Origin of the sequence: Bradyrhizobium sp. AS23.2 (assembly GCF_001908185.1) — a bacterium.
In the GTDB taxonomy this organism is placed as follows: Bacteria; Pseudomonadota; Alphaproteobacteria; order Rhizobiales; family Xanthobacteraceae; genus Bradyrhizobium.
The window spans coordinates 1-49,270 of sequence record NZ_LGHM01000069.1; the positions used below are offsets into that span (position 1 = coordinate 1).

Annotated in this window: 38 protein-coding genes and 2 pseudogenes; 18 read left to right on the plus strand and 22 right to left on the minus strand. The window is 63.6% G+C overall.

Going from position 1 to position 49,270, the window contains the following annotated elements; translation table 11 throughout:
- Positions 1–123: 123 nt before the first annotated feature.
- The 3 genes from AC630_RS15790 to AC630_RS15800 are packed head-to-tail and all read left to right on the plus strand — an operon-like array spanning position 124 to position 3,661.
- Complete coding sequence (locus AC630_RS15790; protein ID WP_074119437.1) at positions 124–501, plus strand: hypothetical protein; 378 nt, start codon at positions 124–126, stop codon at positions 499–501.
- Positions 498–1,991 carry a UvrD-helicase domain-containing protein gene (locus AC630_RS15795; protein WP_074119438.1) on the plus strand — a complete coding sequence of 498 codons (1,494 nt, stop codon included), beginning with the start codon at positions 498–500 and terminating at the stop codon, positions 1,989–1,991. The genes AC630_RS15790 and AC630_RS15795 overlap by 4 nt, the downstream gene beginning before the upstream one ends.
- A 17-nt stretch (positions 1,992–2,008) precedes the next feature.
- Positions 2,009–3,661: a hypothetical protein gene (locus AC630_RS15800; RefSeq protein ID WP_074119439.1), complete on the plus strand. Its 1,653-nt coding sequence runs from the start codon at positions 2,009–2,011 to the stop codon at positions 3,659–3,661.
- A 674-nt stretch (positions 3,662–4,335) separates the two neighbouring features.
- On the opposite strand, the gene hpnH is transcribed toward AC630_RS15800, so the two are convergent.
- The gene (gene hpnH, locus AC630_RS15805) at positions 4,336–5,496 is read right to left on the minus strand and encodes an adenosyl-hopene transferase HpnH (RefSeq protein WP_074119440.1); all 1,161 of its coding nucleotides are present in this window, start codon (positions 5,494–5,496) and stop codon (positions 4,336–4,338) included.
- A gap of 35 nt (positions 5,497–5,531) precedes the next feature.
- Positions 5,532–6,458, minus strand: a complete 927-nt coding sequence (gene ispH, locus AC630_RS15810) for a 4-hydroxy-3-methylbut-2-enyl diphosphate reductase (RefSeq protein ID WP_074119441.1) — start codon at positions 6,456–6,458, stop codon at positions 5,532–5,534.
- Positions 6,459–6,920: 462 nt separating this feature from the next.
- Here ispH and hpnN point away from each other — a divergent pair, with 462 nt between their 5' ends.
- Complete coding sequence (hpnN, locus tag AC630_RS15815; protein WP_074119442.1) at positions 6,921–9,509, plus strand: hopanoid transporter HpnN; 2,589 nt, start codon at positions 6,921–6,923, stop codon at positions 9,507–9,509.
- Here the strand turns inward: hpnN and AC630_RS15820 are convergent.
- Positions 9,477–10,095: pseudogene (locus tag AC630_RS15820) on the minus strand (DUF2147 domain-containing protein). The gene hpnN and the pseudogene AC630_RS15820 overlap by 33 nt on opposite strands.
- Before the next feature lie 141 nt (positions 10,096–10,236).
- Here AC630_RS15820 and hpnO point away from each other — a divergent pair.
- The gene (gene hpnO, locus AC630_RS15825) at positions 10,237–11,628 is read left to right on the plus strand and encodes an aminobacteriohopanetriol synthase HpnO (protein WP_074119443.1); all 1,392 of its coding nucleotides are present in this window, start codon (positions 10,237–10,239) and stop codon (positions 11,626–11,628) included.
- 9 nt (positions 11,629–11,637) lie between these two features.
- Here the strand turns inward: hpnO and AC630_RS15830 are convergent, their stop codons facing one another.
- The 9 genes and pseudogenes from AC630_RS15830 to AC630_RS15870 all read right to left on the minus strand — a co-directional run bounded on the left by AC630_RS15830 (position 11,638) and on the right by AC630_RS15870 (position 18,657).
- Positions 11,638–11,943 (minus strand): HigA family addiction module antitoxin, encoded by a 306-nt coding sequence (locus AC630_RS15830; RefSeq protein ID WP_074119444.1) that lies wholly within the window; start codon positions 11,941–11,943, stop codon positions 11,638–11,640.
- Between the two features lie 12 nt (positions 11,944–11,955).
- Positions 11,956–12,235, minus strand: a pseudogene (locus AC630_RS48325) (type II toxin-antitoxin system RelE/ParE family toxin).
- Positions 12,236–12,306: 71 nt separating this feature from the next.
- Positions 12,307–13,071 carry an anti-sigma factor family protein gene (locus tag AC630_RS15840; protein ID WP_074119445.1) on the minus strand — a complete coding sequence of 255 codons (765 nt, stop codon included), beginning with the start codon at positions 13,069–13,071 and terminating at the stop codon, positions 12,307–12,309.
- Positions 13,068–13,616: a sigma-70 family RNA polymerase sigma factor gene (locus tag AC630_RS15845; protein ID WP_074119446.1), complete on the minus strand. Its 549-nt coding sequence runs from the start codon at positions 13,614–13,616 to the stop codon at positions 13,068–13,070. Before AC630_RS15845 ends, AC630_RS15840 begins: the two co-directional genes overlap by 4 nt.
- 127 nt (positions 13,617–13,743) lie before the next feature.
- On the minus strand, positions 13,744–14,067 hold the full coding sequence (locus AC630_RS15850; protein WP_074119447.1) for a cupredoxin domain-containing protein: 324 nt from the start codon (positions 14,065–14,067) through the stop codon (positions 13,744–13,746).
- A gap of 35 nt (positions 14,068–14,102) precedes the next feature.
- Positions 14,103–15,047, minus strand: a complete 945-nt coding sequence (locus tag AC630_RS15855) for a metallophosphoesterase family protein (protein ID WP_074119448.1) — start codon at positions 15,045–15,047, stop codon at positions 14,103–14,105.
- Positions 15,048–15,306: 259 nt separating this feature from the next.
- Positions 15,307–16,194, minus strand: coding sequence for an alpha/beta fold hydrolase (locus tag AC630_RS15860; RefSeq protein WP_083636287.1), 888 nt, complete (start codon positions 16,192–16,194; stop codon positions 15,307–15,309).
- A gap of 25 nt (positions 16,195–16,219) precedes the next feature.
- A complete protein-coding gene (locus AC630_RS15865) occupies positions 16,220–17,038 on the minus strand; it encodes an Ivy family c-type lysozyme inhibitor (RefSeq protein WP_074119449.1) in 819 nt (272 codons plus the stop codon).
- Entirely contained in the window at positions 17,035–18,657 is a 1,623-nt protein-coding gene (locus tag AC630_RS15870) for a GMC family oxidoreductase (protein WP_074119450.1), read from the minus strand. The genes AC630_RS15865 and AC630_RS15870 overlap by 4 nt, the downstream gene beginning before the upstream one ends.
- 171 nt (positions 18,658–18,828) lie before the next feature.
- On the opposite strand from AC630_RS15870, the gene AC630_RS15875 reads away from it, so the two are divergent.
- Positions 18,829–20,001 (plus strand): M20 aminoacylase family protein, encoded by a 1,173-nt coding sequence (locus AC630_RS15875; RefSeq protein ID WP_074119451.1) that lies wholly within the window; start codon positions 18,829–18,831, stop codon positions 19,999–20,001.
- Positions 20,002–20,077: 76 nt separating this feature from the next.
- On the opposite strand, the gene AC630_RS15880 is transcribed toward AC630_RS15875, so the two are convergent.
- Together AC630_RS15880 and AC630_RS15885 are read right to left on the minus strand one after the other, a co-directional pair.
- Positions 20,078–21,703 carry an inorganic phosphate transporter gene (locus tag AC630_RS15880; RefSeq protein WP_074119452.1) on the minus strand — a complete coding sequence of 542 codons (1,626 nt, stop codon included), beginning with the start codon at positions 21,701–21,703 and terminating at the stop codon, positions 20,078–20,080.
- 85 nt (positions 21,704–21,788) lie between these two features.
- Positions 21,789–23,186, minus strand: a complete 1,398-nt coding sequence (locus AC630_RS15885; RefSeq protein WP_074119453.1) for a UdgX family uracil-DNA binding protein — start codon at positions 23,184–23,186, stop codon at positions 21,789–21,791.
- Between the two features lie 165 nt (positions 23,187–23,351).
- Between AC630_RS15885 and AC630_RS15890 the strand changes: the two genes are divergently transcribed.
- Genes AC630_RS15890 through AC630_RS15900 form a run of 3 tightly spaced genes read left to right on the plus strand, consistent with a single transcriptional unit; the run spans position 23,352 to position 29,141 of the window.
- Positions 23,352–24,140, plus strand: a complete 789-nt coding sequence (locus AC630_RS15890; RefSeq protein ID WP_074119454.1) for an ImuA family protein — start codon at positions 23,352–23,354, stop codon at positions 24,138–24,140.
- Positions 24,037–25,689: a Y-family DNA polymerase gene (locus tag AC630_RS15895; protein ID WP_074119455.1), complete on the plus strand. Its 1,653-nt coding sequence runs from the start codon at positions 24,037–24,039 to the stop codon at positions 25,687–25,689. The genes AC630_RS15890 and AC630_RS15895 overlap by 104 nt, the downstream gene beginning before the upstream one ends.
- Entirely contained in the window at positions 25,686–29,141 is a 3,456-nt protein-coding gene (locus tag AC630_RS15900; RefSeq protein ID WP_074119456.1) for an error-prone DNA polymerase, read from the plus strand. Before AC630_RS15895 ends, AC630_RS15900 begins: the two co-directional genes overlap by 4 nt.
- Positions 29,142–29,403: 262 nt before the next feature.
- Here the strand turns inward: AC630_RS15900 and AC630_RS15905 are convergent, their stop codons facing one another.
- Both AC630_RS15905 and AC630_RS15910 read right to left on the minus strand, forming a co-directional pair.
- Positions 29,404–30,174: an SDR family NAD(P)-dependent oxidoreductase gene (locus AC630_RS15905; RefSeq protein WP_074119457.1), complete on the minus strand. Its 771-nt coding sequence runs from the start codon at positions 30,172–30,174 to the stop codon at positions 29,404–29,406.
- A gap of 177 nt (positions 30,175–30,351) precedes the next feature.
- Positions 30,352–30,639, minus strand: coding sequence for a hypothetical protein (locus tag AC630_RS15910; RefSeq protein ID WP_074119458.1), 288 nt, complete (start codon positions 30,637–30,639; stop codon positions 30,352–30,354).
- 55 nt (positions 30,640–30,694) lie between these two features.
- Between AC630_RS15910 and AC630_RS15915 the strand changes: the two genes are divergently transcribed.
- The 3 genes from AC630_RS15915 to AC630_RS15925 all read left to right on the plus strand — a co-directional run bounded on the left by AC630_RS15915 (position 30,695) and on the right by AC630_RS15925 (position 36,641).
- Positions 30,695–32,107: a CoA transferase gene (locus AC630_RS15915; protein ID WP_074119459.1), complete on the plus strand. Its 1,413-nt coding sequence runs from the start codon at positions 30,695–30,697 to the stop codon at positions 32,105–32,107.
- Between the two features lie 145 nt (positions 32,108–32,252).
- Positions 32,253–33,497: an efflux RND transporter periplasmic adaptor subunit gene (locus AC630_RS15920; RefSeq protein WP_074119460.1), complete on the plus strand. Its 1,245-nt coding sequence runs from the start codon at positions 32,253–32,255 to the stop codon at positions 33,495–33,497.
- A gap of 27 nt (positions 33,498–33,524) precedes the next feature.
- Positions 33,525–36,641: an efflux RND transporter permease subunit gene (locus tag AC630_RS15925; protein WP_074119461.1), complete on the plus strand. Its 3,117-nt coding sequence runs from the start codon at positions 33,525–33,527 to the stop codon at positions 36,639–36,641.
- Between the two features lie 28 nt (positions 36,642–36,669).
- On the opposite strand, the gene AC630_RS15930 is transcribed toward AC630_RS15925, so the two are convergent.
- The 4 genes from AC630_RS15930 to AC630_RS15945 form a co-directional block, all read right to left on the minus strand.
- Entirely contained in the window at positions 36,670–37,581 is a 912-nt protein-coding gene (locus AC630_RS15930) for an amidohydrolase family protein (protein ID WP_074119462.1), read from the minus strand.
- Positions 37,582–37,651: 70 nt separating this feature from the next.
- Positions 37,652–39,049, minus strand: a complete 1,398-nt coding sequence (locus AC630_RS15935) for a TolC family outer membrane protein (protein WP_074119463.1) — start codon at positions 39,047–39,049, stop codon at positions 37,652–37,654.
- A 220-nt stretch (positions 39,050–39,269) separates the two neighbouring features.
- Positions 39,270–40,049, minus strand: coding sequence for an enoyl-CoA hydratase (locus tag AC630_RS15940; protein ID WP_074119464.1), 780 nt, complete (start codon positions 40,047–40,049; stop codon positions 39,270–39,272).
- Positions 40,050–40,188: 139 nt separating this feature from the next.
- Entirely contained in the window at positions 40,189–40,839 is a 651-nt protein-coding gene (locus tag AC630_RS15945; RefSeq protein WP_074119465.1) for a hypothetical protein, read from the minus strand.
- A 293-nt stretch (positions 40,840–41,132) separates the two neighbouring features.
- On the opposite strand from AC630_RS15945, the gene AC630_RS15950 reads away from it, so the two are divergent.
- Positions 41,133–41,678 (plus strand): sigma-70 family RNA polymerase sigma factor, encoded by a 546-nt coding sequence (locus AC630_RS15950; RefSeq protein ID WP_074119466.1) that lies wholly within the window; start codon positions 41,133–41,135, stop codon positions 41,676–41,678.
- A gap of 2 nt (positions 41,679–41,680) precedes the next feature.
- The gene (locus AC630_RS15955; protein WP_074119467.1) at positions 41,681–42,319 is read left to right on the plus strand and encodes an NrsF family protein; all 639 of its coding nucleotides are present in this window, start codon (positions 41,681–41,683) and stop codon (positions 42,317–42,319) included.
- Positions 42,320–42,432: 113 nt separating this feature from the next.
- Here the strand turns inward: AC630_RS15955 and AC630_RS15960 are convergent, their stop codons facing one another.
- Both AC630_RS15960 and AC630_RS15965 read right to left on the minus strand, forming a co-directional pair.
- Positions 42,433–43,533 (minus strand): DUF2336 domain-containing protein, encoded by a 1,101-nt coding sequence (locus tag AC630_RS15960; RefSeq protein WP_074119468.1) that lies wholly within the window; start codon positions 43,531–43,533, stop codon positions 42,433–42,435.
- Between the two features lie 63 nt (positions 43,534–43,596).
- The gene (locus AC630_RS15965; RefSeq protein ID WP_074119469.1) at positions 43,597–44,754 is read right to left on the minus strand and encodes a GGDEF domain-containing protein; all 1,158 of its coding nucleotides are present in this window, start codon (positions 44,752–44,754) and stop codon (positions 43,597–43,599) included.
- 440 nt (positions 44,755–45,194) lie between these two features.
- On the opposite strand from AC630_RS15965, the gene AC630_RS15970 reads away from it, so the two are divergent.
- The 4 genes from AC630_RS15970 to AC630_RS15985 all read left to right on the plus strand — a co-directional run.
- A complete protein-coding gene (locus tag AC630_RS15970) occupies positions 45,195–45,764 on the plus strand; it encodes a sigma-70 family RNA polymerase sigma factor (RefSeq protein WP_074119470.1) in 570 nt (189 codons plus the stop codon).
- Complete coding sequence (locus AC630_RS15975) at positions 45,761–46,453, plus strand: hypothetical protein (RefSeq protein ID WP_074119471.1); 693 nt, start codon at positions 45,761–45,763, stop codon at positions 46,451–46,453. The genes AC630_RS15970 and AC630_RS15975 overlap by 4 nt, the downstream gene beginning before the upstream one ends.
- Positions 46,454–46,469: 16 nt before the next feature.
- Entirely contained in the window at positions 46,470–48,176 is a 1,707-nt protein-coding gene (locus AC630_RS15980; protein WP_074119472.1) for a S8 family serine peptidase, read from the plus strand.
- A gap of 465 nt (positions 48,177–48,641) precedes the next feature.
- Positions 48,642–49,270: TIGR03809 family protein (locus tag AC630_RS15985; protein ID WP_143198070.1), on the plus strand; the 629-nt coding region annotated here is incomplete at its 3' end.

The following is a 49,270-nucleotide window of genomic DNA, read 5'->3' on the forward strand; positions in this document are numbered from 1 at the left end:
TCAAATGGACCAAGTCCGCAGACCAGATCTTGGCTTCCGTCAAACGCTTCTGTCACAAAGCTCAGCAGACATTATGTGGCGAACTTTAGATTCACGTGACTAGAAGAAAATATCATAAGCTTAGTGCCCGAAGCCCAGTTCGAGGCACTCATTAATGATCCAACTGGCGAAAGAACGGGGAGGCGGCTTCGAAGCTTGCAAGAACGTCTAGGCGCCGAAAGCAAAGAATTCGCCGTCCTCAGAGAGAAGGCTGGGGCGAACCTGCGGCAGTCCATCATCGAGGCAGCAACAGGCACTATTCCAGCCGGGAAAGAAAGCGAGAAAAAGCATTTTCAGTCTCATTCACAGGATTGGTTCAAGAGCTTCAGTGGTGGACAGGAGCTAGCGAACAAAGTTTTCACGATGGATTTGTGGCCTCATCTGAAGGAGCAGCTTCTTCCATTCGCTAACGCCGTCCGCAAGGCTGTGATGCTCTCACAAGTCTCGGATATTGCCTTGTGAGCGACGACACCGTTCGACAAGCGCTTAGATCCGATGCGCGGCTTGTTGTCGTCGAGGCGCCTGCGGGCTGTGGAAAGACACACCAAGGTTCCGACTATGTGAGTGAAGTCGCCGGGGCCAATCGAGACAGGGTCCTCATTTTAACCCACACCCATGCAGCTTGCTCTGTTTTCGCCAAGCGAACCCGAGGGATCGCGTCGCACGCCGAAATCAGGACGATAGATAGCCTCGTTGCGCAGCTTGCGACCGCTTACCATACTGGCATCGGCGTTACCGCGGACCCTATGATATGGGTACGGCAACGCGCAGAAGGCTACGCACAATTGGCGGGCAAGGTTGCGCAACTGCTTCAGCATTACCCCATGATTGGTCGGGCCGTTGCTAGGCGCTATCCGACCGTTATCTGCGACGAGCATCAAGATTCAAGCGCAGACCAACACGCAATTACGATGTCGATGTATGTCAACGGTGCGCGCGTGAGAGTTTTCGCCGATCCCATGCAGAAGATATTCAAGGAAGCCAATTCATATTCATGGGACAGCTTAGTCGGGGCTGCGGACAGAGTTGATGAACTGGATTATCCGCATCGCTGGACGGAGGGCTGCCCGCAGCTTGGGAAATGGACACTAAAAGCCCGAGAAGCTCTTAAGAGTGGTGGCAAGGTAGATCTGCGAACTGCACCATCCAGTGTGAAGGTCGTAAGAGCGACGAACATCGCCCAGAAGACGTTCGACTATCGCCTCGGATCAAATGACCGCCGTCTCATTGACGCTTTCGAGAAACGACAATCTTCGTTGCTCGTTTTGACGCGCTACAATGAGACTGCACGCGCGCTTAGGGGTTTCTTCGACCGCCGGATATTGCTGTGGGAGGGATATACGCGTTCGGCGTTGGAGAGTTTTGTTCATCAGCTAGAGAAAGCGAGCGTTCCCGGCGAAGTCGCGTTAGCAATAATGAAATTCATGGATGCGGTTGCGATTGGCTTCAGCCCCTCCGAATTCGGGCAGCGGCTAGGGAAGGAGATTGCCGACCATTGCTCGAAGAGTACCCGAGGTAAGCCTGCAATGATCCAGGAACTTGCTAGAATTGTGTTGGAATCCCCTGATCACAGGGGAGCCGCAAAAATGCTGGCTCGGTTGCATGAGCTTTCTCAGTCCGAGCCGCATTTTAGGAACGTAAAGCTAGATTGCCATCGCGAGTTTTGGGATGCGGTTAGGCTTGGACAATTTGAAAATCCGGCAGATGGCTTAGCCGACTTGGCTCACCGGCGCGCATACGCTCGTCCCCAGCCGCCTGAGCGGGCAATCAGCACCATTCACAAAGCGAAGGGCTTGGAATGTGAGAGCGTCATCGTGGTGCCGTGCGACGCCAGGTCATTTCCGGACAGGCCTGACGCGCGCTGTCTGCTGTATGTTGCACTTAGTCGGGCAAAGAGCGAGTTAATGCTCGTCATTTCGGCCGATCACCCATGCCCTCTCTTTGTATACTAAACCTTGAGCGAAACAAAATGAACGTATTGCCTGACGCAAATTCCGATCTGATGAATTCGCCGGAAGCAGTATTGGAGGCTCCGCCAACGTTCGCTGCGTGCCTGAACGCTCACGGGCTTTACAATACTATGCAGTTCGTTCTTAGGCTGAGCCCGAGAATCCATCAACTACTCGATGCCGTTCCATCCGGGGTCTATCCGAGAGGGGAGGTTGATGGCGAAACCATTGTCGCTTATTCCACTTATCTGCATGAGACTGTCCATTGGTGGCAACATATCGGCTCAACGACCGGGTTAATCGTGAGCTTATGCTATCCTGCGCAGGCTCATGCGAACCTTGATGCCCTGAAGGAAGTAGTCCGCCGCACAGGCCTCAATAAATCGTTGTTAAAGTGGGCTGAAGACGCTGCTCGATCAGGGACGCCGTCGACTGATGAAGGTATTCGGAACGCGAACACCGCTGTAAACAATGCGATTGATGTTGAATTTTTTAAGCTGTTCATCATGCAGCCGGAACGAGCGCGCGAGATAAATGCAGAACACTACTTTGAGTGCGTTGGTCATAGCTTTCGGATCGCATACACGCTCGCGCTGGAGTTAATCGCGACCGCGGTTGATCCTGATTATGTTCATATTCCTGACGTTACCCGCTGGGCATCGCATTTCGATCGTCTAACTTCTGAACAAGTCGAAGGTTTTTACTATGGTACGCCAATACGCGTCGGTCCCGTGGGAGTCCGGGCCATATTCGAGGGGCAGGCGCGATTCATTCAGCTTCAATACCTAGCTTTTGGTAGCCAGAAGCTTGATTGTGCCACACTTGGCGATGCAGGCTATTTCGAGGGTATCTACGGCGATGCATTCCGAGTCTTCCTGAAGCTAACCGGGGCCGAGTGGCCGGATAGCATTGAGGATCCCCTCGTTGGTCTATTTCTTCTTATTTGCGATCTAGCTATCAATCCAAGTGCGGGTTTCCCGTGCGATATAGAAGATTTTCACAACTTCATTCTCGACACCGATCCCGGAATTCGCTTTGGAAATTTGTGTCTGGCCGCCAAGCAATCTCCCGAATTGTGGACCGCAGTTCAAAACTACTCCCGTGAGGAATACGTCGCGGTATCGGAAGCGCTTATGGCGGCTTGTGAATACGACCATTCCCTTCGGGGGCTAGAGGAAGTTGCGCGTTGGCCGGAGAAAGTGCCTGCGATTTCCGAGTTGATGGCGGAAAAAGAGACTTTCGCCTTCGGGGTAGCTAACCTTCCCGTTCGTGTCGTCCTATCGCACTTCATTGCGTTTTCGATCGACAAGCTCGCTCATCCTGAGTTCTTTTGCTGGGCTGGAGCTTGGATGGCAGGGCCTCGAACATCTGATGAAGTTCAAAAGATGTTCTTGCGCCATCTTTCCATATATGCCGACCGTGGCGACAAAGAGGGAATATATCCACGAGATATTCCCGGTAAGGATCAAGCGTCGGTGTTCCAGACGCTCAACATGTTTTACGGCAATAACCTTGTCTACGATTTGACACGGCAGTGGATACTTCAGAATGGCCCGTTCAAATATGATTATTCGTGGCTTACGGAAAATCCTCCCGCCAAATATGCGGAATGGGCAAATAAGCAGTTCGAAAAGCTTTATGGCGCTCATCCGGATGCTGTGAATATTCTCTAGGCCGCATGCGTAATGTCTGTTGTGGAGCGATCTCTGAATGCCAAGTGGCTTTGGGCGCTACGCAAGTTCCGATTTTTGACGAAGCAAGCATGGAATGAGGATCGCTCGCCATTGGATTTCGGGAAAGCAGGCAGCCCGCGTCGCGTATGGCGACGAGTTGTGCCGCCTTCGAAAGGGGCCAGCATGGCATAGTGCCACTGTTTTGCCCGACGCGTCAAATGAGATTCGTAAAATACGAAATTCGTGCCAATGATCTCGGCGTTGCACTCAACTCGCGGCCGGAAGACAATCGATATCAAATGCACTCGCCGTAATTCGGTAGTTCCTGAGCGATTTCTGCAGGTTGTTCCGATCGGCTTCGTCTCTGACTGTTGTCACGAAGGCTGCCCCTAAATGCTGAGGCCGCGACGGTTGCCCGTTTGCCGCTGATTCGCTTCACGCAGCAATAGCTTAACCGTATTGACATCAGGCCGTTCGGCAGCCGCGTTTCTACTTTGCACGGGGTTGTTTTTCACTTTTTTGCAGGAGGGCTGCCCGGCTCGGTCCAACAAAAGAGTGGAGGGGACGCAGCTCGCGTATCGCGCCGCCCTTCCCCCGAGTGCTTCAGCTGAACAAATGAAAAGGCCCGGTCGCGATGGCGACCGGGCCTCTTGCGTTCGTACCGATTCGTGCGCTTAAGCGGCGGTCGAAGCCTTCTGAGCGGCCTTCTGCTCGGCGGCGGCAGCCTCGTCGCTGCGGATCTCCGAGAGCTTCTTCTGGACCTGCTCCGAGAAGATGTACTGCGCCGGGCGCTGCTTGGACATGTTGATCTCGGGTGCCATCGGGCCCGTGGTCTTGACGCCGCGCAGCGACACCCACATCGCCTTCAGCGGGTTGTTGAGCGCAGCAGTGGCCGCCGTCGGCTCGTAGCCGCAATGCGCCATGCAGTCGGCGCACTTTTCGTACTTGCCGGTGCCGTAGGTGTCCCAGTCGGTGGTGTCCATCAGCTCCTTGAAGGTCTTCGCATAGCCTTCACCGAGCAGATAGCAGGGCTTCTGCCAGCCGAAGATGTTGCGCGCGGGCATGCCCCACGGCGTGCACTCGTATTCCTGGTTGCCGGCGAGGAAGTCCAGGAACAGGCCGGAATGCATGAAGTTCCACTTCTTGCCCTTGCCCATCGCGAAGACGTCGCGGAATAGCTTCTTGGTCTTGGTACGGTTGAGGAAGTGCTCCTGATCCGGCGCGCGCTCATAGGCGTAGCCTGGCGACATCGAGACGCCGACACCGAGCTCGACGGTGAGGTCGAGGAATTTCGCGATCTCTTCCGCCGGATGGCCGTCGAAGATGGTGGCGTTGACGTTGACGGTGAAGCCGCGCGCCTTGGCCGCCTTGATCGCGGAGACGGCGCGGTCGAACACGCCCTTCTGCGACACAGCCTTGTCGTGATGGTCCTTCAGGCCGTCCAGATGCACGGAGAAGAACAGGTAGGGCGAGGGCTCGAACAGGTCGAGCTTCTTCTCGAGCAGCAGCGCGTTGGTGCAGAGCGAGACGAACTTCTTGCGCTCAACGAGACCGCGCACGATCTCGCCGATCTCCTTGTGGATCAGCGGCTCGCCGCCGGGAATGGCGACCATCGGCGCGCCGCATTCGTCAGCGGCGTCCCAGCACTCCTGCGCCGTCATGCGGCGGTTCAGGATCGCATCGGGATAATCGATCTTGCCGCAGCCGACGCAGGCGAGGTTGCAGCGAAACAGCGGCTCCAGCATCAACACGAGCGGATAGCGTTTGCGGCCAAGCAGTTTCTGCTTGAGCAAATAGCCGCCGATACGCATTTCCTTGAAGAAGGGTATAGCCATCACAAGTTTCTTTCTGGGCTTGAAATTCGGGTGGGTCAGCTCGCAGCCAGTTCGGCCGGAAGCCGGAATTCGATGTTTTCCTCGCGGCCCGGCAACACCGAGACCTTAACCGGTCCGATCCGCCGCATCGCTTCGATCACGTCATCCACGAGTACCTCAGGCGCCGAGGCGCCGGCCGTGATGCCGACGGTCCTGGCATTCTTCAACCATTCCGGATTGAGCTCGCTGCCGTCGGCAATCAGATAACTCGCGACACCGGCCTCAGTGCCGATTTCGCGGAGCCGGTTCGAATTTGAGCTGTTGGCTGCGCCCACCACCAAGATCACGTCGACCAGCTTGCTCAAATCCCTTACCGCAGATTGGCGGTTCTGTGTCGCATAGCAGATATCCCGGATATCCGGGCCTTGAATATCTGTAAAGCGGGCCTGGAGGGCCGCAATGATGTCCTTGGTGTCGTCGACCGACAGGGTGGTCTGGGTGATGTAGGCCACTGGCGTATCCGCCGGCAGCGTCAGCGCCTTAACCTCTTCGACGCTCTGGACCAGCTGCACGGGGCCGGGGACCTGGCCCATCGTGCCCTCGACCTCGGGGTGCCCGGCATGGCCGATCAGGATCAGCGTGCGGCCCTTGGTGATGTAACGCTTCCCCTGATTGTGAACTTTCGTGACCAGGGGGCAGGTGGCATTCAGCACCGGAAGGTCGCGCGCGGCGGCCTCTTCCTCGACGCTGCGGGCGACGCCATGGGCGCTGAAAACGGTCACGGCCTTGGGGGGAACCTCGGACAGCTCCTCGACGAAAATCGCGCCCTTGTTCTTCAGGCTCTCGACCACGTATTTGTTGTGCACGATCTCATGGCGCACGTAGACGGGCGGGCCATACTTCTCCAGGGCCCGTTCCACGATCTCGATCGCACGTACCACGCCCGCGCAGAAGCCGCGCGGTTGCGCCAGATAAACTTCCATTGGACGCCCATCACGCAAGTTGCACCAATCCGCTCAGTAGTCCCCGGCGGCATCCCGATACTGACCAATGAGTAGCAATAACCGCACCATTGGTTCGCGCACGCGGTGACCACCCACCCCACTTCGGGTTCCGGCGCATGGAAGCACAGCACTTTGTGTCAAAAAATCGGCAGAAAGGAAAGGTCGAATGAAACCGGGGTCCCGTCTTGGGTCAGCATTGCGGTATCATAATACAGAATACTTCGCGAGCGGCATGGCGACATTTGTGCTCACTCTTTCGTCACTTTCCCGCCTCAACTCACCGGCTATACCGACCGCCCCGCAAGAATTTGCCATGGCCTCCCGCCGTTTACCTCGAACCTTCGTGCGGCGATAACCACTCAAAACAGCATAGGTTTCGCCCGGGAACTCCGATAAACAGCGGGCGTTTCCGGCAAGCTGTTAACACTAGAAAGAAATGATGTGCTGCAAAGCGTAGTCGTTGCCATCGTCAGGGCCTGCACCCGGTTTGCCTCCCTCGTCGTCGTTCTCGGGCTCCTGCTGGCGGTGGGGGCGGGCTATTACACGTCCAAGCATTTCGCCATCAACACCGACATCAATTCGCTGATTGCCCAGAATCTCGACTGGCGCCAGCGCGACCAGGAGTTCGACCGCGCCTTCGACCGCGATGCGACGATCACTGCGGTCGTCGAGGCGAGGACGCCGGAGATGGCGACCGCGGCGGCGGACGCGCTCTTTGCCAAGCTCAAGGACGACAAGGCCAACTTCCAGTCGATGCAGCAGCTCGGCACTGGTGAGTTCTTCGAGAGGAACGGCCTGCTGTTCCTGCCGACCGAGGAGGTCGCCAAGATCACCGGGCAGTTCGAATCTGCGGCACCCCTGATCGAGATCATGGCGGGTGATCCCTCGATCCGCGGCCTGACCGGCGCGCTGGAGACGGGGCTTGCCGGCGTCAAGCGTGGCCAGGTGAAGCTCGACAGCACCGAGCGGCCCTTCAACCTGATCTCGAAGACGGTCGAGACCGTCCTCAACAAGGGCAATGCGAGCTTCTCATGGCGCGAACTCGTCAGTGACGAGCCGCTGTCGGACTCCGACAAGCGCGCCTTCATCGAGTTCAAGCCGATCCTCGACTACAACGCGCTGCAGCCCGGCAAAGGCGCGACCGACGCGATCCGCAAGGCCGCGGTCGATCTCGACTTTGCGACCAAATACCAGGCGCGGGTGCGGTTGACTGGCCCAGTTCCGATCGCGAACGAGGAATACGCGACCGTCCAGGAAGGCGCCGTCGTCAACGGCATCGGCACCGTTTTCGTCGTGCTGATCATCCTGTGGCTGGCGCTGCATTCGGCGAAGATCATCTTCGCCGTGTTCGTCAATCTCTTCGTTGGGCTCGCGATCACAACGGCCGCCGGCCTGATGATGGTCGGCTCGCTCAATCTCCTGTCGGTCGCATTCGCGGTGCTGTTCGTCGGCCTCGGCGTCGATTTCGGCATTCAGTACAGCGTCCGCTACCGCTCGGAGCGCTACAAGGTCAACGATCTCTCGAGCGCGCTGGTGCTGGCGGCGAAGCGCTCGGCGGTGCCGCTGTCGCTGGCGGCGATGGCAACCGCGGCCGGCTTCCTCTGCTTCATGCCGACGGACTACAAGGGCATCTCAGAGCTCGGCCAGATTGCCGGCGTCGGCATGCTGGTGGCCTTCCTCTCCAGCATCACCATTCTCCCGGCGCTGCTGAAGTTGTTGAACCCGCCCGGCGAGAAGGAGCCGGTCGGATATGCCTTCCTGGCGCCGCTCGATTACTTCCTGGAGAAGCACCGCGTGGTGATCGTCGGTGGCACGCTGCTGCTGGCGCTCGCCGGCCTGCCGCTGCTCTACTTCATGAAGTTCGACTTCAACCCGATGAATCTGCGGAACCCGAACGCTGAGTCGATCGCGACCTTCCTCGATCTCCGCAAGGATCCGAACACCGGCGCCAATGCCATCAACGTCATGACCAAGTCCGAGGAGCAGGCGAGGCAGGTCGAGGCGAAGCTGGAGAAAGTGCCGGAGGTGCTGCGGGTGATGTCGCTCGACAGCTTCGTGCCGCAGGATCAGGAGCCGAAGCTGAAGCTGATTGCGCAGGGCGCCAAGGTGCTGAACCCCGCGCTCAATCCCGACCAGATCGACGCGGCGCCGACGGATCAGGAAAACATCGAGGCGCTGAAATCCTCGGTCGACACTCTGCGCCGGACTGCGGGCGATGCGAAGGGAGGTGGCGCGGACGCCTCGCGGCGGCTGGCCAATGCGCTCGAGAAGCTCGCCAGTGGCGACGAGGCCACGCGCAACAAGGCGCAGGATGTGTTCGTCACGCCGATGAAGATCGTGTTCGACCAGCTCAGGAACGCGATGAAGGCCGAGACGGTCACCCTGAAGTCGCTGCCGACGGATCTCGTCAGCGCCTGGAAGAGCAAGGACGGCATCATCCGCGTCGAGGCGCTGCCGAAGGGCGACCCCAACGACAACGACACGCTGCGCAAGTTTGCGGCGGCGGTGCTCAATGCCGAGCCGACCGCGATCGGCGGGCCGGTCTCGATCCTGAAATCCGGCGATACCGTGGTGAGGGCGTTCATCCATGCCGGCATCTATGCGCTGCTGGTGATCGGCCTGTTGCTGTGGATCACGCTGCGGCGGTTCGTGGACGTGCTGATGACGCTGGTCCCGCTTCTGGTCGCTGGCGCGGTGACGCTCGAGATCTGCGTGTTGATCGGCCTGCCGCTCAACTTCGCCAACATCGTCGCATTCCCGCTACTGCTCGGCGTCGGCGTCGCCTTCAAGATCTATTATGTCGTGGCCTGGCGCTCGGGCAGGACAAATCTGCTCCAGACCAGCCTGACGCGCGCGATCTTTTTCAGCGCACTGACGACGGCGACCGCGTTCGGCAGCCTGTGGCTGTCGAGCCATCCGGGCACGTCCAGCATGGGCAAGTTGCTAGCACTCTCGCTGGTGACGACGCTTGCCGCCGTGCTGCTGTTCCAGCCGGCCCTAATGGGCAAACCCCGCAATCTCAGGGAGTAGGCAGATGTCGCCGACGGGGTCGGCGGCGCCCTTCTGACCGGGCTTGGTTGCGCCGGCGGCCTTCGGGGCTGCGGGCGCAGGCGCGGTGGCGCCCGTCGTGCCTGGCTTTCGGCGCTGCGCCGGTCGACTTCGGCGCGCCCTTGGCCATGGCGGGGCTTGCCGGGATCGGCGGGCCAACGCGGGTCCAGGTCTCGCCACCGCAGAGGAAGCCCATCACGCAGCCCTTGATTTCGAGCTGGTCGGCGCCAGCCGGCGTGATGGTTGCGCTGTAGAGCTGACCGTCCTTCGCGTTGTAGACCTGTCCTTCCCACAGATCGACGCCGGGCTTCTTCTTCATGTCGATCAGGGTCGGCATGCCGAGCGTCGGCCTGTTCTTTTTTGACGCATCCGGATTGTACTCGTCGCGTCCGCCGGGCTCCTTTTCCCAGGAAACTGCGCCCCAGATGCTGCCATTGCACTGGGCGACACGGATGTTGGCGACGCCGTCGGCGACCCGCCAGTCGCCGGTGGGATCGGCGGCGAGCGCCGGAGTCAGGCAGGTGTAACCGCCAGCCAGTATTATTCCGGTGTAAAGGGCTAAACGCATGATAGTTCCTTGGCAGTGCAACATGGTCTAAAGCTGTGCTTGCGAAGATGGTCCGAAAAAGGGCAAAAGGCCGCACAGACCGTTTTCAGTAACGGTCCGTTTTCAGTTGACGAGACGGCCCTCAACCGAAGTATGTAGCGGATGCACAGCCTAAATCCAGACATGTCTCAGCTGTTCGCGGACCGTCAGGCCCAGCGCAGCGCCCTGCATAATCGGTATCTGAACGAACAGTTCGTTCGGGTTCTCAAGACGATTGGCTACGATGTCGGCTTCCAGAAGGGCCAGGGGCAGTACCTCTACGACCGTGACGGCGCGCGCTATCTCGACCTCTTGTCCGGCTATGGCGTGTTTGCGATCGGGCGCAATCATCCGGTGATGCGCGAGGCGCTCAAGAGCGTGCTCGATGCCGACCTTCCCAATCTCGTTCAGTTTGACGTCTCGACGCTCGCCGGCGTGCTCGCCGAGCGGCTCTTGAAATATGTTCCCTATCTCGACAAGGCGTTCTTCGCCAACTCCGGCGCCGAATGCGTCGAGGCCGCGATCAAGTTCGCCCGCGGTGCCACCGGTCGCCCGGGCATCGTCTATTGTGCCCACGGCTATCACGGTCTGACCTATGGCGCGCTGTCGCTGACGGGTGATTCGAACTTCCGCACCGGCTTCGAGCCGCTGCTGCCGGGCTGCACCTCGATTCCGTTCAATGATCTTGCCGCGCTCGAAAAAGCGCTGGCCTCGCGTGAGGTCGCGGCCTTCGTCGTCGAGCCGATCCAGGGTAAGGGCGTCAACATGCCCACGGACGAGTTCCTGCCCGGCGCGGCCGCGCTCTGCAAGAAATACGGTACGCTGTTCGTCGCCGACGAGATCCAGACCGGCATGGGCCGCACCGGCCGCTTCCTCGCGGTCGAGCACTGGAACGTCGAGCCCGACATGGTGTTGCTGTCGAAGTCGCTGTCCGGCGGCCACGTGCCGGTCGGCGCCGTGCTGACGCGCAAGGGCATCTTCGACAAGATATTCAACCAGATGGACCGTGCGGTGGTGCACGGCTCCACCTTCTCCAAGAACGATCTCGCGATGGCCGCCGGCATCGCCACGCTGGACGTGATGGAGTCCGAGAAGCTGATCGAGTCCGCCGCCAAGCGCGGCGCCGAGCTGCGCCTGGCGCTGACGCGCATGGTGCCCGGCTACGAGCTTATGAAGGAAGTGCGCGGTAAGGGCCTGATGATCGGCATCGAGTTCGGCCCGCCGAAGTCGCTGCGCCTTCGGGCCTCCTGGAACGTGCTGGAGACCGCCAACAAGGGCCTGTTCTGCCAGCTCATCACCGTGCCGCTGTTCAAGGATCACAAGATCCTGACCCAGGTCGCCGGTCACGGCAGCCACACCATCAAGCTTCTGCCGCCGCTCACCATCACCGAAGAAGACTGCAGCTGGATCGAGCGCGCCTTCGACGAAGTCATCGCCGGCAGCCACAAGGTCCCCGGCGCGATCTGGTCGCTCGGCAAGACGCTGGTGGACAATGCGGTAAGGCGGTCGGCGTAGGCCGATCGCTCAGGCCGCCTTCGGCTTGTTCACGGTCTCGATGCGATCGAGCGCCTTGCCGAGATCGCGTTTGGCGATCTGGATGTCATAATCGTTCTGAAGATTGAGCCAAAGCTCTGCCGTCGTGCCGAGCGCCTTGGCGAGCCGAAGTGCAGTGTCGGCGGTGATCCCGGTCTGCTCACTCGCAATCCGCTCAATACGCGTGCGCGGCAGGCTGCATGCCTTGGCGAGAGCGCCAGCGGACACGCCCAGTGGGATCAGAAATTCTTCCCGCAGAACTTCGCCAGGATGCATGGGCTTGAGTTTCTTTGCCATTGTCGCGCTTTCTTAGTGATAGTCCACGATCTCGACCTCGGTGGGCCCTTGCGCGGTCCAGATGAAGCGCACTCGAAACTGATCGTTGATCCTGATCGAGTGTTGTCCTTGCGATTGCCCACCAAAGCTTCGAGACGTTGCCGGGCGGTGCCCTTAGATCGCCAAGTTGGCCTGCGGCGTGCAAATAGCGCAATTTCCGCCGCGCAACCTTGACCAAGTCGGCTGGAAAGCTCTTGGGACTTTCGTCGTTAAAGACTGCCTCAGTTGTTTTGTCCCGAAAGGTCTTGATCACTCAAGTAGTGTATCATTATCTGATACATGCACGCAAGGGCTATGTATCAGTGCATGATACATCTCCAGGACCTACCCCTCCACATTCGCCTTCATCGTCGCCTCGAACTTGTCCACGAACTCGGCGAGCTCGTCGGCGCCGATATCGCTGACGGCCCAGAAGTTCAGGCCGCGATTGCCCCAGCGGCGGCAGTTGAAGCCCTGCATGGTCTCGGTCTTCGGCGCGCGATATTCCGTGCTCGATGTCTGCGCCACGAACAGGTTGATCACGTGCTGCCTGCGCTTGTAGACGACCGCGCCGATGGCGCGCGCATCGATATAATCGAGCCGACCGCCGACGAGCGTGAAACCCTGCGCGGTGAGGTCGATCACGGGCGGGGCCACATCGAGCTTGCCGTTGAACCATGGCTTGACAGTGTGCTGATCGGTCGAGACCACGTCGATGAGATGACCGGCCTGGAGCGAGCGCAGATGCGCGGAGACGACCTCCGACAGGATGCGCTGCTGGTCGTCCTGACGCAGCACCACAGCCACGACGCCGGAGGCGGCGAGGGCCGAGACCGCCGAGCCCATCGCAAAGCCGCGCAGCACGGAGCGGCGGGTCGGCTGGCGCTGCGGTTGCGGCAGCGAGGCCTCGATACGGGCACGCAGGCTCGCCGGCGCGGTGTAGCGCAGGTTGATGTCGGCGAGCACGCGCTGCATGTCGCGTTGTGCCGCGAACTCCGCCGTGCAGGCCGGGCAGCTTGCGATATGCGCTTCGACCTCGCGCGCGTGGCCAGCATCCAGCTCGCCATCGAGCAGCGCGTGAAGCATGATCTTTGCTTCGTCGCAGGTCATCTCACTTGCTCCTCTTCCGCCGTCCAGGCCGCACGCAGCATGGCTCGGGCGCGGGCGAGGCGGGACATCACGGTGCCGACGGGCGCACCGACGGTCTCGGCGATTTCACGATAGGACAGGTTGTTGATCTCCCGCAGCACGAATGTTTCCTTGAACGGTTCGGCGAGCGCATCGATCAGCTTGCGGATCGCGCCGGCATCGCGGCTGCGCAGCACTTCGGTCTCGGGGCTCGCCTCGCTCTCCTGCCACATCGGCGTCTTTTCGGCGGCGCCGGGCGTGTCCTCGATCGCGCTGTGCGAATGCGCGCGCCGTGCATATTCGGCGTTGCAGACGTTGCGCAGGATCGCGAACAGCCAGGGCTTCATCGCCGGCCCGCGATAGCTGTCGAAATGCTTCAGCGCGCGCAGGTAGCACTCCTGCACCGCATCCTCGGCGTCGGAGGCATCGCGCAGCAGATAGCGCGCGAGCGTGTAGACGTCGTCGAGATAGGGCAGTGCCGCCTCGCGGAAGCGCTGCGCCTTCTGCAAATCGTCGTTGGCGGGCATCGCTCCTCGCTTTGCCTCTTGTTCCGTTCGCTGCTTCGTTTCGTCCCTGTGGGTGACTGCAGGTGCACGAGCCCGGCCGGCGTGGGACCACCGGCCGGGCAAGACGTTGATGCCTTGGTTTGAGACGTTACTCAACCTTGATCATCCCCGTCATGTGCGGGTGCAGCGAACAAAAATACTTGTAGTCGCCCGCATTGGTGAAGGTGAACGAGAACTTGTCGTCGGTGTCCAGGGTCTTGGACCTGAACTTGCCGGCCGAGACGATGGCATGTGGGATGTCGTCCCGGTTGGTCCAGGTGACGGTGGTGCCGACCTTGACCGTGAGCTCGGGCGGCTGGAAGACGAAGTTGTCGATATGCACTTCCACGTCGTCGGCGCGGGCAGTTGTTGCGGGCAGCAGGATGGCCGCGGCCACGGCGACACCGAAGTCGCGGCGGTTGAGTGTCTTCATTGTCGGCTTCCGTTCAACCTTGAATCGACCCTGGATCAGCCCTGGAGCGGCGTATCGATGATCGCGAGCCGCTGCTCGTTCTGCTTGAAGTTGATGCTGGCGACGCCGAGCATGGAGCGGAGCTTTGCGTCCTCGACCTTCATCGGCCCCGGCGAGGGGGCGGTTCCCGGCGCCGGCTGCGGGAAGGCGGTCGAGCGCGCGGTGTGGAAGGTGACGTTGCCCTCGACCTTCTGCATCACCTGGTGGATGTGGCCGTTCAGCACGGTGACGGAGCCAAAGCCCTTGACGTATTCCAGCGCGCGGCCGCCGTCCTCGGTGCCCCAGCCCCATTCCGGATAGACGGTCCAGAGCGGGATGTGGGCGAACAGCACGATCGGCGTCGATTTCGACTTGCCGCGGAGATCGTCTTCCAGCCAGGCGAGCTGCTCGGCGCCGAGATTGCCGAGGCCGCCGGCCTTGAGGTCGACGACGTTGACGAGGCCGACGAAGTGCACGCCGCCGGCGTCGAATGAGTACCAGCCAGCGCCCTTGGTGCCGCGGCCATAGCGCTCGCGATAGAGCTTCACCTCCTCGTCGAGGAAGTCATGCTCGCCGGGCACGTAGTGCACGTCGAGCTTGCTTTGCGAGATGATGCGCTCGGCATTGTCGAACTCGGCGACCTTGGACAGATGGGTGATGTCGCCGGTGTGGATCATGAAGGAGGGTTTTGCCGGCAGCGCGTTGATCTTGTTGACCGCTTCCTCGAGCGTGCCGAGCGCGTTGGGATTGGCCGGCTTGTCGAAGCCGACATGGCTGTCACTGATCTGGAGGAAGCTCATGCCGGGCGCGGCCGCGGTCGCGGCTTGCGCGGAATCGATGATGCCGAGCGAGCGCGGCACGCCGCCCGTGATGGTCCAGAGCACCCCGGTGCCGGCCCAGGTCATGCATTCCAGCACCTTGCGGCGGCTGACGCCGTCTTCCCCGTGATCGTGTCCGCTCATCACACGCCTCCTCTCGCCCGGAATTGGGCTTCGGGGAGGTGATTGGGCGAGGGAGGGACTTATTCCCGGACGCGATGACGATTTCGTGAGCTGGGTCTCGTGTCCCGGACGCAACGCAGCACCTCTTGGTGGTGCGTTGCAGAGTCGGGACCCATGCGGCTCGGACGGGCTGGACCCCGGCTCAGCAGCGCATCACCATAGCGCGTTGAAGACGCGCGTGACGCGCTTATGGTGCTGCACTGCGTCCGGGGCACGATACCTATTTCGCGAATTCTCTCACGGCCTCCACCACGCGCTCCGGGACCTCCTGCGCCACACAATGACCGGCGCCCTCGAAGGCCAGCGTGCTGACCCGCGGAATCAGCGACACGGCACGCGACGCCATGTCCTTGTAGATGGCCCCGGACTTCGCGGCGGTCGTGACGCGTACCGGGCAGTCGATCTCGGTCAGCCAGTCAAACGGATTGCCGCGGGCATCGCCGGTATAGACCTGCTCCATCGCCTCGTAGATCGGACGCAGGATCGCCGACTCCGTCTCGGGCGTGCAGCAGAGTTGGACGCGGCCATTGTCGAGCAGCGTGAAGCCGTGGCGCACATAGGCCCGGAGCGAGGCCTCGGTCCAATCTGTAAACGCCGGCGCGGCGCGGTAGCGCTCGAGGACCGCGTCAGCGCTGTCGAACTCGGCCCGTCGGCGCAGCGTGCCCTGCACGCGGGACAGGGATTCTTCGCTCAATTCCGCGGACGGATTGCGGGCCGCGCGCGGGTCCATCACGGTCGGCTCCATCACGAAGAGGCGTGTGAAGCGCTCCGGCCGAAGTTTCGCCGCAAGCAGCAGGTCGGTCGCGCCTGCGCTATGGCCGACGCCGTAGATATCGCGGAGATCGAGCGCATCGACCACCCGACAAACATCATCGGCGTAGTCCAGGAAGTGATAGGCGCCGGGCTTGTGGCTTGCGCCGTGGCCGCGGCGGTCGAGCGCGTAGACGGTGTAGGTCGAGGCGAGTTCGCGCCCGACCTCGTCCCAGACGTGGGCGACGAAACCGGTGCCGTGCAGGAGGAGGGCAGGCGGTCTTCCGCTGCCGCCCCATTGCAACATGGCGATCTGCGCGTCGGCGGGGCCGATTGAAAAGCGATGCGGATTGATCATGCGGATTGCGGGAGCACGAGCTGCATCAATTCGGCCATCTGCGACGCCAGCTACCGAGATCCGCCACTGTTGCGGCTGGCCAACCTGCAACCCACGGAGCCACAATCGGGGGCCTGTCGGTATCCTTCAGCGCAACCATCAGCTTCTGTGATCCAATATCGATGACAATCAGGACGGATGTGTCGTCGCACGAATGGGCCTGGCACGCATCCGCCATCACGACATTGCCGTTGTATTTCACGCTTCCGGGACCGCTCAGCAGGCGGGGCAACGTGGCGTAGGCCGCGGGGCCCAGCAACTTCCGGAGTTGCGCCGTGAACTCCGTGTGCCGCAGCAGATCGACCGGATGGTCTATCGACCTGCTCCGCAGCATATTCCAGCCGTTGCCGGTGCTGGCGGCGAACTTCAAGGCTTCGGCCGGTCCAAAGCCATTCACGGTCCATGTCCAGCGGGCACCGTTTGCGCCGGGCATGGCGGGAGTCTCGACCACGATGCGCTGCTTCTCCGTCTTGTAGGTGACCGGACCACACGTATCGAGCGGGCCGTCAATCCGTACCGGTTCCTTTTCAACGAAGCTCAGGATGAACAGCGAGCCCTCGCAAGCATTGCCGCCAGGGCTTGTGGTGCCGATGGCAAAGCCGGCGGCGCCGATGGTGCCGATTTCGGCAATGTTGACGTAGTGCTCCGTGACCAACTTCTTCCCGTCCACCGTGAGGAGCTCGTCACCTTCCTTATTCTTGTAGATCTCCAGTTTGTTCCCGAACACGGTCATTGCCGTTGGCTCACCAAAAGCCAGTTGCGGCATCAGACAGAACAGCAGCGCAGCCAGGCGTACACTGCTCATAGGCGGGCATCCTCCAGGATCATCGTCGCGCCCTTCTCGGCGATCATCGCGGTCGGCGTGTTGGTATTGCCCGAGGTGATGGTCGGCATGATCGAGGCATCGACGATGCGCAAGCTTCCGAGGCCGCAGAAGCGCAGGCGCTCGTCGACCACAGCCATCGGATCATTCGCCGCGCCCATCTTCGCGGTGCCGACGGGATGGAAGATCGTGGTGCCAATGTCGCCGGCGGCCTTGGCAAGCGAGGCATCGTCGTCGCCGACGGAAGGGCCGGGCAGGTACTCGCTCGGGTGATATTTTGCGAGCGCTTTCTGCTGCATCAGGCGGCGCGTGGTGCGGATCGCGTCGGCGGCGACCTGGCGGTCGTCGTCGGTCGAAAGATAGTTCGGTGCGATGATCGGCTTTTCGTCCGGCGTCGCCGCGCGTAGCCGCACGGTGCCCCGCGAGGTCGGCTGGAGATTGCAGGCGCTGACGGTGATGGCGGGGAAGCGGTGCAGGGGATCGCCGAACTTGTCGAGCGACAGCGGCTGCACGTGGAACTGGATGTTGGCGCGGGCGCGCGTCGCATCAGAGCGTGTGAAGATGCCGAGTTGCGACGGCGCCATGGTCAGCGGACCGCGGCGGCGGAAGGCGTAGTCGAGCCCCATCAGGCCGCGTCGGAACAGGTTGTAGTAGGTCTCGTTCAGCGTGCGCACGCCCTCGACCTTGTAGATCGCGCGCTGCTGAAGGTGATCCTGCAGATTGCGACCGACGCCGGGCTTGTCCATGACGATGTCGATGCCGAGCGGCGACAGCCAGTCGGAGGGCCCGATGCCGGAGCGGTGCAGCACCTGCACCGAGCCGATGGAACCTGCCGAGAGGATCACCTCGCGTTTCGCTCGCGCTTCGATGATCTCGCCGTTCTGGATGAAGCGCACGCCGACGGCGCGGCCCTGTTCGATGATGAGGCGCTCGACCAGCACGTGCTTCTCGAGCCGCAGATTGGGGCGCTTGAGCGCGGGCTTGAGGAAGCCGCGCGCCGACGACCAGCGCCGGCCGCGTTTCTGGTTGACGTGAAAATAGCTCGTGCCTTCGTTGTCGCCGGTGTTGAAATCCGGGATGCGCTTGATGCCCATCTCCTCGGCGGCGTCGCCGACGGCATCGAGAACGTCCCACGACAGCCGAGGCGCCTCGATGCGCCAGCCACCGCCGGCACCGTGATGCTCGCTCGCGCCGAGGAAATGATCCTCCAGTCGCTTGAACATCGGCAGCACGTCGTCATAGCCCCAGCCGGTCATGCCGAGCTGGCGCCAGTGGTCGTAATCGGCGGCCTGTCCACGCATCGAGATCATGGCGTTGATCGCCGAGCAGCCGCCGATCACCTTGCCGCGGGGATAGGCGAGGGCGCGGCCGTTCAGGCCCGGCTCGGCCTCGGTCTTGAACATCCAGTCCGAGCGCGGATTGCCGATCGCGAAGAGATAGCCGACCGGGATGTGGAACCAGATCCAGTTGTCGTCGCCGCCGGCCTCGAGGATGAGGACGCGGTTCCCAGGATCGGCCGACAGTCGGTTGGCGACGATGCAGCCCGCCGTGCCGGCTCCGACGACGATGTAGTCAAACTCACCTTCGAGCCGCCTTGGCATTTTGCTTCCACCCGGTCACTTAACGTTCCGTCCTAATAGGCAGACGCAACGGGCCGGGACAAGCCCGGCCATGCCGGGCAGGCAGGGCTAGACCCCGTTCCGGGGCAGTTGGGTGGACTGGTGCTTGCATGGTAGACAGTCCTGTATTTTCAACAAAGCTTGAGTCCCTCCATGCCCATCGTGAACCGCGTCGCCGACCTTCAACCCGATATCCAGACTTGGCGGCGCGACATCCACCAGCATCCCGAGCTGCTGTATGACGTCCACCGCACTGCAGCATTCGTCGCGGACCGCCTGCGCGAGTTCGGCTGCGACCAGGTCGTGACCGGCATCGGCCAGACGGGCGTGGTCGGCGTGATCAAGGGCAACAAGCCGGCCGGCGAGGGGCTCAAGGTGATCGGGCTGCGTGCCGACATGGACGCGCTTCCGGTCGAGGAACAGACCAACCTGCCGTACGCGTCCAAGACTCCGGGCAAGATGCACGCCTGCGGCCATGACGGCCACACCGCGATGCTGCTCGGCGCTGCCCGCTACCTCGCCGAGACCCGCAACTTCGCGGGCGACGCGGTGGTCATCTTCCAGCCGGCCGAGGAGGGCGGTGCCGGCGGCGCGGCCATGGTCAAGGACGGGCTGATGGAGCGCTTCGGCATCGAGCAGGTCTACGGCATGCACAACGGTCCGGGCATTCCGATCGGCTCGTTCGCGATCCGGCCGGGTCCGATCATGGCGGCGACCGACGAGGTCGACATCATGATCGAGGGTCTCGGCGGCCATGCCGCGCGTCCGCACAAATGCGTCGACTCCGTGCTGGTCGGCGCGCAGGTGATCACGGCGCTGCAGTCGATCGTCGCGCGCAGCGTCGATCCGCTGGATTCCGCCGTGATCTCGATCTGCGAGTTCCACGCCGGCAACGCCCGCAACGTCATTCCGCAGACTGCGACGCTGAGGGGCACCATCCGCACGCTGTCGCCGGAGGTGCGCAAGCTCGTCGAGAAGCGGGTGCACGAAGTTGTGGCGGGCGTGGCGCAGATCACCGGCGCCAAGATCGATCTGCACTACAAGCGCAATTATCCGGTCGTGAACAACCACGCCGGGGAGACCGAGGTGGCGCGGCGGATCGCCAAGCAGGTCGCGGGCGATGCCAACGTGCACGAGATGCCGCCGCTGATGGGCGGCGAGGATTTCGCCTATATGCTGGAAGCGCGTCCCGGCGCCTTCATCTTCTGCGGCAACGGCGACAGCGCCGGCCTGCATCACCCCGCCTACAATTTCAACGACGAGGCGATCGTCTACGGCACGTCCTACTGGGTCAAGCTGGTCGAGGAGTCGCTCGCGGCGTCGTAAGGCTCGGATGAGAAGCCGCAACGGAAAAGGGCCCGTGCATCGCATGGGCCCTTTTGTCGTCGAGTTCTGTGTTCGCTCAGAACAGGTGCGAGAACAAGTAGTACAGCGTGCCCGAGATGATCATCGCGGCCGGCAGGGTCAGCACCCAGGCCATGGCGATGTTGCGGATCGTCGCCCATTGCAGGCCCGAGCCGTTGGCGGCCATGGTGCCGGCGATGCCCGATGACAGCACGTGGGTTGTCGAGACCGGCAAACCGTAGACGTCGGCGGCGGCAATGGTGGCGGCCGCCGTGATCTCGGCGCAGGCACCCTGCGCGTAGGTGAGATGCGTCTTGCCGATTTTCTCGCCGACCGTGACGACGATACGCTTCCAGCCGACCATGGTGCCGAGGCCGAGCGCGATGGCGACGGCGATCTTCACCCAGCCCGGGATGAACTTCGTCGCGTTGTCGAGCGAGCCCTTGTAGGCCGTGAGCACGGCGACGTCGTCGGCGCTGAGTTCGGCTTCCTTGTCCTTCATCAGGAAGCGGAGCGCTTCCGAGACGAGGTACATGTCGTTGCGGGTGTTGCCGACGGCTTCGGCCGGCACCTTGGCGAGCGAGCCGTAGGTGGAGACCTGCTTTGCGATATCGCGCACCAGCACGGCGAGCGACGGGAAGGTGCCAGCGTTAACCTCGTGCTGCGCGACAAAGTTGGTGACGGCCGGCCGCGGGTTGCCGATCACGTTGTAGCCGGTCGCTTTGCTCTCGATGATCTTGCTCGCGGCCTCCGAGTTCGTGATGAATGCCGCGATCTGGTTCTCCGGCAGCGCGCGGTTGAGCGCGTAGGCGGTCGGCACGGTGCCGATCAGGATCAGCATGATCAGGCCCATGCCCTTCTGACCGTCGTTGGAGCCGTGGAAGAAGCTCACCAGCGTGCAGGTGAGGATCAGGATGCCGCGGATCCACCACGGCGGCGGCTGGTCGCCCTTCGGCTCGCCGAACAAAGCGGGCGTCGCGCGCAGCAGCACGGTGCGCAGGATCAAGAGCAGGCCGGCGGCGAGCGCGAAGCCGAACAGCGGCGACAGCAGCAGGGCCTTACCGATGTTGGTGGCCTGGGTCCAGTCGACACCCGAGGTGCCGCTGCGGCCGTGCAGGACCGCGTTCATGATGCCGACGCCCATGATCGAACCGATCAGGGTGTGGGAGCTCGAGGCCGGCAGGCCGAAATACCAGGTGCCGACGTTCCAGATGATGGCGGCGATCAACAGGGCGAACACCATGGCGAAGCCGGCGCTGGAGCCGACCTGAAGGATCAGCTCGACCGGCAGCAGCGACACGATGCCGAAGGCGACCGCGCCCGTGGAGAGCAGCACGCCGAACAGGTTGAACATGCCGGACCACACCACGGCGACATGGGCGGGCAGCGAGCGGGTGTAGATCACGGTCGCGACCGCATTCGCGGTGTCGTGGAAGCCGTTCACGAACTCGAAGCCGAGCGCGATCAGAAGCGCGACGAAGAGCAGGAGGAAGGGGGCGATGGTCTTGACCTGCGTGCCGGTCGCATCGACGTCGACCCAGATGCTGTAGGCAACGAAGAGCAGCGCGGCAGCGATGACCCCCATATAGATCACGCCGGTGAGCGGATGGAATCCGCGGTCGAGGTCGGGTCCCCCTCTACGCAAGGCTGGCTCGATGGAGCCGGGCAAAGCAACGTCACTCATTGGAAATTCTCCTGTCGCAAGGCCTCCAATTTTGCGCGCGGCATGTGACAGCCGGTTGAAATGGTTGACGGCAGCGAAACGTGTGTCAGGCGGCGCGCGCGGCTTTCTTCTGCATGCCGGCGGCGATCTTGAGGTCTTCGACAAAGCGCTGATATTCCAGCACCTTGGTTTCCGGATCAGGCAGCCGCAGCAGATAGGACGGGTGCACCGTCACCAGAGCCTTGCGCCCGTCGGGAAGGTCTATGAGCCGGCCGCGGGTCTTGCCGATCGGAGTGATCTTGCCGAACACGCTTTGCGCGGCGGTGGCGCCCATCGCCACGATGAGGTCGGGCTGGATTGCCGAAACTTCCCGCTCGTACCATTGCCGGCATGCCCTGATCTCTGGCGTTGCCGGCTTCTGATGCAGGCGGATCTTTCCGCGCGGCACGAATTTGAAATGTTTGACTGCGTTGGTGACATAGACCTTCTTGCGGTCGACACCAGCTTCCTCCAGCGCGCGGTCGAGCATCTGGCCGGCCGGCCCGACGAAGGGATGGCCGGCAAGGTCTTCCTTGTCGCCGGGCTGCTCGCCGACCAGCATGATATTGGCGGACTTCGGACCCTCACCGAACACGGTTTGCGTCGCGTCCTTGTAGAGTGGACAGGCGCGGCAATGCGCGGCCTCCTCGCGGAGCGTTTCGAGATCGTCGGCGGCGGGTTTGCGTTTCATGGGCGGCCCCGGAGACGGGTTGATCCTTCCGCCGATCCAGCGTTCGGCATCAGAGAGCAGAGGTTCAAGTATTGAGGCTTCCGACAGGTTCCTCCGGCGCTTCTTCGGCACTTCCGGTGCGATCGGCTGGTCCGATCGGAAGTGACGGCGCCAGGTTTCCTCCAACCGGTTTGGGGCGGGCATCTCCGTCTGGCTGATCCCTGGCGTGAACGAGATCGCGTGGCCGTCCCAATGGGCGCAAACGTCGGGGGTGAGGATCGACCAGGGCATGTCGGCGTAGCGGCGCGAGAAGAAGGGGGCGGCGAATTCGACGATGTGATGCTCCGGCACGAACCAGGCGGCGTAATGCGCCTTGTGCTCGCGTCCGATCTCGCGGAAACGGATGACGTCGCGCATCCGCTGCACGTCGCGATGCACGCTGCAGGCCATTGCCGTCGCCAGCGCGACGTCTGGATCGGTCCTGATATCGAGCAGATCGTGATCGCTCCGCAACCGCCACAAGAGGCGATAGAGCAGCGCAAAACGCTCACTGTCGCGATAAAGGATCGCGACGCGTGCGAGCTCGATGAAATTGGCGGGCACGTTGAAGGTGCTGTCGGTCTCGATCGGGGGAAGGCCTGGCGCTTCGCACAGGCCGGGCGGCACGTCGTCTTTCGCATGGCCCTGCACGCTCCACGTCACGTCGGCCGGCGCGACGTGATGCAGTGCGAGCGCACGTGCGGTTTTGCGCCAGCCGTCGAAATCGGTCTCGCTGTCGAGCGTGATGAAGTGCATGACACTTGTATCCATTTGATTCGGCTCATGAATCTGGAAGCGCGCCAATTCGATTGACTCCCGGGGCGCTGTTAGCTTTATATTAGAACATATCATGAACAAATGAGCCAGCCGATGGTTCTCTTTCGAGAGCCATCGGCAATCACCTCTGAAGGAGCGGCGAGCATGAGCGGCGCACGAACAAGCGCGCTTGCGACCTTGCGCGGCCAGATCGAGCGCATCGAGACGGCGGAGGTCGTGCATCAGCACGATCGCGTCGCGCTCGGCCACAGCGAGGCCGACGGCGCGCTGAAGGGCGGGCTCGCGCGCGCGGCGATCCACGAGGTGTTTTGCGAGGGCCGGCAGGGGACGGCCGCGACGGGCTTCGTCATGGGGCTTGCGGGACGAGTCTCGGCGCGCCGGCCGCTGCTGTGGGTGCGGCAGGATTTTTCGGAAATTGAAACAGGCGCGCTGTCGATGAGCGGACTTGCCGAGCTCGGTCTCGATCCGCGCCGCGTGGTGATGGTGCGCGCGGCCGATGTGGAGAGCGCGCTGCGCACCTCGGCCGATGCGCTCGCCTGCGATGCGCTGGGTGCCGTCGTGCTCGAGCTCTGGGGCGAGACGCGGCAGTTCGATCTCGTGGCAAGCCGCAAGCTGACGCTGGCCGCGCAATCTTCCGGCGTCACCGGCCTGATGCTGCGGATGGCCGCGCAACCTTTGCCGTCGACCGCGGAGACCAGATGGATGCTGCGCGCGGCGCATTCGCCACCGGGGGCCGTGTGGAGTGCCTGGGGCGCGCCGCGCTTCGATGCCGAGCTCTTGCGCAATCGTCATGGCCCGTGCGGCCGGTGGATCATGGAATGGAAATGTGATGAGTGCCAATTCTCTGAGCCGTCGGCGTATCCTCAGCCTGTGGCTGCCGCGCCTGCCCATCGACCGGATCCAGCGTTTCTTCAGCAGCGCCGGGTTGGGTAAAGGCAAAGCGTTTTCAAGCGAAGTGGGTACCGGTTCGCGTGAAGAAAACGCGTCAAAACAAAAAGACGAGCCCAGTATTGTCGTCATCAAGGACAACAATGCGCTGGTGATCCATGCGCTGGATGAGGCCGCTGAGCGCCTCGGTCTGCATATCGGCCAGCCGCTGGCGAATGCGCGGGCGATGTGCCCGGACCTGAAGGTGTTCGACGCCGATGTCGTGGCCGATGCGAAGACGCTCAGCGACATCGCCGACTGGTGCGATCGCTTCACGCCGCTGGTGGCGCTCGATCCGCCGCACGGACTGTTCCTGGATATCACCGGCTGCGCGCATCTGTTCGGTGGGGAAGCTGCGTTGTTGCAGACCCTCGTCCGCGCCCTCGCTCGCCAGGGTTTTGCCGTCAGCGCGGCGATCGCCGGCACCTCGGTCTGCGCGCGCACGCTGACGCGGCAGGCTTCTGGCAGCATCGTCGCCGATGGCGGGGAGGCGGAGGCGATCAGCCGATTTCCAGTGTCAGCGCTCGGCGCGGGCGAGGCCATTACCACCGGCCTGCGCCGTGCCGGCCTGAAGACGATCGGTGATGTCGCCTTGCGCAGCTCCCACGAGATCACGGCGCGGTTCGGCGCCCGGTTCTCCACGCTGCTCGCGCATGCGCTGGGGCAGGGCGATGCGCCGATCAACCCGCGCAAACCGCTGCCCGATTACATCGTTGAGAAGCGCTTTGCCGAGCCGATCGCGACCGACACCATGATTGCAATGACGCTATCGCGGCTCGCCGACACGTTGATCGCGTCCATGGAGAAGCAGGGCAAAGGCGCGCGACGCCTGGAAGCCGCCTTCTTCCGGACCGACGGCGTGGTGCGCGCGATCATGGTCGAGACCGGGCGGCCGGTGACGCGAAGCGCGGTCGTCGATCGCCTGTTCCGTGAGCGTCTCGATGCGCTTGCCGATCCCCTCGATCCCGGTTTCGGCTTCGACATGGTGCGCCTGTCGGCAAGCCGCACCGAGATCGTGGTGCAGGAGCAGCGCGATCTCGACGCCCATGTCCACGACAATGACGAGCTCTCCGCGCTGATCGACCGCATCGCCGCGCGCATCGGCGGCAAGCGGGTCGTCGTGCACCTGCCGCAGGACACCCATATCCCCGAACGCGCGGTGCTGGCCGCGCCGGCGCAGCATCATCTCGCCGCCGCCATGCAGGCCGAATGGCCGGTGCGCGCCGAGAGCGAGCCGCCGTTGCGCCCGTTGCGGCTGTTCGACAAGCCGGAGCCGATCAAGGTGCCGTTCGCGACCGTGCCCGATGGCCCTCCGCATCAATTCACCTGGCGCCGCGCGCTGCATGCGGTGGTGCGAGTGGAGGGACCCGAGCGCATCGCAATGGAATGGTGGCGGCAGGACGGCAGGCAGCTGACACGGGATTATTTCCGTATCGAGGATGCCGAGGGCTTGCGCTTCTGGATTTTTCGCGACGGTCTTTACGAGGGGGAGGCGTTCGACGACGACGGCAAACCGGTTTCTCCCCACTGGTATGTGCACGGTCTCTTCGCATGAACACGCCCGCTTATGCCGAGATCGGCATCACCACCAATTTCTCCTTCCTGCGTGGCGGTTCGGATCCGCGCGCCTATGTGCATCAGGCCAGCATCCTCGGCATTCCCGCGATCGGCATTGCCGATCACAACTCGCTCGCCGGCGTGGTGCGCGCCTACAAGGAACTCGACAATGCCGAGGTGCTGCACAAGCCGAAACTCCTGATCGGTGCGCGCATCGTCTTCATCGACGGCACGCCCGATATCCTTGTCTATCCGCGCGACCGCGCCGCCTATGGCCGGCTGTGCCAGCTCCTCACCAGGGGCAAGCGCGGCGACGACATCACGCGGATCGAGAAGGGCGAATGCCATCTCACTTTTGCTGATCTCCTGGAGTTATCGGAAGGCCAGCTCCTGGTCCTGACGCTGCCGCATCGCTTCGAACCCGAGCAGGTGCTGGATGTTCTTTCGAAGCTCAGGGCAAGCCGCGCCGAGGACGTCTGGCTGGCGGCGAGCCTGATCTATCGCGGCGACGACCGGCGCCGCCTGGCACGGCTCGATGATCTCGCCGCAAAAGCAAAAGTGCCGCTGCTCGCGACCAACGAGGTGCTTTATCATCATCCCGCGCGCCGGCCTCTTCAGGACGTGCTGACCTGCATCCGGGAAAAGACCACGATCGAGGCAGTTGGACGGAAGCTTGAGGCCAATGCCGAGCGGTTCCTGAAGACTCCACGCGAAATGTCGCGGCTGTTCCGCGATTTTCCCGAGGCGGTCGCGGAGACCATGCGCTTTGCGGACAAGATCGATTTCTCGCTCGACCAGCTCAAATACCAGTATCCGGACGAGCCGGTGCCGCCGGGCAAGACCGCGCAAGGGCATCTGGAGGATCTGACCTGGGCGGGCGTGGACAAGTATTTCGCCGGCAAGATCGATGACAAGCTGCGCGCCACGCTCAACAAGGAGCTCGCGCTGATTGCCGAGCTGAAATACGCGCACTACTTCCTCACCGTGCACGACATCGTCCACTACGCGCGCAGCCAGAACATCCTGTGCCAGGGGCGGGGATCGGCGGCGAACTCGGCCGTGTGCTACGTGCTCGGCATCACCTCGGTCGACCCGACCAAGGTCGATCTGTTGTTCGAGCGCTTCATCTCCAAGGAGCGGCTGGAGCCGCCTGATATCGACGTCGATTTCGAGCATTCGCGCCGCGAGGAGGTGATGCAATATGTCTATCGCCGCTACGGCCGCCACCGCGCCGCGATCATCGCCACCGTCATCCATTATCGTCCGCGCAGCGCCATCCGCGACGTCGGCAAGGCGCTGGGCCTGACCGAGGACGTCACCGCCGCGCTCGCCGACACTGTCTGGGGAAGCTGGGGCAAGGGCCTCAACGACATGCAGGTCAGGCAGGCCGGGCTCGATCCGCAAAATCCCATGATCAACCTCGCGGTCGAGCTTGCGACCGAGCTGATCGAATTCCCGCGCCATCTCTCCCAGCATGTCGGCGGCTATGTGCTGACCCAGGACCGGCTCGACACTTATGTGCCGATCGGCAATGCCGCGATGGACGACCGCACCTTCATCGAATGGGACAAGGACGACGTCGACGCGCTCAACATGATGAAGGTCGACGTGCTCGCGCTGGGCATGCTGACCTGCATCCGCAAATGTTTTGATTTGATCGACGCGCACAAGGGCGAGCGCTGGGTTCTGGCGAGCGTCCCGCAGGACGATGAAAACGTCTACGACATGCTGTGTCGTGGAGAATCGCTCGGCGTGTTCCAGGTTGAGAGCCGCGCGCAGATGAACATGCTGCCGCGCCTGAAGCCACGGACCTTCTACGACCTCGTCATCGAGGTCGCGATCGTGCGTCCGGGTCCAATCCAGGGCGACATGGTGCATCCCTATCTGCGGCGACGGAATGGCCAGGAAAAAGTGAGCTATCCATCGCCGTCACCGGAGCATGGCGATGCGGACGAGCTCTACAAGGTTCTGCACAAAACGCTCGGCGTGCCTCTGTTTCAGGAACAGGCGATGCGGATCGCAATCGAGGCTGCACATTTCACTTCGGAGGAAGCCAATGGCCTGCGCCGCTCGATGGCAACTTTCCGCAATGTCGGCACCATCGGCAAGTACGAGGACAAGCTGATCGGCAACATGGTCGCGCGCGGCTACGATCCTGATTTCGCCAGAAGCTGTTTTGACCAGATCAAGGGTTTTGGCTCCTACGGTTTCCCTGAGAGCCATGCCGCGAGCTTCGCGCAGCTCGTCTACATCTCCTCATGGCTGAAGCATTATCACCCCGACGCGTTCTGTTGCGGCCTGCTGAACTCGCAGCCGATGGGCTTTTACGCGCCGGCGCAGATCGTCGGCGATGCCCGAAAGAACGGCGTCGAGGTGCGCGACATCGATGTGTCCTATAGTTTTGCGCAAAACACGCTGGAGGAGGGGAAAGGAAAATATTGCGCAGTGCGCCTGGGCTTCCGCCAGATCGATGGCTTTCACTGGCTGGACGAGGATGAGGAGAAGCTGAAATGTCTCCAGTCGTCATTCCGGGGCGCGCCGAAAGGCGCGAACCCGGAATCCATTTCTCCACGTGTATGCGGCTCGATGGATTCCGGGCTCGATGCTGACGCGTCGCCCCGGAATGACAAGAGAGAAGACTGGGCCGACCGCATCATCGCCGCCCGCAGCCGCCGTCCCTTCACCTCGCTCGAAGACTTCGCCCGCGATACCGGCCTGCCCAAGCGCGCGCTGATCCTGCTGGCGGACGCCGACGCGTTCCGCTCGCTCGGGCTCGACCGCCGCGAGGCGCTGTGGCAGGTGCGGCGGCTGCCGGACGATGTGCCGCTGCCGCTGTTCGAAGCGGCGACCGCGCGCGAGCAGCCGGACGAGCACGCAAAGCCGCTGCCTGTGATGCCGCGCGCCGAGCAGGTGGTCGCGGACTACCAGACCATCCGGCTGTCGCTGAAGGGCCATCCGATGGAATTCCTGCGCGAGATGTTCACGCGCGAACGGGTCGTCGCCTGCAAGGACATCAGTCATGGGAACGAGCGGCGCCACGTCCGCTGCGCCGGCGTGGTGCTGGTCCGGCAGCGGCCGGGCAGCGCCAGCGGCGTCGTGTTCATGACGCTTGAGGACGAAACCGGCATCGCCAATGTCGTGGTGTGGCCGAAGATCATGGAGCAGTACCGCAAAGAGGTGATGGGCGCGCGCCTCATCCTGGTCGAGGGCTATATCCAGAGCAGCCCCGAGAAGGTGACGCACCTCATCGCGCAGCGCATGACCGACCGCTCGCACGATCTGGTCGGTCTTGCCAACGATGCCCTGAGCCGCAAACATCCGGTGCCATCAAGCGCGGCCCTGATCGAGCCCTTCAATGACGACCGTCGCGACCACGCGGATATGCCGGCACAAAAAATCCGTCACCCCCGCAACGTCCGCATCCTGCCCCCGTCGCGGGATTTTCATTGAGGCCGTGACGTAGTTTGTCGCCAGACCGTCATTGCGAGCGCAGCGAAGCAATCCAGAGTGCCTCCGCGGAAAGATTCTGGATTGCTTCGCTACGCTCGCAATGACGAGTTTGCGGCGCGATGATGCCCCACACTCTCGGTCGTCATGCGCGGGCTTGACCGGCTTGTCCCGGGCATCCACGTCTTTCAGCGAGCGCGGCAGCGCGTGGATGGCCGGGACAAGCCCGACCATGACGTCGGAGCGAGCGCCGCAAACCACGCCCCTAGAAATTCACCCGGTTCGAGATCGCGCCGTCCACGACGAGATTCGAGCCGGTCGTGAACGACGACACCGGGCTTGCCAGAAACACCGCCGCGCTCGCGATTTCCTGCGGCGTTGCCATTCGGCCGGTTGGATTGCGGTTCATCGCATCCTTGTAGCGCTCCGGCATGTTCTGCTCGACCATGTTCCAGACGCCGCCCTTGAAATAGACGGTGCCGGGCGAGACCACGTTGACGCGGATTTTCTTCTTCGCATACTGCCGCGCCAGTCCCTTGGCCATGTGGATCAGCGCCGCCTTGATCGGGCCGTAGGAGCTTGCGAGGTCGGCCTGCGCCGCCGAAATCGAGGAGATGATGACGAAGGCGGAATCGCCGCTTTTTTCGCCGCTGGCTTCGAGGAACGGCCGCGCGGCATCGAACGCGTGCACGGCGCCGAGCACGTCGAGCCGGAAGTTCTGTTCCCATGATGCGGCATCCTGGCCCTGCGCCATCGCGCCGGCATTGGAGAACAGCAAGTCGATGCCGCCAAGCTCTTTTGCGGCGCCCTCGATCCAGGATTTCAGCGCAGCGCCGTCGGTGACGTCGACCGGGCTGCCGATGGCGCGAACGCCGCTCGCCTTCAGTTCGGCAACGGTGGCCGCAACCTGATCCGCGTTGCGTGCGCACACCGCGACATTGGCGCCTTCCCCGGCGAGCGTTGTCGCAATCGCCCGCCCGATGCCGCGCGTGCCGCCGAGGACGATGGCGTTCTTTCCTTTGAGACCGAGATCCATTGTTTGGCTCCTTTTTGTTGATCGCAGGGAGTGTAGCTGTTTCGGGGCACATGCTGAACTCTCCAATTCGTCATTGCGAGCGCAGCGAAGCAATCCAGGAATGTATCCGCGGAAATAGTCTGGATTGCTTCGTCGCAAGAGCTCCTCGCAATGACGACGTGGAGGGAGGCGCGCCCCTCACTCCGGCGCAGCTCCAACCGGCGGGCCGCCGGGCGGGCGGTGCAGGAAGGTCATCGACACGTAGGCGCCGACCCAGGAGCCGGCCGCGGCGAAGGCGACATAGAAGGCGTTCTCGGTGTAGCTGATCACCGCGTAGGATGAGAGCAGGTACCAGATCGCGCTCCAACTCGCGGCCGGCACGCGCTTGCGTGCGATCACGGCGGATGTGAACATCACATAGACCGCGTCTGTCGCCGCCGTTGCGACGAACACGGCGCCTGCGGTGAGGGGGTCGACGGCGGCCATTGCATTCCTTTCTGCGATCATGACATGGTCGAAAAGTAAAGGGAGAGAAGCGGCCATGCAAAGCCCCGCCGATATTCTCAGCGACATCTGGACCTCCGTCGGCGGCGACGTGGCCGCGCTCGAACGCGTGCGGCTGACCGGCGCAGAACCGCAGATCCCGTCCTCGTTTCGCGTCGCCGTTGCCGGCCAGACGACGATCGCCGCTGCTGGCCTCGCCGCCGCTGAAATCTGGAGACTGCGCAGTGGCATGGCGCAGGAGGTCACCGTCGACATCCGCCACGCCGTCGCCGAATGCCGCTCCGAGCGTTACCTGCGCCTCGACGACAAGCCGCCGCCACCGGCCTGGGACGCCATCGCCGGGGTCTACAAGACCGGCGACAACCGCTTCGTCCGCTGCCACACCAATTTCCCGCATCACCGCGACGCCGTCTGCAGGGTGCTCGGTTGCGAACCCGAGCGCGAGAAGGTGCAGGCCGCGTTGATGCAATGGAAGGGCGAGGATTTCGAGACCGCTGCCTATGCCGCCGGCGGCGTCGTTGCCTTGATGCGGAGCCACGACGAATGGTCGGCGCTGCCGCAGGCGCGCGCGCTCGCCGAACTGCCGCTGATCTCGATCGAGAAGATCGGCGATGCCCCGCCGAAGCCATGGCCCCAAGGATTCTCGAACAGCGATCGTCCGCTCGCCGGCCTTCGCGTGCTCGATCTCTCCCGCGTCATCGCAGGCCCCGTCGCCGGCCGCACGCTCGCCGCGCATGGTGCGGATGTGCTCCTGGTTTCAGGGCCCGAGTTGCCCGCCATTCCCTGGCTCACCATCGACACCGGCCGCGGCAAGCTCACGACGTTTGTCGAACTGAAGAGCGAGGCGGGACGGGCGCAACTGCGCGATCTCCTGAAAGATGCCGACATCTTCTCGCAAGGCTATCGCCCGCGCGCGCTCGCTGCTCTCGGCTTCGCGCCGGAGGACGCAGCCAAAATCAATCCCGGCATCGTCTACGTCACCCTGTCGGCTTATGGCCATGCCGGCCTCTGGGCGGAGCGGCGCGGTTTCGATTCTCTGGTGCAGACCACGACGGGCTTCAACCACGCCGAGGGGCGGGCCGCCGGTATCGACGGGCCGAAGGAATTGCCGGCACAGATGCTCGACCACGCCACCGGCTATCTGATGGCGTTCGGCGCGATGATGGCCAAGGCGCGCCAGGCCCGCGAAGGCGGCAGCTGGCAAGTCCGCGTGTCGCTGGCCCAGACCGGGCGCTGGCTGTGGAATCTCGGCCGGCTCGACGGCGGCCTGAACACCCCGGATATTGCGGGCGAAGCTGTACATGCTGCGTTCATCGAGAGCGTGCCATCTGGCTTCGGCACGTTGAAGGCGGTGCGTCATTCGGCGGTGCTGTCGAAAACGCCGGCACGATGGAGCCGTCCGGCGATGCCGCTCGGCAGTCATCCGCCGCAATGGCCGGCGCGAAGCTGACATGAAGCTGACACGTCGCAAAATTTTAACGTAAACCGAAGGCCGCCCAGCGTTTTTTAGGTTGTTTGAAATCCCAGTTCAGCACTATTAGCGCGACCGATGAGGCAGTCATCTGCCGAGATCATCGCAGATATGACCGGGCCCCATGGTAGTTAAAAATACCAAGCGATTGCAGGTGCTTACAAAACAACGGGTAATCACATCCGTAGTTTTACTGGCGCTTGCCGGTGCCGGGGCCTACGGCTTCCTCTATGCGGGCGCCAAGGAGAAGCGCCACTCCGAAATCTCCAGCCAGTCGCGCAGGAACGCCCAGAACTTCACGCCGACGCCGTCCGAATGGGCGACGCTGACGATCGAGCCGGTCAAGGAGAAAGCCTTTCGCGCCGAGCATGTCACCGAAGGCAAGGTCGCGGTCGACGAGGACCGTTCGACGCCGGTGTTCTCGCCCTATGCCGGCCGGGTGACCAAGCTGCTCGCCAAGCCGGGCGAGAGCGTCACGCAAGGTCAACCGCTGTTCACAATCGAGGCCGCCGACACCGTGCAGGCCCAGAACGATTTCATCTCGGCGATGACGTCGCAGAACAAGGCGAAGTCGGCCCTCGAGCTCGCCGACATCCAGTTCAAGCGTGCCAAGGATCTCTATGAGGGCCACGCCGTTCCGCTGAAGGACTATCAGCAGGCCGAAGCGACCCAGGTCCAGGCGCAGAACGACATGCGCTCCTCGGTGACGGCACTGGAGGCCGCCCGCAACAAGCTGCGCATCCTCGGTTTCACCGACGAGTCGATCAAGACGTTCCAGGACAAGGCCGCCATCAATCCGGAGATCACGATCTATTCGCCGCTTGCGGGCACGGTCGTGCAGCGCAAGATTGGCCCCGGCCAGTATGTCAGCGCCGGCGCCAGCGACCCGGTGTTCGTGATCGGCGACCTGTCCACGGTCTGGCTCACGGCATTCGTCCGAGAAAGCGATGCGGCCTCGGTCAACATCGGTCAGGATATTGCCTTCAATGTCATGGCGCTGCCCGACCATCCGTTTACTGCCAAGATCAACTACGTCGCCGCCGCGATCGACCCCAACACCCGCCGCCTGCTGGTCCGCGCCACCATCGACAACAAGGACGGGCTGCTCAAGCCGGAGATGTTCGCCAACGTGACCGTCTACTCGGCCAGCGGCCGTGCCGCACCGGCTGTGCCGAAGCAGGCCCTGATCTACGAAGCCGACAAGGTCCGGATCTGGGTCGCGCGCGAGGACAAGTCGGTCGAGCTGCGCCACATCAAGACCGGCCTCATCAATGGCAACCTCGTCGAGGTCACGAGCAACCTGAAGCCCGGCGAGCAGATCATCACCAGGGGCAGCCTGTTCATCGACCGCGCGGCGTCCGGTAGCTGATCGACGACAGAAGAAGCTGAAGACCTGATGGATCGCCTCGTCGCCTTTGCCGTCAACCGGCGCTTCCTGATGGTCGGCATGTTCGTCGCCGTGCTGATCGGCGGCGTGATCGCGTTCAACCAGCTCAACATCGAGGCCTATCCCGATCCGACCCCGCCGATGGTCGACATCGTGACGCAAAGCCCGGGCCTGTCGGCCGAGGAGATCGAGAGGTACATCACGATCCCGATCGAGACCCAGGTCGCAGGTCTGAAGAACCTCACGACGATCCGCACCATCTCGCTTTACGGCCTCTCCGACGTCAAACTCCAGTTCTCCTTTGCCTACACTTACGAGGAGGCGCTGCAGCAGGTGCTGAACCGCCTCGCGCAGCTCGCGCCGCTGCCGGGCAACGTGCAGCCGCAGATCTCGCCGCTCAGCCCGATCGGTGAAATCTTCCGCTATCGCCTCGTCGGTCCGCCGAACTACAGCGTGCTCGACCTCAAGACGATCCAGGACTGGATCCTGCAGCGCCGCTTCCGCGCCGTGCCCGGCGTGATCGACGTCACCGGCTGGGGCGGCAAGAGCAAGACCTATGAGATTCAGGTCGACAACAACAAGCTGGTGGCCAACGGCCTGACGCTACCGCAACTGCTCCAGGCGGTCAGCAATTCCAACGTCAATGTCGGCGGCAACACCGTCGATATCGGCCAGCAATCGGCCGTGGTGCGCGGCGTCGGCCTGATCCGCTCGATCGACGACCTCGCCAATACCATGATCGCCCAGACCAACGGCAATCCGGTGCTGGTCAAGGATGTCGCCACCGTCACCGTCGGTCAAAAGCCTCGTCTCGGCATTGCCGGCCTCGACGATGCCGACGACATCGTGCAGGGCATCGTGCTGATGCGGCGCGGCGAGCAGAGCACGCCGACGATCAAGCGTGTCGAGGAGCTCGTTCGCACCATCAACGGGTCCAGCATCCTGCCGCCGGGCGTGCGCATCGAACGCATCTACGACCGCAAGGACCTGATCGACCTCACCACCCACACCGTGTTGCACAACATGGTGGTCGGCATCCTGCTGATCGTGCTGTTGCAGTGGATATTCCTCGGCGATCTGCGCAGCGCGCTGATCGTCGGCGCCACCATCCCGTTCGCGCTGTTCTTCGCCGTGATCATCCTGGTGCTGCGCGGGGAATCGGCAAACCTGTTGTCGGTCGGCGCCATCGACTTCGGCCTGATCGTCGACGCCACCGTCATCATGGTGGAGGCGATCTTCCGCCGCCTGACGCAGACGACCCCGGTGTCGGAATCCGAACAGATGTCGCCCGAGACGCTGTTCGGCATGAAGAGCCACGCAATCCTCAGTGCCGCGGCCGACGTTTCCCGCTCGATCTTCTTTGCCGCGGCCATCATCATCGCCGCCTTCCTGCCGCTGTTCACGCTCTCCGGCGTCGAGGGCAATATCTTCGGGCCGATGGCGCGCACCTATGCCTATGCGCTGGCCGGCGGCCTGCTTGCGACGTTCACCGTCACGCCGGCGGTGTCCGCGATCATCCTGCCCGCGCATGTCGAGGAGACCGAGACCAGGGTCATGCAGATCCTGCACCGGCTCTACATGCCGGTGCTGAACTGGGCGGTCGCCAACCGCAACATCGTGCTCGGTGGCGCGGTCGGCCTCGTGCTGATGACGGTGGCGCTCGGCCGGCTGCTCGGCCTCGAATTCCTGCCCAAGCTGGAAGAGGGCAATCTCTGGATCCGCGCCACGCTGCCGCCGACCATCTCGCTCGAGGAAGGCAACAGCTACGTGAACGAGATGCGCAAGCTGATCCGCGCCCGGCCCGAAGTGGAATCCGTGGTATCGCAGCACGGCCGTCCCGACGACGGCACCGACGCCGCCGGCTTCTTCAACGCCGAGTTCTTCGCGCCGCTCAAGCCCGCGAGCGAGTGGCCCGGTACGCGTGACAAGGAAGAGCTGACCGCGCAACTGCTCAAGCAGCTCGACGACCGCTTCCCCGGCGTCGAGTTCAACTTCTCGCAATATCTTCAGGACAACGTCTCTGAAGCTGTCTCGGGCGTGAAGGGTGAGAACTCGATCAAGCTGTTCGGCAGCGATCTCCAGGCGCTCACTGATACCGCCAACAAGATCAAGTCGGTGCTCGCCACCGTGCAGGGCGTGACCGACCTTGCGGTGTTCACCTCGCTCGGCCAGCCGACCGTCCAGATCGACATCGACCGCGCCAAGGCCGCGCGCTATGGGCTTGCGCCGGGCGACATCAACGCCACCATCAAGGTCGCGATCGGCGGCGATACCGCGGGTGACCTCTACGAGCCGGGAAGCGACCGCCACTTCCCGATCATCGTCCGCCTTGCGCCGGAATATCGCAAGAGCGCCGAGGCGATCCAGAATTTGCGGATCGGCGCGCCCGGGCCGAACGGCACCGTCACGCAGATCCCCCTCAGCGAGGTCGCCAATATCAGCCTCGTCTCGGGCGCGGCCTACATCTATCGCGAGCAGCAGGAACGCTATCTGCCGATCAAATTCTCGGTGCGTGAGCGCGACCTCGGCAGCGCGATCCGCGAGGCGCAGCAGAAGATCGCCGAGCAGGTGCAGCTGCCGCCGGGTTCGCACATGGAATGGGTCGGCGAGTATGGCAATCTGCAGGACGCGATCAAGAGGCTGTCGATCGTGGTCCCGATCTCGCTGGCGCTGATCGCCATCCTGCTCTGGTTCAATTTCAGCTCCATGACGGACACGCTGCTCGCCATGAGCGTGATCCCGATGGCGATCTTCGGCGGTGTGCTCGGGCTGGTGATCACCGGCACCGCCTTCAGCGTCTCCGCGGCGATCGGCTTCATCGCGTTATTCGGCATCGCCGTGATGGACGGCATCATCATCATCTCGCAGTTCAACCAGCTCATCGAGGAAGGCATGGACCGCATGAGCGCGGTGATTCGCACCGGCGAATTGCAGCTCCGGCCCGTGCTGATGACCTGCGTGGTCGCCGGCGTCGGCCTGTTGCCGGCGGCGCTGTCGGGAGGCATCGGCTCGCAGGTGCAGAAGCCACTCGCGGTCGTGGTCGTCACCGGCATGATGCTGGCGCCGGTCGTGATCCTGGTGACCTTGCCGGTCCTGATCTCCTTCTTCTCCCGCCGCGCGCGCTGAGCGCTGAAATCCGTTCGCCCGCAGCGTATCAAAATCCGTAGAGGCGCGCCGGATTGTCGGCCAGGATCTTCTTGCGCACATCCGCATCCGGCGCCCATACCGGCAACTGATTGAGCAGGCGCCCATCGTCGATCGGGTAGAACGGTGCGATGTCAGTGGCTTTGCGTCCCTCGACAGGGCCTGAATCCGGATGCGGCCAGTCGGTCCCCCAGACGATGCGGTCCGCGTTCGCCGCGATCAGTGCCCGCGCATAGGGCGCCATGTCCTGATAGTCGGGCGCGAGCTTTGACGAACGATAGGCGCCGGAGATTTTGACATAGGCTTTGCCGGATTTCACGAGCTCGATCAGATCGGAAAATCCAGGCTGTTCCAGCCCGAGGGAGGCTTCAGCGCCGCCAAAATGGTCGAACACCGCCGGCACGGGCGCAGCCAGCACGAGATCCCTGATCGCCGAGATCATCGGCAGCGTGGTGTAGAGCTGCACATGCCAGCCGCGGGCCTTCATGCGCTCCACGGCGGCGGTGAAGCGGGCTCGGCCGACATTGGGATCGTTGACGCCGTCGGTTGCGAGATTGATGCGGATGCCGCGGAAGCCGGCCGCTTGCATCGTATCGAGCTGGGCTTCCGTCGTCTTGTCGTCGATCACAGCCACCCCGCGCGCGGTCGCGCCCCGCGCCTTCATGCCGAACAGGCTGGAGGAATTGTCCGTGCCGTAGACGCTGGGGGTGACGATCACCACGCGCTCGATATGCAGCGCCCTGTGCAGCGCCGCCATCTCCTCCGGGGAGGCCGGCCCCGGCGTATAGACACGCTTCGCGAAGAACGGAAACTTTTCGACATCGCCATGGATGTGAGTGTGGCAGTCGCAGGCATGCGCCGGGACGTCGAAATTGATCGGCGTCGCGGGTTGGGCTGCGCGCGCGTAGACTTTGTCGGTCATGGCTAATCCGGCGGCATAGAGGGCGAAGACAGCGAAATGTCGAGCTAGGGTGCTGCCCTACAGCAAGATATCACTGCCCCGACGGCGTGCGCAGGCCGTGCCAGGCGTCGCGGACCTGCTGGTAGTGCACCTCGGGCAGATAGTCCGGCGTGTTCAGGCTCAAGGTCTTGACGTCGAGATGGCCGACGGCGCTGAGCAGCGTGTAGGAGGCGATGACGCGGTCGCGCAGCGCGCCGATCAGGCGGGCCTTGGCCTGGATCAGGTCGGCCTGCGAGTTCAGCACGTCGACCGTCGTGCGCTGTCCGCCGGCGGCCTCGCGCTGCACGCCCTGGAGCGCGACGGTCGCCGCCTTCACCTCGGACTCCGAGGCCGAGACCGCGATCTTGGCGCCCTCGTTGGCAACCCAGGCGCTGACGGCCGCCGTGCGCGCCTGGTTGCGCACCCGGTCGAGCACGAGCCGGCTCTGCGCCGTGATCTCCTTGGCCTGCCGCGTCTGCGAGGCGGCCGTGCCGCCGTCGTAGATCGGCGCGGTGACGCTGGCGACGATCGATGCCTGGTTCTCGGCGAGGGTGCTCAACGACGGGTCGTTGTCGCGGCTTTTGCTGGCGCTGCCCTGGAGGCTGGCGCTCGGCAGCAGCGCCCCTTCCGCGACGCGGATGTTGGTCGAGGCGACATCGACGTCGAAGCCTGCCGCCATCACCGCTGGATGCTGGCGGATGGCCATCGTCATCGAGTCCTCGCGGCTCTTCGGCAGATAGCGGTCGACGACCTCGGCGGGCCGGAGCTGCGACGGGGGATTGCCGATCACCTGGGTGTAGGTCGCCTGGCTCACGGCAAGCGCGACTTCGGCGGCGTTGAGATCGGCAAGGCCGCGGTTGAGGCGCGCCTCGGCCTGGGCGGTGTCGGTCGGCGTGACGTCGCCGGCATTGAGGCGGCGCTGGGTGACGGCGAGCGTCTCGCGCAGGAACGCGACGTTGGAACGCTGGGCCTCGACCAGCGACTGGTTCGCCAGCACGTTGGTGTAGGCGGTGACCGCGTCGAGCAGCACGCCCTGGCCGACATTACGCAGCGCCTCGCGACCGGACTGCACCTGGAGTTCCGCGACCCGCACGCTGTTGGCGGTGCGGAAGCCGTTGAACAGGGTCTGCGTCACCGTGACGCCGATAACCCATGGCTTCAGGCTGGCGGTCTGGATGGTGTTGTCGGGCAGCAGGTTGCGCACCGTCTGCAGGCCGGCGCTGAGGCTCGCCACGATCTGCGGCCGGTAGCCGGCCAGCGCCTGCGGCACAATCTCGTCCGTCGCGCGCTGCCGCGCACGCTCGGCATTGAGCTGCGGATTGGTCTGGTAAGCCTTGACGAGCGCCTCCGGCAGGGCTTCCGCCCATGCGGCCGAGGGCAGGGCGCAAGAAAGCACCAGCGTGGTCCATATCGCCAGCGCAGGACCCACACCGGATCGATGCCGCGTCATCACGCGACCAGCTCTCGCGGCACGCCCAATCATGTAATCCCGCTAAACCCCGGCTGTTCGCCCCCGCCGACGGCGGCCCTCTTAACTGTTTAACCAGCCGGGGTCCCGCAGGCAAACTGCCGCGGGGAAAACCCCCATGTATTCCGTGCTTGTTGCAGGTGCGTCACAGGGGTTGCGGGAACGCAGCAAAGACTTACACCAGCCTTACCGCTCGTCGGCCTTACCGGTTCTTGTTCACCGGCTTGCGCTTTTCGATGAACGCCGCCATGCCCTCGGAGCGGTCTTCCAGCGCGAAGGTCGAGTGGAACAGGTTGCGCTCGACGCTCATGCCCTCGGCGAGCGTGGTTTCGAAGGCACGGTTCACCGCTTCCTTGGCCATCGCGGCCGCAGGGCGCGACATCGCGGCGATCTTCTCGGCCGCTGCCATGACTTCGTCCATCAGCTTGTCTGCGGGCACGATGCGGCTGACGAGGCCGCTGCGCTCGGCTTCCGCCGCATCCATCATGCGGCCGGTGAGGCAGAGGTCCATTGCTTTGGACTTGCCGATCGCGCGCGTCAGGCGTTGGGTGCCGCCGATGCCGGGAATGGTGCCGAGCGTGATTTCGGGCTGGCCGAATTTGGCGGTATCAGCGGCGATGATGAAGTCGCACATCATGGCGAGTTCGCAGCCACCGCCGAGCGCGTAGCCTGCGACTGCGGCAATGGTCGGCTTGCGGCAGCGCGCGACGCGGTCGCCGCCGATCGCGGCGAAGTCCTCCGAGAACATGTCAATGAAGCCCTTCGGCTGCATCTCCTTGATGTCGGCGCCCGCGGCAAAGGCCTTCTCGCTGCCGGTCACGACGATGCAGCCGATGGCATCATCGGCCTCGAGGTCGTCAACGGCCGCGGCGATCTCGCGGAAGACGCCGAAGGAGAGCGCGTTGAGCATCTTCGGCCGGTTCAGCTTGACGATGCCGACCGCGCCTTTGCTTTCGACGATGATGTGTTCGAACGTGCTCATGCTCCACCCACGCTATTGATTGGGCGGGCAATGTGCCCGCTGGCGCGGTGGGCTTCAAGGGGGGCCAAAAAGCTCTGGGAACAAGGCCACCGGAACACGCGAGATGCGTGTTCCGGACGAGGTCCCCCCAGGCCTTGGTTCAGGCCATGAACATGCGTGCGGCGGAGGCCAGTGTCAGGAACGCGCCGAAGCCGATGAAGATCTTGCCGATCAGGGAGCTCTGGTCCCAGGCCGAGCTCTGGCTGCTTGCCATCACCGGCGCCGGCCGCGGCTGCGCGTCGGTTGGAGCAATCACCGCCTTTTGCGCCGCCGGGTTGTCCTGTTGCAGGGCGCGGTCGAGGTCGTTGAGCTGATCGGGCGCCACCACTTGGGCCTCGGCATCAGCGGTATTATCGGCCGCTGCCTGGACATTGTCGTTGGCGCGGCCGGTCATCGCGGAGGCCGCGGCAGCCGTCGGCGTATCAGCGGCGGCGACCTGTGCATTGGCGTTGGCGACTTGCGGCGGCATCTGGCTGGACGCCGGCGCGTCATTGCCGGCCTTGGCCTCGTTGGTCTTCGGCACGGCGTCCGTCTTGTCAGCCTTGTCGTCGGATTTCTGCGCCGCCTTGCTGCTGCTATGGCTCGAAGTATGGTGCCGGTGCTTGCTCGGCTTGGCTGCATCGGCCTGCTTGTCCGCGCTGTCGGATTTGCTGCTTGCAGCCGAACTCGGTGCTGCCTGTGCAACGCCTCCGAACAGCAAGAAAAGTCCGGCAAGAAGGATCGATGCCGCGCGCCCGCTGGCTTTCATCATGTTGACGATCTCCCCAATTCCGCCCGTCCCGGGACCGAACAGAGACGCTGCGGCGTGACCACAGCGGGGCAGAAAATGGGAATCTTCGGGCTACACCGGGCGAAAACGGGGCAAGGCGCCCCCTTTCGTGACCGGCCTTCGGGTGCGGACGGGACCGATCGGTGTTATGAGCCGTCGCGGACTTCCACGACTGCTCGGACAGCGATGCTCGGTGTCGATCACGAATTCGTGATCTGCTGGCGCGCAGCGTAACAAATTGAAAGAGCGGCCGAATTGCATGGTGAGGGGCGCGCGTGCGCGGACGTGAGGACGAGTGGACCGGCCTGATGCGGTCGGCCATTGCGGGCGATGATGCAGCGTATCATCGGCTGTTGAAGGCGGTCACGCCGGTGCTGCGCGCCGCTGCGAGGCGCGGCTTGGCGCGGGCAGGCCAGCCCCCCGACCAGGCCGAGGATATCGTGCAGGAGATTCTGTTGGCGGTGCATCTGAAACGGCACACCTGGGACAGCGAAGCCCCCTTCGCGCCGTGGCTGTTCGCGATCGCACGCAACAAGCTGATCGATACGCTCAGGCGGCGCGGCAAGCGTGTCTTCGTCAACATCGACGATTTCGCCGAGACTCTGCCGGGCGAGGTGCCGGAGGAGACCGCGTCGGCGGGCGAGGTCGCAGCGCAGCTCAACACCCTGCCGCAGCGCCAGCGCGACGTGTTGCAGTCGATCGCGGTCGACAGCGCTTCGATCAAGGACACGGCGGCAAAATTTTCGATGAGCGAAGGTGCGGTGCGGGTCGCGCTGCATCGCGGACTTGCGGCGCTCACTGCCAAACTGCGGGACCACTAGTCATGGATACCGATCAACTCATTCGCACGCTCGCGGCCGACAACGCCCACCGCGCTCCGCGCGTCGGAGCCATGCTGACGATGGCGCTCCTGGTGGCGGCGCCCCTGTCGATCCTGATCTTTGCGATGACCCTCGGCGTGCGCGCCGACGTGACGACGGCGATGCACAACCCGTTCTTCGACATGAAGTTCGCCGTCACGCTGTCGCTCGCGATCCCCGCCATCATCGTCAGCCTGCATCTGTCGCGGCCCGAGGCCTTGATGCGCGGCTGGGGCTGGCTGCTGCTGCTTCCCGTGGGCCTGCTTGCGGTTGCGATCGGCAGCGAAACGATGATGGCGCCGGCGATGCCGATGACGATGCGGTTGATGGGCAAGAATTCCAGGGCCTGCCTGATGGCGATCCCCGCGATGTCGCTGCCGCTGCTCGCAGGCGCATTGTTCGGCCTGCGGCACGGCGCACCCTCGCGCCCCGCGCTTGCGGGAGCGCTGGCCGGCTTGCTCTCGGCGGGGCTCGCCGCGACGCTCTATGCGACGCATTGCACCGACGACTCGCCGTTGTTCGTCGCGACCTGGTATACGATCGCAACTGCGGTGGTGACGGCGATCGGCGCGGCGGTCGGCTCGAAAGTCCTGCGGTACTAGAGCGTTTTCGAGCGAAGTGGATACCGGTTCGCGTAAAGAAAACGCGTCAAAACAAGAAACTAGAGCCCCGTTCCGATTCCTTCGGAACGGAAATGGCTCTAGCTCCGCAGGCCTCAGGCCGCCGGCGTCACGTTCTGCATGCGGTGGAAGCGCAGCACCTGCTGCGCGGTCGCGCTGCGCAGGGCCTCGTAGGTATCGCGCAGCGTCAGCATGTCCATTTGCGAGCCGCCGGAGAGCTTTTCGCGCATGGAGATGATCGCGTGCACGCTTGACCACTGCATGCCCGCGACCTTGGCGAGGATCATCACGCCCTCATTGCGGCTCTCGATCATCATGTTCTCGGCGGTCTCGACCGGGACACCCGCCAGCGCCGCGAGCCCCGCATTGGTCTCGTCGAACTTGCCCTGCTCGGCGAAGGCGGTGACCTGGAACTCGTTGAGACGGCCGTCTTCGTGCAGCGACTTGACCAGCGCGCGCGCCATCTCGGTCTGCCTGGTCGTGGCGGCTGCGCGGACTCGCCGGGCCGCTTCCTGGACCACGCTCGACACTTCGTCCGCGAGCTCCGGATGCGCGGCCTCTAACTTCCTGCGCACGCTCAGGGACGCCTTCGCGACCAGCTTCAGGTAATGATGGCGCGGCAGGTCGGGCCGCAGGCCGATGCAGGTGGCGAGGTCGTCGTCGCGTTCGGCGCGCGAGACGAGGTCGGTGAGACTTCCCTCGGAGAGCTGCGCGCCCGGATTGCTGACGGTCGATTGCACCACGTCCTCGTTGCCGCGCATCACCAGCACATCAGTCAGCGCTTGCGACAGCACCCGCCGCAGCGAGATCGCCTTCAGATGCGCCTGGCCCCGGCTGCGCGCGATCTCGATCAGGATTGCCTCGTCCAGCCGCTCCGATTTCGACAGCACGGGGCCTGCGACCTCGATGACCTCGTCGAGCGCGAGCGTTCGGATGATCTTGGGCGGTGCAGCCGCGATCGGCGCGAGGCGGTTGGCGAGCAGGGCCTTGGCCGACGTCTCGATCTGCTCGATCAGGCACTGGAATACGTCGTCGTATACCTGTGTGTGCTCGTCGGAATAATCCACCGCGTTGTTGAGGAAGAGGTCGGTGACGCGGCGCAGCGTCTCGACCCGGCGCGCAACGGTGCCGTGCGACAGCGCCGCCTGCAGTTCCTCGAGCAGGTTCTCGGATGGTTTATCGGATTTGGATATCATTGCCCTGTCCTGGAGCGTTTGGTCCGGCGGCGCATTCTCGCGCGCCGGGAGAAAATGGATTGGTCAGCTCGTCGTAATTCGGTTGCGCCCTTGCGCCTTGGCGGAATAGAGCGCGCTGTCGGCGCGCGCGAGAAACGTGTCGGCAGTATCGTTGTCGCGCAGCGTCACGACGCCCGCGGAAATCGTCACCCGCATGCCGGGGGAGAAAGCGCTCCAGTCGAGATCAGCGACGATTCCGCGCAAGCGCTCGAGCATGCGCGACGCCGCGTCGCCTTCGGTGCCCGGCAGCAGCAGCAGGAATTCCTCACCGCCGTAGCGGCCGAAGCGGTCGTCCGGACCGATGTTGGCGAAAATGGTGACCGCGAAGGTGCGCAGCACCTCGTCGCCGACGGGATGGCCGTAGGCGTCGTTGATGCGCTTGAACCAGTCGAGATCGATCAGCGCGATCGCGCAGGGCACCGACGCCTGTCGTGACTTTTCGATCTCGGCGTCGAGCAGCCGCATGATGCAGCGGCGGTTGTAGGAGCCAGTAAGCTCGTCGAGCTCGGCCAGCTCCTCGATGCGTTGATAGGCGGCCTTCAGCTCGATGCTGCGCCGGTACAGGATCTTGCGCAGCGTGGCGCCGAACAGGCCGAGGAAGGCGCACTGGCCGATCACCAGCACGAAGCACAGCATCGAGGCGGTCCGCTGCAGCCTCGTCGCGACGGGCATGCCGATGGGCAGGTCGGAGGCGAGGAAGACGGCGGCAAGGCCGGTGGCCGCGAGCGCCCAGGTCAGCATCGCCTGGGCCGAGGTCATGCGCAGCGTGCCGAAGGCAAAGATCAGGAACAGCGCGCTGATGAAGGCGACGCCGACGGCCGGCACCGACACCAGGAACACGAATTGCAGTGCCATATGCGCTGAAATCTGGAAGACGGTGAGATAGTGGTCGGTGTGCTTGTCGCCGACGCCGGCCTCCGACAATACGGTGAATGTGCCGATGATCAGGAGACCGCCGAGCCAGAACAGCGACGGAACGTCGATCGAGATCGCGCCGTCATGGGCGTAGAGCAGCAGGACGAAAGCGGCGAGCGAGTAGCTCGCGACCTGGCCGACATACATCTGACGGCGTTGCCGGGCCCGGCGCGCCAGCACCTCGGGTGCCGCCGCCTCGGGCCCGAGCACAAGATCCGCGGCCTCAGCGGCATTCCTCTCCGGTAAGGACGTCGCGGCCGTGCTCATGGTCCTGCCACTGGTGGATGTCAGCCCAAAAATCTACGCGGCAAGCCTTTAGGTTTGGTATCCTTTGAAACCGAATCCGAACGGTGCAGCGCAGAACCAGGGAATATCGGCCGGCGGGGGGAATTTTGCCGGTGATTAGGCATCGTTTGCGATGCCGTCGAGCCAAAGCAGGGGTTCGTGGGACATACGTCGTGCAGGGCTGCTATGGAACCAAACTTGGTCGACCCGCCCGTGCCGGGCAGGCATTCCGCAGGAAAGTGTTTCAGTATTATGTTACCGATCTGGATCGAGGCGGCCAACCGCCGCGGGTGGGACGAGAAAAATACGCGTATGTGGGGTAGATCACACTGGCCCCCGTACGATTGCGGTAGCCTGAACAATTTTGCACCTCCCGTCGAACCGTCCGCTGCATCGACCCGACCAACTTTGCGAGACGGGCTTTGAGCGTGACACAGGCGGCTTCGGACGAGATCCTGATCGCCAGGATCGCTCAAGGTGACCGGCTCGCCATGCAGGTGCTGTACGGGCGGCACCATGTCAGGGTGTATCGGTTCGGGCTCAGGCTCGTGCGGGACGAGCAGGCGGCGGAAGACCTCATCAGCGAGGTGTTTCTCGACGTCTGGCGTCAAGCCGGCAAGTTCGAGGGCCGATCCGCCGTTTCCACCTGGCTGCTGGCAATCACCCGATTCAAGGCCCTGTCTGCGCTCCGGCGCAGGAAGGATTTCGAATTGGACGAAGACGCCGCGAACGCGATCGAGGACCAGTCCGACGATCCCGAAACGGTGGTGCAGAAGAAGGATACCAGTGAAGCATTGCGGGAGTGTCTGACGGGCCTCTCGCCGGAACACCGGGAAATCGTCGATCTCGTCTACTACCACGAGAAGTCCGTGGAAGAGGTGGCCGAAATCGTCGGAATACCGGAGAACACTGTGAAGACGCGCTTGTTCTATGCGCGCAAGAAACTGGCCGAACTGCTGAAGGCAGCCGGCGTTGAGCGAGGCTGGCCATGATGGCTTTGAGCAAGAAGATGCTGGAGCAAGAGCCCAGTGAAATTGAAATGCTGTTGCCGTGGCACGCCGCCGGCACGCTGAACGCGCGCGACGCCAGCCGCGTCGAGGAAGCGCTGGCGCGTGATCGGGAGCTTGCGAAGCAATATGCTGCGATCCGCGGCGAGTACGAAGAGACCATCCATCTGAACGAGAGCCTGGGTGCTCCCTCGGCGCGCGCGATGCAGAAGCTGTTCGCCGCGATCGATGCGGAGCCCGCGCAAGCGCCCCGTTCGCTGCCGCTCTCGGCGCGCATCGCGACCTTCTTCTCGAGCCTGTCCCCGCGCACGCTCGCCTGGTCGGCGAGCCTCGGCGCCATCGCGCTGCTGCTGCAAGCCGGCATCATCGGCGTCGTGCTGATGAAGACCCGGACCGCGACCTTCGAGACTGCCTCGCTCTCGATTGGCGTGCCGACCACGCGCGAGCTCGGCGCTGCCGCACCGGCGCGCGCGCTGGTGCGCTTCACGCCCGAGGCGCGCGTCGCCGACATCACCGCGCTGCTCGATAGCTACCAGGCTTCGATCATCGGTGATGCCAAGGGCGGCATGTTCCGCCTCCAGTTCGACAAGGCGATGGGCCAGGACGAGCTCGCCTCGCTGCTCAGGAAGATGGAGCGCGAGAAGTTCGTCAATCTCGCCGTCGCGGCGCCGTAAACGCGCCACTGAATCGATGACGCGCAAGTGCGAGAATGGGGTAAGAGCGGGGGCCTACGCTTCGTCGGTCGGAACCGCGCTCCTGCTTGCCGCCTGCCTCGGCGTCGAGGTCGCGCATGCGCAGGCGATCATGCGCACGCCCACGATCAGCGTCCCCTCGCGAACGCCGACCATCTCTCCGAGCATCGCGGCGCGCGTCAGCCCGGGTGTTACCGCGCGGGCGGTCAGCGTTGGCCGTGGCCCGCGTGCGATCACCACCGCACGGATCTCGGCGCGGACAGTGCCGAAGCCGGTGCTGCCTTATGCGCGCTACTCGCCGAATCTCTATCCGGCCTGCTCTGCGCCCTATCGCGACGCCGACGGGGAATGCCTGGCGCAGCCGAACGCTGATGGCAACGGTGCCGGCAAGTCGGGCAATAAGAGCGCGAACAAGGGCCGCGCCGACAGCACGCCGGTCGCCGCAAATCTGCGCACCTTCGCCAACGAATTCGTCGCCGAGATCGACAGCGCGCTGTCGGCGACCGAAGCCGACGAGCTTGCGCGCCGCCACGGCTTGACGCGCGTCTCCTCCGAGAATTTCCCGCTGATTGGGGCTACTTTCGGCCTGTTCCGCATCAGCGACGGCCGCCCGTTCGAGACGGTGCGGCGCGAATTCGCTGCCGACGGCAGCGTGCGCTCGGTTCAGCCGAACTTCCGCTATGTGCTCCAGGACCAGAAATCGTCCGTGCCGACCGAGGGCGATCCCGCACAATACGTGCTGGCGAAGCTCCGCCTGCCGCAGGCGCACACGCTGGCGCATGGCGCGAACGTCACGGTTGCCGTGATCGATTCCGGCATCGACGCCAGGCATCCCGAGCTTGCCAATTCCATCGCCGACAATTTCGATGCGCTTGGCAGCACTGACGGCCCGCACGTCCACGGCACCGGCATCGCTGGCGCCATCGTGGCGCATGCCCGGCTGATGGGTAGCGCGCCGGAAGCGCGCATCATTGCCATCCGCGCCTTCGGCGGCACCACCGGCGGCGCCCAGAGTTCGTCCTACATCATTCTGCGCTCCCTCAACTATGCCGCCGAGCATGGCGCGCAGATCGTCAATATGAGCTTTGCCGGTCCGAAGGATGCCGTGATCGAGCGCGCCATCGCGGCGACCGCGGCACGCGGGCTGGTGCTGATCGCAGCCGCCGGCAACGCAGGTGCGAAATCACCACCGCTTTATCCCGCCGCCAATCCCAACGTGATCGCGGTCAGCGCGACCGATCAGCAGGACAAGCTCTTCTCCGCGTCCAACCGCGGCAATTACATCGCGCTGGCGGCGTCCGGCGTCGACATCTTCCTGCCGGCCCCGGACGGCAAGTACCAGATAACCTCGGGCACCTCGTTCTCGGCCGCCTATGTCTCCGGCGTCGCGGCGCTGCTGCTCGAGCGCAACTACGCCTTGAAGCCGGAAGCGCTGCGCATGACGCTGGCGAAGACCGCACGCGACCTCGGCTCACCCGGGCGTGATGATCTCTTTGGCGACGGCGAGGCCGATGCGTTTGCGGCGGTCATGGCTGTTCCCGCCGACGGTGCGACGCCGGTTGCGGCCGCGTCCGGTACAACAAAACGTGAAGATGCCGAGAAGCGTCGCGACGAGCCCGGCATCCGCGCCATCGAGCAACCCTCGCTGTCGAGCGCCGACGATAAATCCACGATTTCTCAGGCGGATAGGCCGGCGTCGCGATAGCGGCTGCGACAAAGATGTACGCCGGCCAAAGGTTAAAAAATCGAACGCCGCATTGAACGTTCAGCGCCCTGCCACGACCAAAATATGTGGGAGCGGTCATCCCTCCCCATAAGTCATATCAGGCGCGAGCGCCCATCCACCCCAAGCGCCCATATGGCTCGACCCGTCCGGTTGTCCCCCCGGACGGGTCATTTCTTTTGGGCGGTCCCGCTCGCTCAGCTTCCGGTTGAAAGGTCGCGCTTGCGTTCATCACCCCTGGTCGACTCGACGTGGCACAAGTCCGTCATGCTTGTGCGAAGCTTGACTCGTAAGCGTCTGAAAACTCCGCACGACTACGGAATTTTGTGACGGGGACCGTGTCGTTGCTGGACAAGTCAAAACTTTTCCACAAAATATTCATGTCGCGTCTAAATTGATTCGTGTGCGTTGCGTCGCGTCCGTATTTTTCTCCTGACGGGCTGTTTCATGACACATCGCCAAGAGGCCTTTCGCGACGTGGCTGGTTGCCGCGACATTGCGACACGCTGGTGCGCTCTCGCCGAGCAGCGGCTGCAACATCTCTCCGAGATGTTCGAGACCGGACGCTGGCGCCGCTATCACTCCGAGATCGCATTCCTCGAAAACATCCAGGAAGCCAAGCGGGCCGTCCAGACCTGGCGCGCACTCGCGACCGGTGCGGATGTTGCCGCGGCGGCCGCAAGTGTCACACCCGCATTCGGCTGGTCGCCGGCGACGATGCCCCGCGTGTTTCCGCGCGAGCAGGTCCAGACCGTGCAGCCGAAGGCCGTCCGCATCGCCCCCGAGACCGCTGTGCCGGTCCGGCTCAATCCCAAGCCGGGCGTACTTGCCGAAATCACCGAAGCCCCGATCGCACCGCTCGCCGTGCCGGCTGCGATGGCGCCGCTCGCCGCGTCTGCCGCGACGACACCGCCTAAGGCGTCTGCTGCCGTGGCACCGTTCAAGGCGCCCGCTGCGAGAGCACCGCGGGCTGCGCCTGCCGCGATGGCGCCGCTCACTACGCCTGCTGCGATGACGCCGCCCAAGGCGCCTGCCGCCGTGGCACCGCTCAAGGCGCCCGCTGCGAGGGCACCGCT

Excerpts from the sequence above, each read along its gene's own strand:
- AC630_RS15905 (WP_074119457.1), bottom strand. The coding sequence starts at position 30,174 with ATGGATCTCGGTCTCAAAGGAAAGAACGCCATCGTCCTCGGCGGCACG.
- AC630_RS15800 (WP_074119439.1), top strand. The coding sequence starts at position 2,009 with ATGAACGTATTGCCTGACGCAAATTCCGATCTGATGAATTCGCCGGAA.
- AC630_RS15895 (WP_074119455.1), top strand. The coding sequence starts at position 24,037 with ATGAGTGCCAATTCTCTGAGCCGTCGGCGTATCCTCAGCCTGTGGCTG.
- AC630_RS15855 (WP_074119448.1), bottom strand. The coding sequence starts at position 15,047 with ATGAGCGGACACGATCACGGGGAAGACGGCGTCAGCCGCCGCAAGGTG.
- AC630_RS15940 (WP_074119464.1), bottom strand. The coding sequence starts at position 40,049 with ATGAGCACGTTCGAACACATCATCGTCGAAAGCAAAGGCGCGGTCGGC.
- AC630_RS15860 (WP_083636287.1), bottom strand. The coding sequence starts at position 16,194 with ATGATCAATCCGCATCGCTTTTCAATCGGCCCCGCCGACGCGCAGATC.
- hpnO (WP_074119443.1), top strand. The coding sequence starts at position 10,237 with ATGCACAGCCTAAATCCAGACATGTCTCAGCTGTTCGCGGACCGTCAG.
- AC630_RS15865 (WP_074119449.1), bottom strand. The coding sequence starts at position 17,038 with ATGAGCAGTGTACGCCTGGCTGCGCTGCTGTTCTGTCTGATGCCGCAA.
- AC630_RS15960 (WP_074119468.1), bottom strand. The coding sequence starts at position 43,533 with ATGATATCCAAATCCGATAAACCATCCGAGAACCTGCTCGAGGAACTG.
- AC630_RS15850 (WP_074119447.1), bottom strand. The coding sequence starts at position 14,067 with ATGAAGACACTCAACCGCCGCGACTTCGGTGTCGCCGTGGCCGCGGCC.
- AC630_RS15925 (WP_074119461.1), top strand. The coding sequence starts at position 33,525 with ATGGATCGCCTCGTCGCCTTTGCCGTCAACCGGCGCTTCCTGATGGTC.
- AC630_RS15975 (WP_074119471.1), top strand. The coding sequence starts at position 45,761 with ATGATGGCTTTGAGCAAGAAGATGCTGGAGCAAGAGCCCAGTGAAATT.
- ispH (WP_074119441.1), bottom strand. The coding sequence starts at position 6,458 with ATGGAAGTTTATCTGGCGCAACCGCGCGGCTTCTGCGCGGGCGTGGTA.
- AC630_RS15930 (WP_074119462.1), bottom strand. The coding sequence starts at position 37,581 with ATGACCGACAAAGTCTACGCGCGCGCAGCCCAACCCGCGACGCCGATC.
- AC630_RS15980 (WP_074119472.1), top strand. The coding sequence starts at position 46,470 with ATGACGCGCAAGTGCGAGAATGGGGTAAGAGCGGGGGCCTACGCTTCG.
- AC630_RS15840 (WP_074119445.1), bottom strand. The coding sequence starts at position 13,071 with ATGACCTGCGACGAAGCAAAGATCATGCTTCACGCGCTGCTCGATGGC.
- AC630_RS15915 (WP_074119459.1), top strand. The coding sequence starts at position 30,695 with ATGCAAAGCCCCGCCGATATTCTCAGCGACATCTGGACCTCCGTCGGC.
- AC630_RS15900 (WP_074119456.1), top strand. The coding sequence starts at position 25,686 with ATGAACACGCCCGCTTATGCCGAGATCGGCATCACCACCAATTTCTCC.
- AC630_RS15875 (WP_074119451.1), top strand. The coding sequence starts at position 18,829 with ATGCCCATCGTGAACCGCGTCGCCGACCTTCAACCCGATATCCAGACT.
- AC630_RS15870 (WP_074119450.1), bottom strand. The coding sequence starts at position 18,657 with ATGCCAAGGCGGCTCGAAGGTGAGTTTGACTACATCGTCGTCGGAGCC.
- AC630_RS15885 (WP_074119453.1), bottom strand. The coding sequence starts at position 23,186 with ATGCACTTCATCACGCTCGACAGCGAGACCGATTTCGACGGCTGGCGC.
- AC630_RS15955 (WP_074119467.1), top strand. The coding sequence starts at position 41,681 with ATGGATACCGATCAACTCATTCGCACGCTCGCGGCCGACAACGCCCAC.
- AC630_RS15880 (WP_074119452.1), bottom strand. The coding sequence starts at position 21,703 with ATGAGTGACGTTGCTTTGCCCGGCTCCATCGAGCCAGCCTTGCGTAGA.
- AC630_RS15965 (WP_074119469.1), bottom strand. The coding sequence starts at position 44,754 with ATGAGCACGGCCGCGACGTCCTTACCGGAGAGGAATGCCGCTGAGGCC.
- hpnH (WP_074119440.1), bottom strand. The coding sequence starts at position 5,496 with ATGGCTATACCCTTCTTCAAGGAAATGCGTATCGGCGGCTATTTGCTC.
- AC630_RS15910 (WP_074119458.1), bottom strand. The coding sequence starts at position 30,639 with ATGGCCGCCGTCGACCCCCTCACCGCAGGCGCCGTGTTCGTCGCAACG.
- AC630_RS15920 (WP_074119460.1), top strand. The coding sequence starts at position 32,253 with ATGGTAGTTAAAAATACCAAGCGATTGCAGGTGCTTACAAAACAACGG.
- AC630_RS15845 (WP_074119446.1), bottom strand. The coding sequence starts at position 13,616 with ATGCCCGCCAACGACGATTTGCAGAAGGCGCAGCGCTTCCGCGAGGCG.
- AC630_RS15945 (WP_074119465.1), bottom strand. The coding sequence starts at position 40,839 with ATGATGAAAGCCAGCGGGCGCGCGGCATCGATCCTTCTTGCCGGACTT.
- AC630_RS15830 (WP_074119444.1), bottom strand. The coding sequence starts at position 11,943 with ATGGCAAAGAAACTCAAGCCCATGCATCCTGGCGAAGTTCTGCGGGAA.
- AC630_RS15935 (WP_074119463.1), bottom strand. The coding sequence starts at position 39,049 with ATGACGCGGCATCGATCCGGTGTGGGTCCTGCGCTGGCGATATGGACC.
- AC630_RS15890 (WP_074119454.1), top strand. The coding sequence starts at position 23,352 with ATGAGCGGCGCACGAACAAGCGCGCTTGCGACCTTGCGCGGCCAGATC.